This is a genomic window from Nonomuraea sp. NPDC050394, from assembly GCF_044459065.1.
Classification (GTDB): Bacteria; Actinomycetota; Actinomycetes; order Streptosporangiales; family Streptosporangiaceae; genus Nonomuraea.
In genome coordinates this window covers 455,585-510,564 of record NZ_JBITIO010000007.1, presented here as the reverse complement: position 1 = coordinate 510,564, position 54,980 = coordinate 455,585, and the positions used below count along the sequence as shown (strand labels likewise).

Genomic DNA, 54,980 nt, shown 5'->3' with positions numbered 1-54,980 from the left:
GAACTGGCCACCAGCCTGCCCAGCGGACTCACCCGATGGCTGGCCGGCCTCAGCTCCAAGGGAGTACGGCTGTTCGACTCCTTCCCGGTGCGGGACTACCAGCCAAGGACCCCCTGAGAGGCAGATCGTAAGACTCGCGTGCACCAAGCGGAGGAGAGGGCTGCAAACGCCCAGCTCGCCCCCGCAAAGGCATCAAGCCCCCGCCGCACCACATAACCGGCAACACAGCCACCACCCGGAATGTCACGAACGCCGCGAACACGAAGACCAGAACGTGAACGACAAGCTCAGGGCCAGCTGGTGTCCTGAACCAGGGTCTCCAGCTCGTTGATGAGGCGCGTCACGTGGAATCCGTCTGCCACGGCGTGATGCGCCTGCACCGCGACGGGAAGTCGCAGACGGCCCTCTCGCTCGATGTAACGACCGAGCGTGAAGATCGGCGACAGGTGGTCCCAGTCATTGTCGATATTGAGGTTTAACGCGGTGAAGGACGCCCATGGGACGCTGGAGATGTCGAAGGCGTTGGGGGGCCGGAACCCTTGCGGAACGAATTCGGTGGCCTGACTGTGTTTGGTGAGCAGCGGGGCGGCGACTTCGTGGAACGCGCCGAAATCGGGGTCGTATTCAGCGAACACGCCCGCGAAAGTCTCGAGTTCGGGGTTGAAGACCGTAAAGGCCGGGTGCACGACGGGCCATACTGCCGGGGCGCCCTCCTCGGTGAGGCACATCTTGAACTCATCGTGCCGGTTGACGATCGTGGCGAGCGCCCAGACCTGCGCGATGTACGACTTGCGCGGTGATCGCCGCAGCGCGGCGACGAACGCGGTGACGTCGATTTCGAAGGTTATTGAGTATGTGCAGGGAACGCGCCGGAAGTGTTGGAAGTGCTGTCGCCGCGGCCACGTGTCCATGTTGAGCGGTTCGGGGGCATGATCCATGTGATGGATCATGCCAGTGCCTTCTCGGCGCGGCTATGGGTTATGACGGTTGGGATGATGCCTCACTTCATACGCTATTTTGCGCCATTGCCTATTGTTGAGTAACGGGTATGGCGGCCTGGGCTCGGAAGGCTGGGCTGTCGTCATCGCGGGTCGTCCCATCCGCCGGAGGCGAGGTGGTCGAAGTGGCGAGCCAGCGCCGGGCCGTCTCGGCGGTGATGTCGGTGGCGCCCAGCTCGTTCAGCAGCGTGATCGTCTCGTCGAGGCCGGTGGGCTGGTGCCTGGCCAGTGCGGCGAACAGGTCGGGCGAGTCCATCCAGGCGGCGAAGTGACCCGTCGCACGGTCATGTGCCAGGTGCCGGCGTGCGGGTGACCGCCCTGAAGGATCAGCTCGTTGTGGCCGCGGCGCTGGTAGGTGAGGGCGGCGGAGCCTCAGGAGGACGCCGGTCAGCCGCGCTTCTCCACCCACGAGTTGGTGACGTAACCGCTGGTATAGGCGACGGACAGGCCACCCACCGGCGCCCAGTTCCCCGTCGCCGACTGCGGGTGGCCGCCGGAGTTGGTGTAGATGGCAGAGACGCGGTGTTCTCCGGTGCCGGTGGTGCACGTACTCGTGACCATCCAGACGCCATACGTGTTCACGGTGCAGTTGTCGGGGACGGCGTGAGCCGGTGTGGTGGTGCTCAGCACCAGGCCGGCGCTGAGGGTCGCGGCGGAGATGGCCGCGACTCGCTCCCTGAGCCTCATGTGCGCTCCCTCCGGTTTCGTACGAAGGCCGACTCGCGGGTTACTCTTAGGAAACTTTCCTAAACAGGAAATATCCTGCCCACAGGTGGGCGTCAAGAGGCATCTCACTGCGATCGGGCGGCGGCGATCGCCGCGCACACGACGATCCCGGCCATGCGGGTGATCGCCCGGAAGGGCGAGCGGAAGCGAGCGGGCCGCGCTCGGCTGCCCTGCGGGACAACTCCGGCATGATCGTCACCGGTGACCCGCACGCGGCACGGCGTCCGCCGCTGCCGTCACCGGCCCTGGTTGAGCTACCAGGCCGCCGGCCTGATCTTCGTGACCCTCCAGCTCACGTCGTGGTGAGAGAACCTCTCACCACCAGCCCCCGACGACCTCGACGGCCTCGCTCTCCAAGGCCTTGTGCCATGCGGGATCACGCAGCAATCGCGTCTCCCACGCGCGCACGACCCCGTCCGGTCCGTTCACCGCGTCCTCGCGGGACGGGTGCAGGAACAACTCGCTCGTCCCCTCGGGAAGGGCGGCGAGACGGCGCAGATAGTCATCCCGGAGCCGCTTGTAGGAGCCGAGCTCGGACAAGGTCCGGCGGTTGGTCGCGATCGTCTGCGGGATGGCCACGCCGAGCGTGTCGGCGAACGCCACGGCGCTCTCGTGTGCCGCCGCCAACTCCGGCGGAAGGGGACCGCCGAAGTACGGCTCAGCGTCTCGGGGCAGCCGGAAGGCCAGGCTGTGGCGGGCGCACCACTCCAGCGCCGCGGCGAGCCATGATCGGCCGTGCAGGCCGTACAGGGTGCCGGAGTGGGAGTCGGCGGCCACGGGCGGGAGGTCGCGGTCGCGCATCCAGCGCAGCTGCGCGTCCGCTTCCCGGATGACGTCCTCGGCCTCGCCCCGTGCGCCGAGGGCGAAGGGGTCGTCGGTGAGGGTTCCGCCGGGGTCGGCGAGGGTGGCCGCGCCGTTGAGGGGGCGCCAGCGCGGGAGGCCGTGCTCGCTGGTGAGCGTCACGTGCAGGCGCGGTACGACGCCGAGGTCGCGGACCTGGGCGGCGGCCTGATCGGCGAGGGGTGAGACGGGGATGAGGGTTGTCGCGCTGACCTGGCCCTCGGCGAGCAGGGCGATGATGACCTCCGTCGTCCCGGCCTCGCGGCCGAGGTCGTCGGCCGTGATGACGACGCGACGGGTCACCGGCTTTCCTCCGGGCGGGGCGAGCTGGGCTCGGGTGACGGTTCGAGCGGGAACGAGATGAACCGTGCGGCCATCGCGCCGATCGTGGTCAGGACGAACGGGTACACGCACAGGTACACGCGGAACGCGAAGCCGGGGTCAGATCCGGGGTCGGCGCCGGAGTTGTAGCCGAAGAACACGCCCAGCGAGGTGAGCGCGAGTCCCGTCACGATGCCGTTCAGGCGGCCGAAGAAGCCGAACGCGGACAGGAAGAGGCCTTCGCGGTGCTCGCCGTTGTGCGCGGCGTCGGCGTCCAGCACCCGCGCGACGATGAGGTCGTTCGTCGCGAGCATGCCCGACCATCCGGCGCCGACGAGCGCGCCCGCGGCGACGGCCGTGACGAGGTCGGTGGCGAAGAACAGGGCGGCGAAGCTGGCGGCGAGGATCGCGAAGGACAGGCGCCAGGCCCACAGGGCGCCGCGGCGCGCGACGACGCGCGTCCACACGACGAGGCCGAGGGCGGAGATGAGGATGACGATGCCCTGGAGGTAGAGCGCGTTGGCGACCGGGAGCCCGAGCGAGTAGCGCACGTACAGCTGGATGCCGGCCAGGACGAGCGCCATGGCCGCCCCGTAGCAGGCGCCGGTGAGCCCGACCTTCCAGAACACCGGGTTGCGGACGATGGACCACAGGCTGGGCAGCAGTCTCTCCCGCGTGGAGTAGCGGGGGTTCTCGCGCGCGCTGAGCGCCATGAACACGATCACGACGACGGCGATGGCGCCGTAGATGATCGCGGTGATCTGGAAGCCTTCGGTGGACTTCTCGGTGCCGAACACCTGTGTCGTGAGCAAGGGGGTGACCGCGAGCGAGATCACCAGGGCCACGAGCTGGAAGCCCTGGCGCAGGCTGTTGGCGACGGCGCGGTCGCGCTCGCGCGGATACAGCTCGGGGAGCAGGGCGCCGTAGTTGGCGTTGAGCATCGAGTCGAACGCCTCGCACAGGATCGCGAACACCGCGAACCACAGGACGAGGCCGATGCCCTCCAGTGAGCTGGGCGCGGAGAAGAAGGCGATCATGCAGGCCGCGAGCATCGGCGCGCCGACGAGCAGCCATGGGCGACGCCGGCCGAACCGGCTTCTGGTGCGGTCGGAGAGGTGGCCGAGCAGCGGGTTGTCGAGCGCGTCGATGACCGCGTAGATGACCATGACCACGCCGTACGCGCGGACGTCGAGGCCGAGGATGTCGACGTAGAAGAAGATCATCGATCCCTTGATCATGTTGATCGGGATCGAGGTGCCGAACATCCCGATGGCGTAGCGCCACGCGGGAGTCCGCCCCGGGGCGGCGGCCATACCGGGCTGGGTCACGTGCTCATCCCCTTGTCGATGCCGACACTCGACGGAGAACCCTGATTTTGTCCCACCCGGGACGTGAGGCGAAAGAGCACCACATGCCGGAGCATGGCCGTCCTGCCCGACCTGCCGGTGATCCACACCGCCCGTGACGGGACGCTCCGGCCCGGAGACACCAAGGTTCTGGGCGCCCTCAGCGTCTACAACCACGACGAGGAAGGGCTGCGAGGGGTCGCCGCCGACCCCGGCTTCGCCGGCAATCGCACGATCTATCTCTCCTACGCGCCCCTACTGTCCACTCCCGCCGGGGACGCTCCCGCGACCGGCGCGGACTGGAGCGCCCGGCAGGGCGTGAACCGGCTGCCGAGGCTCACCGTCAAGGCCGGCTGGACGCCGGACGTGGCCACGAGGAGACCGGGCTGGTGATCCGGTCCAAGCCCGGCACGGTCCTGCCGGCGGACTCCCGTTGCAGCTTGGACATCGATCTGGCCATGCGGGTGGTGCTCGCCCATGTGCCGCCCGAGGTGTTCCCGGAGCCGCGCCCGGGGCGGGGCGCGCTCGGCTCGTTCCCGGCGCGGTTCGCGCTGCAGAACAAGCCGAACACGCTCACGGGTGCTCCGGTGCCGGGAGCGGCGGGGAGTCCTCGGATGGTGATCCAGGCGTAGGACTCCTGGCGGTGAGGCCCGGATTGGCCCGCCGTCGTCCACGGCGCCGTCCCGCTCCGCCTTTGGTGAGGTACGGACCGACCTGCGGGAGGCGGCGTTCATCCCCTGTCGCATCGCTCGGTACGTCCCACGCTCCGATTGATCTGATCCAGGCGTTTACAGGTGCGGGCCAGATCGTGGCAGTGTTCCACTCCGCGTGATCAAGGACCGCATGATCCAGTCGCGCCTGGGAAAGGTTCGCCCCACAGAGATCGGCCTGGCTCAGGTCTGCTCTGGACAGGTTGGCTCTGGACAGGTTCGCCCCGGTCAGGTCCGCGCCGACCAATCTCCGGCAGGAGAGGTCCGCGCGCCGGAGATCCACCCCACACAGGTCGAGAACGAAGGCTCCCGGCTCAAGTGGCGGAATGAGGTGGCTTACCGCCATGTAGATTTCCGGCGGGTCGATCCTCGGTATTCGTGGGTGGAGGGTTACGAACGTCATTCTCGTCACCTCGGCCACGAGCTTGAAGTTGATGTCACCGAGGGAGGACGCGCGAGCGTAGAGCCAGGACGAAAGTGCGTCACCCTGGAGCCATGACAGAGCCGCCGACGAACTGTCGCCCGTCGTGACGGCGTCGATGGTGTCATCCCATATCTTTCGGGGGCACGAGTAGAGGATGGCGACGATGTCGCGGACGACCGACCGGATGGCGTCATCCTCAGCTACCCGGCTGATCGCAGGCGATTCCGATGGTGGAGGACGGCGAGCGGCCTTCACCTCGTGTTCTCCGTTTCGCGCGATGCCTGGTAAGCCGATAGCTGGGGCTGGCGCCGGTTGAGGAGCATGGTTCTGGCCAGCCGGTCGAGGGTCGCGAGTACATTGGCCACCTGTTCAGGCGTACAGCGGCTCAGCGCCCGCCAGGCGATCACTACCACTCCTGCGATCAGGGCCAACATCACCACCGTCCCCGCCATGATGGCTACCACCGTTGTTGTCATCATCGCTCCTGCCTTCGTCGTTTCGGGTCGGTTCCTGGGGCATGCGAAAGCCCCGCCCGGTCCGAGGTGTCTCGGACCGGCCGGGGCCAGAAATGACAAAGACCTCGTCCGGCAGAGCCGTCGAGGTCTTCTGTTTCCGGGCAGGCTTCCGCCCGGCAGCCCGATGGTCACACGGACGCCGGAGGCGCGTCAACCCCGAGCGGCGTAAGTGGATTGGCATACTCCCGGCCCGAGCCAGAGCTCGGGGGGACACGTGGCCAGATACACGACCATCGCCGACGATGTCGCGTCCGGGACCGCGCTACACCAACGCCGGCCCGGCGCGCTCGCCGAAGGACGGGCACGTCGGCATGCGGAACCACGGAACGGGCGACACCGTCTCGTTCCGCAACATCCGCATCGCGGAGTTCTGACCCGCCGTCAGCCGAGCGGTAACGTCCCCGGGCCTCGGGACCGATGCTTGAGGTAACGGTGGCGCGGTCGATCTCCACGGCTACTCTGAAGCGGACCAGAGGTGAGTGAAGGTGTCATTCCCCTGAGGGCCGGACGGTCCGCCGCTCGCCGCACGGCACAGGGGAAGGGGCTGTGGATGTTCAGCATCATCGTCGTGCCCGGGGGCTGCGCGGGGCCGGATGAGCAGATCCGGCTGGCGCAGGGGGAGACGCTGGTCTTCGGGCGGGCTCCGTCGGGGACCGGCGCCCACCTGACGATCGCCCACGGCGGGGTGTCCCGGGTCGCCGGAGAGGTCACGGCGACCGGCACGTTCTGGACGCTGAGCAATCTGAGCCGTCGCCAGACGTACGTGGTGGAGAACCCCGAGGGCGCGGGTGAGCACATCAAGATCGCTCCGGGACGGGCCGAGGCGCCGGTGCCGTTCGAGTTCTCCAGGGTGGTGCTGCCCGCGGGGGAGGAACTGCTCGGGTTCGACGTGTGGGCGCCGCGGCACGACTACCGCACCGCCGATGATCGCGAGCTGGCGGGCGCGCTCACCGCACCGGCGTTCCCGCTGGACCGAGGCACGCGGTACTTCCTGGTCCTGGTGGCGCTGTGCGAGTCGCGGCTGCGGGGCGAGCTGCACACACCGCCGCCGACCGTGGAGCAGCTGGTGCGGCGCCTGCGATCCACGTGGCCGGACGCGTCACGGGCGTCCGTGCAGTGGAACATCGACTACCTGGCCGTCAAGTTACGGCTGAAGCCGGCACCGGAGACCGCGAACCGCGGATCCCGGCTGAACAGCAAGAAGGCGACCCTCGTCTCGCTGGCCCTGCGGTTCGACCTGGTCGGCGAGGACGACCTGGCGCTGCTGGACGGGGCCGCACCGTGATCGGGGAGCCGGACGGGCCCTTCGCCGTATCGGTCCCTTCCGGCTATCGGGTCGGCGACTGGGAGGTACGCCATCCGCTGGCCACCGGCGCGTTCAGCAGCGTGTATCTCGCGCACCGCGTGGGAGCGCATGACGAGCTGCCCGCGATGGCGGCGCTGAAGTTCCTGCCCACGGGCACGGGCACACCGCGCCGGCTACGCCACTACCAGGACCTGGTCCGTCGCGAGGTGGAGCTCCACCGCTCTGTTGACCGCCCGCGCCTGATCCGGATGTTCCAGACCCTGGTCGTCGACGACGCCGGACAGCCGGAACTGGACGGCGCCACCGTCCTCGTGCTGGAACGCGCGGAGAGCTCGCTGGCCGCGCTGATCTCCCTCCTCTCGCTCGTCGCGCCCGCGCCGGTGCCGGGCGGTCCCATGGTGCTCGCGCAGGTCTGTGAGGGCCTGGCCGACCTGCACGCCGCCGGGTGGGTGCACGGGGATCTCAAGCCGGGCAACGTGCTGCTCATGGCGGACGGTTCGGTACGGCTCGGCGACTTCAACCTGGCCGCCGAGATGGAGGGTACGCACGCCTACGCGCCCGCGTTCTCCACCCCCGACTACACCGCGCCGGAGCTGCTCTGGTCCGAGATCGGCGAGCGGGGCCAGGTCATCCGGCCCAGCGCGGACGTCTGGGCGTTCGGGATCATGGCCCATCTCCTCCTGACCGGCGCACACCCGTTTCCCGGCGGTACGCCGAGTGCCCGCCGGGACGCCGTGCAGGCCTACGGCCGGGGTGCCGAACGGCTCCGGCTGTCCCCGGATCTCCCCGAGCCCTGGCGGCAGATCGTGCGCGACTGCCTGGCGCGTACCCACGAGGAGCGCGCCGCGCACACGAGCGCGGCCCTGCTGCCCCGCGTGGCGTCCGCCGCCGCCGCGACCACCCCGAGGCGGCGCCGGCGTCCGCGGCTCCTGATGGTCACCGCCGCCGCGCTGGTCGTCGGCGCGCTCGCGGGCTTCGGCGCCGCGGGTCTGCGGGAGCCGCCCGGGACGACCGGGTATTACCGCTGTCCCGAGAACAGCGCGTGTTTCTTCTCGGAGAACGACGGCAAGGGTGAGATGTGCAGCTGGACGGAGGCCAGTGAGGACTGGGCGGCCGGGCCGGGGCGTTGTGCGTGGGCGCTGACCCAGCCGGTCAAGTCGGTGTTCAACAACGCGAACGAGCTGGACCCCTACCATGCCCTGGCCTTCTACATGGAGCGCGACCATCAGCGCCGCAAGGGCTGCACCTCGGTCCACGCGCAGGGCAATCTCGCCGGCACCTACATGGCGCGCTCTCACCAGTGGCTCACCCGCTGCTGACCATCCTCTGATGTGCGAGGTACCCCGCGGGAGATGATCGCCGCAGTATGGCGCTGTGCGCAGGGTCATGGGAGCCGCCCCGTTCGTTCTCGCCGCCGTGCTCGCGTTCTCCGGCGGTATCGCGGATGCCACGAGCGGTGTCAGGCGGATCGAGACCTACTACACCAACGGTGATCCGCGACTGGGCGGATCAGTGGTGCTGGTGGAGCGGTGCGTCTTTCCCGGTCAGCGCGGCGCGTTCCGGGTGACGCACACGATCACCGCGATGTCGTGGCCTTACGGGTGCGGCTGAGGTTCAGAGCCGGCGGGGCGGGGTGTGGATGTCGAACGGCAGGTGCCGCTGCGCCAGGATCGAGTGCGGGGCCGTGTCCGCCGTGATCAGCCCAAGGCGCTCGAACACGGGGAACCGGGCCGAGAGCGCCGTCAGGTAGCGGGGGCGCATGACCGGATGCCAGATGCTGTAGACACCGACCCCGCCGTCCCGGCGCCGGTACCAGCCGTCCATGGGGTGGGTCAGGCGTTCGAGCCAGTCCGGTTCGCCGGTGAAGCCGTCCAGGGTGGCGGGCGGTTCGGGGAGCTCCTCGGCCTCGCAGCGCGCGTCGCCGGCGTCGAGGCGCCAGTGGGCCGGGCTGCCGGTCCAGTCGGCCCCGATGCGGATGCGGTCGCGGCGCCAGGGCATGCCCCACAGGTGCTGAGGGATCAGGACCACGGGGTGGTCGAGGCTCGTGCCGAAGAACCAGACGCCCGGCCGGCCGTTCGCGGTGACATAGGCGCGGTAGTTGATCTGGCCGCAGTCGATGCCGACCTGCGGGAGGAACCGGAAGTGGAAGTCGCGGTCCCTGAACGCCACGGCCGAGACCAGGCTGCCGGGGCCGTCGGCGAAGTCCAGCGTCATCGGGGTGAAGCCGTTGGGCAGGTGGCGGGCCAGGGCGTCGGCGTCCACCCGGTAGCTGATGATGGCGAAGTCGTCCAGGTCGGTCTGGGCGTGGTACCAGCGGGGTCGCGGCCGCGCTGTGCCGGCGAAGCTCATGAACCCGAACATTACGGAACCCGGAGCCCTCTGGCGGACAGTTATCCGTGGGGAGCCTTCGCCGCGCGTCCGTCTCCGGGCGGGTGATCACGACGCTTTCCCGGTGCCGTCCGACGAATTCGCCCAGCAGGTCTACGCGCCCTCGGCGGCCGGCTCCGCGTCAGCGCAGCGAGATGTGCAGCATCTCGCCGGTCTTCCGGTAGCCCACACGCGCGTACACCCGGCCCGCCGCGTCGTCGGCCGGGGTGAGGAAGGCCGTGGGGGCTCCCGCCCGGGTCAGCAGGGCCGTGACGGCGCCGGCGATGCCACGGCGCCGGTGCGAGGTCGCCACCGCGATCCCGGCGACCTCGGCCACCCCCTCGTGGGGACCGCCGATCTGGCCGGCGCCGACGGCCGTGCCGGTCGTGGTGTCGGTGGCGAGCGCGACCAGGCCGCCGCGCTCGAGGATGCGCCGCATGCGGGCGACGTCGTGCTCGGTGGCGTCCGGGGCGTCGAAGGCGGCGTTCATGACCCGGGCGGCCTGCCAGAGGCCGGCGTCGGCGGTGACCGGCGCCACCTCGATCGCGGGGTCCACCGGGGCGTCCACCACGGTGCCGGGTGTGCACACCAGAAGGGGGTAGCGCCCCTCGGGCTCGAACCCGGCCGCCAGCACCGCCGCCTCCACCTTGGGCGCGGCCTGCGGCACGTACTCCAGCCGCGGTACGCGGGCGTGCTCGTGGAAGAGCGCGATCAGCGCGCCGACCTCGCCGGGGGTGGGCGCGACGTCGTCGTCGGGGATGGCGTAGTTGAACGGCAGCGCGTCGTCGTGCTCGTCGAAGCGCACCGTGAACGGCCCGGCCCGGCGGGCCCCCTCCCCGGCGGCCGACCTGAGATAAGCGTGGACGGCGGCGTCGAACACGTGTGTTCCTCCCCGATGAACAGACGACGGCCACAAGGTAGGCCGCCGCCCACGCCGGAGGCAACCGGATTTCGGGCACGGAAGGGGCTGCGAGCCTTCCGCACCTCCTCCACGACCTGCTTCAGCCGGAGTCGATCGCCATGAGCGTGACGCTGGGCGCGTGGGCCGTGCTCACGCCCGCCCTGCTGGTGCTGCGGGCGGGAAGGGGCGCGGCGCGGAAGCTCGCCGTCTGGCCTGTACGGCCTGCGCCACCACCGTCCCGGCCGCCGCCAGCGCCCACAGCCCGATGGCCAGCCGCCCAAGCGCCTCCGTGGTGTAGGCGCCGGTCCGCGGCCGGGCCAGCCGGAGTTCGGCCAGCACGCCGGTGAGGCCACCGATCATCATGAGCGCGCTCCCGGCGACGGCCGGCACCGCGACCAGCCGGCTCCAGCGCCACTGCGGCAGCGCGGTGGCGAGCAGTACCAGCGCGGTGAGGACGGACGACAGCGACACAAGCGCCATCACGTCGAACCCGGCCATCTCCCTGAACGCCGCCCGCGTCGCCCCCGGCAGCGGCGGCAGCGCGAAGACCACCGACAGCGGGATGTGCAGCAGCCCGGCGAGCGCCGCCACCATGGACACGTGGTGCACCGCCACGCAGAGCAGGCATACCACGACCGAGAAGGCGATCGCCCTGGGCATGTCCGGCGGGTACGGCTCCGCCGCACCGGCCGGGCCGTGGTTCAGGGTGGCCAGGGCGAATAGCACGCTGTAGTAGAGCAGCGGCACGACGGCCACCAGCGCGAACACCGCGCCGGCCAGACTCGTCATCCCGGGCGCCTCGGCCGCTGGAGGGTGATGACGGGGATCGGCGCCGGCGGGACGGAAGGCCGCCTGCGGCGCCGGAGCGGCGACGACCGGCCGGGCCTGAGCCTGCGGCGCCGGAGTGGTGACGGCCGGCCGGGCCTGAGGCTGCGGCGCAGGAGTCGTGGCGGCCGGCCGGATGGACGCGGGCAGCGCCGTCATCGTGCCCAGGGCGGCGGCCGCGGTGGGGCGCCGGCCGGGTTCCTTGGACAGGCACGCCCGAAGCAAGGGCAGGAGGTCGCCGGGGACGCCGGACAGGTCCGGCTCGGTGGTCAGGATCGCGTGCATCAGCGCGGGCATCGTCTCGCCGTGGAACGGGTACCGGCCGGTTGCCGCGTACACCATCGTGGCGGCCCAGCTGAACAGGTCGGCCGCCCCCGTGAGCCCCTGCCCGCCGAACTGCTCAGGCGCCATGAACGCGGGTGTGCCCAGCACGCCGCTGGTCGCCGTCTGGTCGAGCGTCCTGGCGATGCCGAAGTCGATGACGACGGGCCCTTCCGCGCCCATGATCACGTTGCCGGGCTTGAAGTCGCGGTGCACGATCCCGGCGCGGTGGATGGCGTCCAGGGCGGTGAGGGTGGCCACGCCCAGCCGTTGGAGTCCGCCTCCGGTGCGGGGTCCGTCGCGGCGGACGAGGTCGTGGAGTGAGGGGCCGGGCACGTACTCGCTGACGATGTACGGCCGCGCGGCCACGCCGACGTCGAGGACCCGGGCGGTACAGAACGGCGCCACCCGCCGGGCCGCCTCGGCCTCGCGCCGGAAGCGCCGCCGGGCGTCGTCGTCGCGGGCGATCTGGCCGAGCAGCACTTTGATGGCCACCTGCGTGCCGTCGGGCGCGCGTCCCAGGTAGACGGTGCCCTGACCGCCTTCGCCCAGAACCTCGATCGCCGCATACTGCCCGAACTGCCCGAACGGTTCACCCACTCGCATGACCCTAGAGCCCCTCGAACCGCCAAATCCACCCGATGTGCCGCAGCCCCAGCCGTTCGGCCACCCGCTGTGAGGAACGGTTGGCGGCGGTGGTGCTGTAGAACAGGCGCGGGCAGCCGGGAGCCAGCAGGTCCGCCCAGACGGCGGTGGTGGCGGCGGCGTAGCCCCGGCCGCGGAAGCCGGGCGCGGTCCAGGTGCCGGCTTCCGCCCCGGCGGCCGTCCGGTGTGGCGTGTGGCAGATGGAGACCACCTGCCCGGCCGAGACGACCATCGCCCACGGCGCCCCCTGGCCGCCGCCGACGAGGTCCGCCCATTCCTCCGGCTCCCAGTTGCCCGGCCGCAGGTCGCGGACGAGGCCGGCGTCGGCCGGGCGGTCGGAGCGCAGCACGTCCACGTGTACGTCGCCGCGCACGGGCGGGCAGACCAGGTAGCAGGGGCCGCCGGACACCGTCGCGCCGGGCGCGAGCGCGGGCGGGCGGCCGGCAGGTGGCGGCGGGCCGTCCGCGATCCTCCGCAGCAGCGGCCGTGCCCTGTCGTCCGGTACGGTCTCGGCCACCGCCGCCGCCATCGTCCCGTCCGGGGCAACGGCGACGGCCAGGTCCTCGCCGCCGCCCCGGATGCGGTCCCGGCCGTCGATGTCCCATTGCACCCGCATCTCCTGGCGGAGCAGTTCCAGATCCTTCATGATCTTCGATGGTAGGACGGCTCATGCCCTGCGCAGACCGGCGTACTGCAGAGCGGTGAAGCCCGCGACCGCGGCGGCCTGGGCGATCACCAGCGCGGTGCCGAGAGCGGTCAGCGGGAACCAGCCGGCGATCAGCGCTTCGGCGCTGGCGAGCACCCAGAGGACGTTGATCGCCATCGCGACTCCGACGGCGGCCTTGCTGATCGCGGGCCGGGCGGCGAGGACGAGCAGGGCGGCGCCGAAGGCGGCCAGGAAGACGCCGATCGGGTACAGGAGCGCGGCGGGCAGGCCGAACATCCCGCCGAAGACGGCGGCGGCGCCGAGGTAGAGCAGGCCGTTGGCGCCGGTCCCGATCGCGTCGAGGCGGAGCGCGAAGCGCAGCAGCTTGGCGTCGGTGGTGGTGGCGGCGGGGGCGGTGGTGGTGACCATGTCGCGGTCCTTTCGAGGTCGTGTTTCCTTCTGAGGAAGAAATTACGGACCAGGGCGGGGCCGGCGAATCTGTCATCGTGACGGTAGAGGCGACGGCCGCCCCCGGAGGGACGGCCGTCGCACGGTTCAGCGGGTCACTTCTGCGGAGGCATGCTCGGCACCGAGACGGTCACACCGCCGACGGAGCCCCACACCGACCACGCCTGGATGACGAAGTCGCCGCCGACGCGCAGCGGGCCGAGCTCGCGGCGGCCGCTGGCGCGCAGCACGTCGCGGAAGAGCAGCCGGGTCTGGTCCTTGTTCCAGATCTCGAACCAGACGCCCGCCTCGCGTCCGGGGGTGCCGGTCTCGAAGTCGAAACCGGCCAGGTCGAGCTGGACCCACTGGTCGGCGGTGCCGGCGAAGGTGATGCGCTGCTCCTGGCCGATCCGCTTGAGGTGGACGAGCTTGCCGGGTCCGTCGATGTTGACCCTGCCGAGGTCGGTCACCGAGTTGAGCAGGACGCGGGCGGCCAGCAGGCCGTCGGCGGCGACCGGGGCGACCTCGACCTCGTAGGTGCCGGCGGTCGTCAGCGTGGGTACGGCCAGGCGGTAGATCGGCTGAACCTGCGGGTGGCCGCCCTGGTACTGGGCGACCACCTGACCGGACGGGTCGCGGACGATCAGCTTGCTGTGGAAGCCGATCCGCTCGCCGGCGCCGCCGGGCAGGTAGATGCCGACGGTGAGGTTGTCACCGACCTGGCCGGTGAAGGTGAAGCAGTTGCCGACCCCGGGGGCGGGGCTGTTGACGTCGAGCTCGGCGCCGTCGACTGCCAGCGCACCCGAAGGCTGGCAGGCGACGGCCGCGCTCGGCGCGGAGGTGGGGGTTTCGGCGTGTGCCATGGTGCCGGCGCCCAGGATCGTCAGCGTCGCGGCGACGGCGGCGACTCCGGCACGACCGAGCCTTCTCGTGTGCATCAAGCGTCCTCCTGCGTGCTTGCGTGGCCCGCGGGGGTGCGGGCCACCGCTTCATGATCAAGATCAAGCTTGACTCACGATCCGCCAACAATCAAGAAACTTTCCTAAAGATTCTGGCGTCGCAGCAGGTAACGGAGGGTGATGCTTCCGGGCGCGGGCGCCCCGGCGGGGTGCCCGCGGAAGGGTCAGCGCAGCGGGCGGGGCAGGCGGATGGTGATGAGGTGGCTCTTGACGCCGGAGTCGATCAGCCGGCCGTCCTCGCCGAACGTGCCGAGACCGAAGTCGTTGTCATTGGCGATCACGAGGGTCCTGGGGTCGAGCAGGGTCACGCCCTCGATCTTGCCGGGCAGGCCGGGGATGGCCGCCAGGTCGACGGCGAGCTCCTTCCTGGCCGGCTTCACCGAGGCGGGCAGCGCCGACTCCAGCGACGGCTTCGTGGCCGGGTCGTCGTGGACGCCGCCGGCGAGGTCGGTGGCGCGGCGCAGGTCCACGGTGTAGAGGCGGGCGACGGCGTCGGTACGCTCCTGCAGCAGCAGACGGCCGGGCGACAGCACGGTGAGCGCGGAGATCTTCATGTCGCCCTGCTCGGCCTTGGGGTCGAAGGTGGCGACGTTCTCCATGGTGTGGGCCCACTCGCCGGTCGGCCGGCCGGTACGCAGGTCGACGCGCAGGATGCGGGCGGTGCCGGAAGCCTTGCCGGTCTTCTTGTCCGGGTTGGCCAGCGGGCTCTGCACGGCCACGTAGAGCGCGTTCTCGCGGCGCGAGACGTCGACGGCCTCGAAGCCGCGGTTCTGCTGCCGGGTGGCGAAGACGGCGGGCAGCGTCTCCTTCACCGGGTACTTCGCGCCCTTCAGCCCGAGCCCCTTCGGCACATAGCGGGTCAGGACGCGCCCGTCGGAGCCGACGTGCACCAGCGAGGGCGCGTACTCGTCGACCAGCCAGAAGCCGCCGCGCCCGTCGGGCACGATGTCCTCGGTGTCCAGGCCGCCCGGGTCGTAGGCGAGTTCTTCCTGCCCGTCCCAGCCGTAGGGCACCTCGTCGTGGCCGGACTGGTTGGACAGGCCGGTGATCGGGGTCCCGTCGGTGTTCTTGATCGTGATGGTTCTGGTGATCGCGGCCTTGCCGTTCTTCACGGACACGCGCACGATGGCCGGCGCGAACTCGGGCACCGGGAACGTGCGCCGCTTCTCCCCGTTGACCTTCGGCTCGCCGTTGGGCCCGCGGTCGGTCACCATCCAGTAGTCGCCGCGCCGGCCGGCCGGGTAGAGGCCGCTGCCGATCCCGCCGAGCCTGACCCCGCGGTCGTCCTGGACCAGGCCCTTCTCGAAGTCGGCCAGGGCGGGCGCGGGCAGGACGACGTCCGAGGTGACCTTGGGCCGCGGCGCCGCCCCGGCGGGGGCGGCCGCGACGGTGGTGAGGGCGGCCGCGGCAGCCAGCCCGGCGATCAATGAACGGGACACGACGCTTCCTAACGATCAAAAGTGTGGAAATGGCACCCGGAAGCTAGCGATGCCCGGCGTCCATTCGCTGAAGCGCGGATGAACGGCCCCTGACGCCCGCGAGAGCAGCACCGGTCAACTCCTTCAATGTTGAACCGGTTTCCGCGCCTGCCCGTTGTGCACGATGAGAGGAGTGGTCTCATGGTCGAGGTCATCGGCGCGGGCATGGGGCGGACCGGTACCTACTCCCTGCGCCTGGCGCTGGAAGCACTCGGGTACCGGCCCTGCCACCACATGTCGTCCCTGGGCGAGCGCGAGGAACTGATCCCGAGGTGGGAGGCGGCCGTGCGGGGTGAGGCGGTCGACTGGCCGGACCTGCTGACCGGCTTCCGCGCCGCCTGCGACTGGCCCGCCTGCTCGTTCTGGAGGGAGCTGGCCGAGGCGTTCCCGAAGGCGAAGATCGTGCTGACCGTACGCGACCCCGCCCGCTGGTACGCCAGCGCGCACAGCACCATCTACCACTTCATGGCCCGCAAGCCGGGCGTGCGCGGCCTGGTCATGCGGCTGGAGAACACGTTCTACCCGTCGCTGGCCAGACGCCGCGCCCTGGCCGAGCGGCTGATCTGGGAAGACACCTTCGGCGGCCGGTTCGGCGAGCCGGAGCACGCCATGGAGGTGTTCCGCCGGCACAACGACGCGGTCATGGCCGGGATTCCCGCCGACCGGCTGCTGGTCTTCGACGTGCGCGAGGGCTGGGCGCCGCTGTGCGAGTTCCTGGGTACGGCGGTGCCCGCCCTCCCGTTCCCGCACGTCAACCAGGCCGAGTCGTTCATCAGGACAGCGGCCTTACGCCGCCGCAGGGTGCTGACCCTGCGCAGGGTGGCGCCGGAGGAGGGTTCGGCGATCAGGTGAGGAAGGCCGGTGCGCCGGTGGAGGGTTCGGCGATCAGGCGAGGAAGGCCGGTGCGTCGGTGGGGGGTTCGGCGATCAGGTGAGGAAGGCCGGTGCGTCGGTGGGGGGTTCGGCGATCAGGTGAGGAAGGCCAGTGCGTCGGGGGCGAAGCGGCGGTCGGTGAAGGTGCCGCTGTGGCTCCGGCCGGCGTAGACGGTCAGGCGGGCGCCGGGGATGCCCGCCGCCGTCTGCCTGGCCAGCTCCAGCGGGTAGACGACGTCCTTCTCGCCGTGGACGAGCAGGGTGGGCGCCTTGATGTCGGCCAGCCTGCCGCGCAGGTCGAAGCCGTCCTCGGCCTCGAGCATGGTGGCGGCGTCGGAGTGGCCGGCCGAACCGTCGGACAGCCACAGGAGGGCGGACAGGAGCCTGCGGGCGAGCGGTGACGGGGTGACGAGTCCGGCCAGGGCCGGGCTGGGGCGCCTGCCCTGGCGGGCGCGGTCGATGTAGGCCCGCTGGGCGCGTTTGCCGATCGGGCCCAGCGTGCCTGCCGTACCGGCGAGGACGAGGCGTTCGACCAGGTCGGGGCGGTCGGCGGCGAGTTGTTGCGCGACCGAGCCGCCCGTGGAGACGCCCAGCACCCGGGCGGGGCCGTCGAAGCCGGCGGCGTAGACGGCGGCCAGTTCGGCCATGGTCGTGCCGGGGGCCAGCCCCGGCGGGCGGTTGAGCAGGTGGACGGTGAAGTGCCCGGTGAACGGCTTGAGCATCCGCATCGCCGACCAGCGGGCGGGCCCGGCGGGGTTGGCCGCCCGAGGCGTGAACAGCAGCACCACCAGGGGCGGGCCCTGGCCCACGGTGATGCGCGGCAGGTCGTCCCTCATCACGGTTCCTCCCGTATGAACGATCTGGTTTTTTGTTCATAGTACTCCGCGGAGAAACGGCCGACCGGATGTTGATATTTCGGGTCATTTCATGGCAAGGCGGGCAATATGATCACGCGCAACACACCCCACACCCGGAGATCACATGCTGCGCAAGCCCTGGTTATCCGCCGTCATGGCGATGGCCGTCGCGATCATGAGTGCTCCGGCGGCCTCCGCACAGGCCGCCGCCGAGCCCAAGACCGTAACGGTGCAGGCCGCCGCCGACACCTACGTCAGCGAGACCAGTCCCACAGCGGACCACGCGGACTTCACCTGGATGTCGGCCTTCAACGGGTCCGGCAACGAGCGCTTCGGCCTGGTGCGCTTCAACGTCACCGGCATCCCGGAAGGCGCCGAGGTCAAGGCGACGCTGGAGATCCACTCCGTGCGCACCACGGACACCGCGCTGGCCGTGCGCAAGACCACGTCCGCGTGGGACGAGCACGTTCTCTACACCAACCGGCCCACGCTCGGCGCCACCGCCGGCACCAGGACCGGCTTCACCGCCGGCCGGCAGGCCAAGATCGACCTGCCGGGCGCGGTGACCGGCGACGGCACGTACGCCTTCGCGCTGACCAGCACCGGCGGCGCCCAGGGCGTCTTCCACTCCTCGCGCGCCACCGCCACCGGCGCCGTCCCGCCGCGCCTGGTCATCACCTACACCGCGGCGGAGAAGCCGCCGGTGCCCGCCGGGCCGCTGCCGTTCGACCTGCCGGCGATCAGCACGCTGCGGGCCTCGGAGAAGAAGGTGTTCGCGCACTACTTCACGCCGTACCCGATCTCGCTGGACAACAAGGCGGGCGCCGAGGACTACTACGCCCGCAACTACCTCAACCCGGCCGGTGAGAGCGGCAAGCACGCCGCGTACGGCGGGCTCCTGCGCGACCGCCCCCTGCCCAGAGCGCCCAGGACCGGCGACTGGCAACTGGCCGACATGGAGAGCGAGATCCGCCTGGCCAGGACGGCCGGGCTCGACGGCTTCACCGTCGACATCCTCTCGCTGACCAGCCAGCACTGGACCCGGCTCAAGCTGCTCGTCCAGGCCGCCAAGAACGTCGACCCCGGATTCAAGATCGTCCTGATGCCGGACATGAACGGCCTCAAGGGCGTCACCCCCACCCAGCTCGCCGCCTCCATGGCCGAGCTGGCCCAGAACTCCACCGTCTACCGCCTGGCCGACAAGCGCCTGGTCGTCTCACCGTTCAAGGCGGAGAACCAGCCGGTCTCGTGGTGGAGGGAGTTCATGGACATCATGCAGGCCAAGCACAACGTCAAGGTGGCGTTCGTGCCCGTCTTCCTGAACTTCTCCACCCACGCCAAGGCGTACGCGCCCATCAGCTACGGCTTCTCCAACTGGGGCAACCGCAGCCCCGCGCAGCAGGCGGGCGTCGCCTCCAACATCAACCTCGCCCACGACCTGGGCAAGATCTGGATGCAGCCGGTCTCCGTCCAGGACGAGCGGCCCAACCAGGGCATCTACGACGAGGCCAACAACACCGAGAACCTCCGCCTGACGTGGGACAAGTCCATCACCGGCGGGGCCGACTGGGTGCAGCTCACCACCTGGAACGACTTCTCCGAAGGCACCCAGTTCACGCCGTCCGCGCACAACGGCGGCGCGTACCTGGACCTCACGTCCTACTACCTGACCAAGTTCAAGACCGGCAAGACGCCGGCGATCGTCCGTGACACCGTCTACCTCACGCACCGCCTGCAGAAGGCGGCGCAACGGCCCTCGGGCGGCTCACAGACCAAGTTCATGGTCCCGAGGGGCGGCACCAGCGCCCCGCGCGACACCGTCGAGGTCCTCGCCTTCCTGACCGGGGCCGCCACCGTCCAGGCCGCCATCGGCGGGACGGCCAAGAAGGCCGACGTCGCCGCCGGGATCACCGCCACGACCTTCCCGCTGGCGTACGGCAAGCACAGCGCCTCGATCGTGCGGGCCGGGAAGACCACCGCCAAGGTCGTCTCCCCGTTCGAGGTCAAGTCCAGCCTGCCCAACCAGGACCTGCAGTACGTGGCCGCCACCAGCGGCCGCCAGTCCTGACCGACGCCTGAAGGGCCCGGAGGTCCGGGCCCTTTGGCGACAGGTCACGAGCGGCGCCAAGTGAGCACCGCGAGCACCGCCGCCCCCGCCATGAGCACCGCGCCGATCGCCGCGACGGTGGTGAGCCCGCCGGTGAACGCCTCCTTCGCCGCCGCCAGCACCTGCCCGGCCGGCGCCCCCGGCCCGCCGGCCGTCGCGACCGCGGTGGCCAGGCTCTCGCGTATCCCTTCGGCGGCGGCCGCGGGCACCCCGTCCAGGGCGGGCGAGCCGGTCATGGCGCCCCGGTAGGCAGCGGTCCCGACGCTGCCCAGGATCGCGATGCCCAGCGCGAGGCCCAGTTCGCCGCTGGTCTCGCCGAGCGCCGAGGCCGCCCCCGCCTTCTCCGGCGGCGCCGCCCCCACGACCAGGTCGGTGCCGAGCGCGGTGATCGGCCCCGAGCCCGCGTAGAGCAGGAAGAAGGCGGCCAGCAGCAACAGCGGCGTCGCCGCCGTCACCTGCGTCATCAGCGCGAAGCCCGCCGCCGACAGCACGAGCGACCCGGCCAGCACGTGCCCGGCCGGAATCCGCCTGGCCAGCAGCGGCGCGGCCATCGACGTCACGACCAGGCCGATCGCCGGAGCCAGCAGCCACAGGCCCGCCCGCAGGGGCGGCAGCCCGGCGACCAGTTGCAGGTACTGCGTGACGAACAGGTAGACGGCGCCCAGCGTGGCCAGGCTGATCAGCATGATGAACAGGGCGCCGCGGAAGGCCCGGTTGCCGAACAGCCTCAGGTCGAGCAGGGGGTCGGCCAGCCGCCGCTGCCTGCGCACGAAGGCCGCTCCCGCCGCCAGCCCGGCCGCCAGGGCGATCAGGGGGAGGGGACGCGGGCCGTACACGGGGAGCTCCTTGATCGCGAAGGTGATCGGGAGCAGGGTCGCCAGCGACAGCAGGACACTCGGCGGGTCCAGCCGCCCGGCGCCCGGGTCGCGGAACTCCGGCAGCAGGAACGGCGCCGCCACCAGCAGGATCGCCATCACCGGAACGCCCAGCAGGAACACCGACCCCCACCAGAAGTTCTCCAGCAGCAGCCCGCCCACGACCGGCCCGAGCGCGATGCCGACCGAGAACATCGTCGCCCACACCCCGATCGCCAGCCCGCGCTCGCGCGGATCGCGGAACATGTTGCTGATCAAGGACAGGGTGGACGGCATGATCGTGGCACCGGCCACCCCCAGCAGCGTGCGGGCGGCGATCAGCATCTCGGCGCTGGCGGAGTAGGCGGCCAGCACCGACGCGGCCCCGAACGCCGCCGCGCCCGCCAGCAGCAGCCGGCGGCGTCCTATGCGGTCGCCGAGCGTGCCCATCGTGACCAGGAAACCGGCGATCATGAAGCCGTAGATGTCGATGATCCACAACGTCTGGGTGCTGGACGGATTCAGGTCCGCACCCAGGTGCGGGACCGCCAGATGCAGCACCGTGACGTCCAGCGACAGCAACAACGTGGGCAGGGCCAGGACGGCCAGGCCGATCCACTCCTTGGGACCGGCTTTGAGTTCAATGTCGGTTCTCATGCGGACAGGGTGGCCCCGGGCGCTGACGGTCGGCTGAGGGCCGTCTGAGGGTAGGTTGGGAGCCATGCGTTTCGGGGTGCTCGGCCCGCTCGAGGTGTGGACGGACGGCGGTGAGCCGGTGCGGGTCCCCGAGGCGAAGGTCCGCGCGCTCCTGGCCGACCTGCTCGTCGAGCCCGGCCGCCCGGTGAGCGCCGACCGCCTGGCCGCCGACCTGTGGGGCGACGACCTGCCGGGCGACCCCGCCAACTCGCTGCAGGGCAAGGTCTCGCAGCTGCGGCGGGCGCTGGGCGTCAAGGACCTCGTGGCGTACGGCCCCGCCGGCTACCTCCTGCGAGCCGGCCCGGACGCCGTGGACAGCGCCCGCTTCACCACGCTGCTGGCAGAAGGCCGGGCCAGCGCCGACCCCCGTGAGCGCTCCGCGATCCTGGGACAGGCGCTGGCGCTGTGGCGCGGCCCCGCCTTCGCCGGCTTCCGCGACGAGGCGTTCGCCACGGCCGCGGTCGCCCGCCTCGAAGAGGAGCGGCTGACCGCACTGGAGGAACGCGCCGAGGCCCGCCTGGAGCTGGGCGAGCACGGGGCGCTCGCGGGCGAGCTGGCCGGCCTCGCCGCCGCCCACCCGCTGCGCGAGCGGCTGCGCGCCGCCCACATGCGGGCCCTGTACCTCTCCGGCCGCCAGGCCGAGGCGCTGGCCGCCTTCGCCGACCTGCGCGCCCGGCTGGCCGGAGAACTCGGCCTCGACCCCGGCCCCGAGCTGACCGCCCTCCACCAGGCCATCCTCGAACACGCGCCCCGACTGCGCCCCCATGCGCCGATCTCCCCGTCGGAGCTGATCGGCCGGGACCAGGAGGTGTCCGAGGTCAGGGCGACGCTGGGCACGGCGCGGCTGGTCACGCTCACCGGCCCCGGCGGCGTGGGAAAGACCCGGCTCGCGCTGGCCGCCGCCGGGAGCCTCGACGGCGCGCTCGTGGTCGAGCTCGCGGGACGGCACCGCCCGGGGAGCGCCGACACGGACGGGGTCGCCGAGGCGATCGCCACCGCCCTCGACATCCGCGACGAGGCCCCCACCCCCGAGGCCCCGGCGGCCGAGGTGCCGCGGATCACCCGGCGGCTGGTCGGTGCGCTGCGGAGCCGGGGAACCCTGCTCGTCCTGGACAACTGCGAGCATCTCATCGAACCCGTCGCCGAGCTGGTGGGCATCCTCCTGCGCGAGGTGCCGGAGCTGCGCGTGCTGGCCACCAGCCAGGAGCCGCTGGCCCTGACCGGCGAGGTCCTGCTGGCCGTGCCGCCGCTGCGCGCGCCCGAGCCGGACGCCGGCCTGGCCACCCTGCGCGAGGCCGGAGCGGTACGCCTGTTCGTGGCCAGAGCCGCCGCCTCCGCACCGGGGTTCACGCTCGACGAGGCCAACGCGGCCGCCGTCGCCGCGATCTGCCGCCGCCTCGACGGCCTCCCGCTCGCGCTGGAGCTGGCCGCCACGAGGGTCCGCGCGCTGGGCGTACGCGGGCTGGCCGAGCGGCTTGACGACCGGTTCCGCCTGCTGGCATCGGGCCGGCGCGACGCCCCCGCCCGCCAGCGCACCCTCCGCGCGATGATCGACTGGAGCTGGGAGCTGCTCAGCGAGCCCGAACGCGTGGTGCTGCGCCGCCTGGCTGTCCACGCGGAGGGCTGCACGCTGGAGGCGGCGGAGGAGGTCTGCGCGGGCGGGGAGGTGGCCGCGGACGACGTTCTCGACCTGCTGTCGCGGCTCGTGGACCGCTCGCTGGTAGTGACGGCGGACGGGGCGCGCTACCGGCTGCTGGAGTCCGTCGCGGCCTACTGCGTGGAACGGCTGCGCGCCGCCGGCGAGCTCGACGAGGTACGCCGCCGCCGCGACGACCACTACGCGGACCTGGCCGAGCGGGCGGCGCCGTACCTGCGTGGCGAGGACCAGCGGCGCTGGCTGGAACGGCTGGACGACGAGTCGGCCAACCTCAGGAACGTCCTGGACGAGGCGCTCCACCGGGGCGCGGCCGGGCTCGCGGTGCGGCTGGTCGTCGCGCTGGCCTGGTACTGGTATCTGCGGGGGCGCCACCGGGAGGCGCACCGGGCGATGGGCGCGGTGCTGGAGCTGACCGCCGACGGCCGGGTGCTGGCCTGGCACACCGGCTTCGCCCTGCTCGACGCCGATGGCGAGGACCGCCGCGAGCGCAGCCGGCGCGCCCTCGACCTGCTCGGAGCCGACCCGGGGGCACGGGGGATGGCGGCGTGGTTCCTCGCCTTCACCCACCTGAACTTCGGCGACCTGTCGGCCAGCGAGAAACTGGCCGAGGTCGCCCTGGACGACTTCACCGAGACCGGCGACGCGTGGGGCCTGGCCGCCGTGCACGCCGTCAAGGCGGGGCAGGCGACGTTCCGCGGCGACCTGGCCGGGCTGGAACGCCACGGCTCCGACAGCGCGCGCCGCTTCCGGCGGCTCGGCGAACGCTGGGGCCAGGTCCAGATCGGCGACACGCTGGGCTTCCTGGCCGAGGTCAACGGCGACTACGAGCGGGCCGCCGCCCTGCACGCCGAGGGGGTGCGGATCGCCGAGGAGGTCGGCCTGTTCCTGGACGTCTCCTTCCGGCTGTCCGGCCTCGGCCGCATCGCCATGCTCACGGGCGACTACGAGGCGGCCGTGCGCCACCACGAGCGGGCGCTGCGGGTGGCCCAGGAGCGCTCGCACACGTTCGGGGTGCAGTTCGCCGAGGTGGGGCTGGGCATGGTGGCCCGCCGCCAGGGCCGCCTCGACGACGCGGAGGCGCACCTGAACCGGTGGCTGGAGTGGACCCGCGCGCTGGAGGCCGACTACGGCGTGGCCCTGCTCCTGGCCGAGCTGGGTTTCGTCGCGGAATTGCGCGGCGACGCCGGCCACGCCCGCCGTCTGCACGAGGAGGGTCTGGCCGCCGCGCACAGCAGCGGCGATCCCCGCGCGAAGGCGCTCGCCCTGGAGGGCCTGGCCGGGGCCCGCTCGCTGGCGGGCGAGAACGCCGAAGCCGCGGCGCTGCTGGAGCAGGCCGCGCGACTGCGCGCGTCGGCGGGCGCGCCCCTGCCGGAGGCGGAACGCCGCGACGTGGACCGCGTCTCGGCCCGCATCCGCGGCTGACCTCCGGGTTCCCCCGAGGGCGGGTCAGGGGTGTACCCGGATGCGGGGCGGTGGCCCGGTTCGCCAGGATGATGGTCATGAAGACGATGGTGCTGGCGGGCGGCCTGCTGGCCTCCGCGGTGTTGCTGACGGGGTGCGGGCTGCAGAACATCGGCAAGGCCGCCAACCAGGAGACGGTCAACTACTCGGTGACGGACAAGGTGGTGAAGCTCCGCCTGGCCGGCGGCTCGGGCGACACCGAGATCCGCGAGGGCACCGGTGGCGCGATCAAGGTCGTGGAGACGCTGAAGTGGAACTCCGACAAGCCCGAGACCGAGCACAAGGTCGAGGGCGACACGCTGGTCATGAAGTACGACTGCCCGGCGGCCATGGACAACTGCAGCGTCAACTACAAGATCGAGGTGCCCAAGGGTCTCCAGCTCGACCTGGAGACCGGTTCGGGCGACATCGCGCTCAAGGGCGTGACCGGGCCGATCGTGGCCAGCGTGGGCTCGGGGGACCTGGTGGGGACGGGGCTGCTGGGCAAGTCGGTCTCGGTGAAGACCGGCTCCGGTGACACCAAGCTGACCTACGCCGCCGCCCCCGACCAGGTGGACCTGGTCACCGGCTCCGGCAACTCCGTGCTCGAACTGCCCGCGGGCCCGTACGCCATCCAGGCCGTCGCCGACTCCGGCGACGCCACCGTCTCGGTGAAGAACGACCCGTCCGCCACCCGCAAGGTCTCGGTCAAGGCCGGCTCCGGGGACGTCACCGTCCTGCCCGTGTAGGGGCGAGCAGCCCGGCCGCCTAGGACGCCGACGGAATCGGCGGGCCCTCGCTGGCCTGCACCAGCACGAAGCCCTGCCCCTGGAAGGCCAGTTGCATGGCCTCGCCGCTGCCCCGCCCGATCAGCGCTCCCGCCTTGAAGGTGCGGTTGACGCCCACGTGGAGCCCAGCGCTCCAGCAAACCGCCGACTGCCCGTCGGCGAACGTGGGCGCCTGCCCCGCGTCCAGCATGACCGGGCTGCCGTGGGCGGTCACCGCCACCCAGCCGGTGCCCGTGACCGTGGTGTTGAACAGCCCGCCGGCGGCCACGCCCGCCCCCTGCACGCGGTTGATGTCCCAGGTCAGCTGCGGCTCGAAGGCGAGCAGGTTGCGGCCGTTGACGGTCAGGCCCTCGTTCTCCAGGTAGAACAGGTGGATGTCGTCGGCGTTGTCGGCGAGGTAGAGCATGCCCTCGCCCTTCACCCGCATGAGGGGCACGCCCTCACCGGTCATGACCTTCTTGAAGAGCTTGCTCACGCCGCCCGAGCCTTCGTAGTCGAAGGTCATCTGGCCCTGGAAGGCCACCATGGAGCCCTGGCGGGCCAGGACTTCCTGCGGCAGCCGTACCCGCAGCATCTTGGTGTTCTGCAGCGCGAAGGAGCCCTGCGCCTGCTGGGGGTCGAGGTTGCCGAAGAAGGAGCTACGCATGTCCGGGTCAACGTGCGGATCCCGGCTTCGGTTCCCCCGACCCCCTTCGATCAGTCCAGCCAGCCGTCCGGCAGCGGTTCGGGCAGCGGCGCGCTCGTGCGCAGGCGCCGGAACTCGCCCTGGCCGGCCGACTCCGTGATCGCGGTCATGATCTCCAGGACGTGCAGGCCGAGCGCGCCGGAGGCCCGGTGGGGCGTGCCGTCACGCAGCGACCTGGCCAGGTCCAGGACGCCCATGCCGCGACCGACCTGCGAGCCCTCGACGGGCAGCTCGCGCCAGTCCGCCTCCCGCGGCCCGCGCACCAGCAGCGGCCCGCCGAAGGTGTTGGGGTCGGGCAGTGACAGCGCGCCCTCGGTGCCGAGGATCTCGATCCGCCGCCTCGGGACGGCCGAGTCGAAGCTGAACGTCGCCGACACCGACGGCCCGCTCGCCAGGTCGATCAGCGCGTGCACGTGCGTGGCCACCTCGACGGGGAACGTCGTGCCCGCCCGCGGTCCCGCGCCCGCCACCCGCAGCTCACGGGCCCTGCGCGTGCTGCCCGCCACCTGTACGGCGGGGCCGAGCAGCGCCGCCAGCGCCGTGAGGTAGTACGGCCCGAGGTCGAACATGGGCCCGCCGCCCCGCAGGTAGAAGAACTCGGGACTCGGATGCCACGCCTCCGGCCCCATCCCCTGCACGGCCGCGGTGACCGCGACCGGCTCGCCGATGATCCCCGAGCGCAGCGCCCGCCCGGCCGACTGCAGCCCGGCGCCGAGGAAGGTGTCGGGGGCGCTGCCCACACGCAGTCCCAGCCCCTCGGCCTCCGTCAGCAGCTTCTCGCCCTCGTCCAGGTCGAGCGCGAGCGGTTTCTCCCCGTACACGTGCTTGCCGGCCCGCAGCGCCGCCAGGCCGACGGCCGCGTGCGCCGCAGGCACGGTGAGGTTGACCACGATCTCGACCTCGGGCACCCCCAGCACCGATGCCACGTCGCCGGAGACCGGCACTCCGTGCTCGGCGGCGACCGCGGCCGCCCGCGCGGTGTCGAGGTCGGCGACCCCGATCACCTCGATCTCCGGGAAGCCGGCCAGGACGCGCAGGTAGGCGGCGCTGATCACACCCGCTCCGACGATCGCCACGCCGGTCATCGCACCTCCAGGGCGCTGAGGTAGGCGTGGCTGGCGGCCAGGGCGTCGAAGATGTCGCCGTCGCAGGAGTCGAGCTCGACGATCCGCAACGCGCCGGGCCTGGCCGACAGGATCTCCGGCACCGGCACGACGCCGGAGCCGACGGCCGTGTGCGGCTGGTCCTTCACCCCCGGCCCGTCCTTGACGTGCAGGGCCAGCACCCGGTCGCCGAGGCGGCGCAGCAGCGCGGGCACGTCGGCGCCGCCCACGTAGGCCCAGTAGGTGTCGACCTCCAGGAAGATCTCGGGGGCCAGGAATTCGAGAGCGTGGCGGTCGTCGATCACCGGCTCGATCTCCCACCAGTGGTTGTGGTAGCCGATGCGCACGCCGTACTCGCGGCCCTGCTCGGACAGGGCGAGAAGACGCTCCGAGGTTCGCAGCAGGCCGTCGCGGGTGGCGAACTCCTCGTGCGGGATGCCGCCCGGGATGATCGCCAGCTCGGCGCCGAGGGTGGCGATGGCCTCGAAGACGGGGCCGGTCTCCTCGCCGAGCAGCGCGTACGCGTGGGTGCTGGGGATGGCCAGGCCCAGCTCGTCGCAGAGTTCGCGCATGCCCTTGGGGTCGTTCATGGGGTCGAAGGGCTCGACCGCGCGGTAGCCGATGCCGGCGATCCGGCGCAGCGTTCCGTCACGATCTGCTGACAGGGGGTCGCGGACGGAGTAGAGCTGGACGTTGAGGGGATTGATCATCGACTCTCCAAGGCAGGTGGCCGCTCTACCCATTCGACCACGCCGCTACCTTAGGGACGTGACCTCCCCTATCAAGCTCGACGTCTCGCTGGGTGCCGGCCTGCGCAGCGGGTGCGGCTGCGCGAGCCTCGTGGTGCTGATCCTCGTGGCCTTGGCGAGCATGTCGGCGCTGGGCGCGGGCATGACGACGTTCCAGACCGCGGTGACGCTGGGGTTGTTCGCCGGGGTCCCGATCCTGGGGCTGATCGGCGTCTGGATCTTCCTGAGGCGGGGCACGGCGGCCTGGCTTGAGGGGACGACGCTGGTCAGGAAGGTCGCGTACCGGACCGTCCGGGTCGACCTGACGCGCGCCACGCTCGTCTACACCGGCCACTCGCTGATCGTGCGGGAGCCGGAGACGGGTTCGTTCCGCCTCGCGCTGCGTACGCCGCTGCCCGAGGACGTCGTCGACTTCCTCAAGGAGCACGCGGGCTCACGGCGTCAGACCTGAACCGTCCGCGTGAACGTGTTGCGATAGGCCAGCGGCGAGACCCCGACCGCGGCGTGCAGGTGCTGGCGCAGGGAGACCGCCGTGCCGAACCCGGCCCGCCTGGCCACCTCGTCCACCGGCAGGTCCGTCGCCTCCAGCAGGTCCCTGGCGTGCCCGACCCGCTGCCCGGTCAGCCACTTGGCCGGGCTCAGCCCGGTCTCCTCGCGAAAGCGCCTGGTGAACGTGCGCACGCTCATGCCCGCGTGCGCGGCCAGCGTGGTCAGGTCGAGCGGCTCGGCCAGCCGGCCGATCATCCAGGCGCGGGTGGCCGCGGTGCTGGTGCCGGAGGGGTCGGGCAGCGGCCGGTCGATGTACTGCGCCTGCCCGCCCTCGCGCGAGGGCGGCATCACGCACCGGCGGGCGGCCCGGTTGGCCACCTCGCTGCCGAAGTCGCGCCTGATCACGTGCAGGCACAGGTCGAGCCCGGCGGCCACGCCCGCCGAGGTGAGCACGTCGCCGTCGTCGATGTACAGCACGTCGGGATCCAGCTCGACCAGCGGGAACAACGACGCGAACCGCGCAGCCTCCCGCCAGTGCGTGGTGGCCGGGCGGCCGTCGAGCAGCCCGGCGGCGGCCAGCACGAAGGCGCCCGTGCAGATCGACATGATGCGCCGGTGCCCCTGGAGCGCGGCGCGCACGTCTCCGGGGAGCGTGCCGTCCACCATCACCGGCCCGCCGTGCACGCCGGTCACGAGCACGGTGTCGGCGGTCTCGAGCACGCCGAGATCGTGGTCGGGCGTCACCGAGTACCCGGCGTCGCACCGCACCGGCAGCCCGCCGGGCGAGCACGTCACGATCTCGTAGAGCTTCTCGCCGTCCGGTGTCTCCGCCACCCGGAACACCTGGCCGGGCACGCCGAGGTCGAGCGTGGCGAAATGGTCGAGCACGACAACCGCGACACGATGCACCATGGCCTGATTCTTTCACATATTGGCTCTCCGGCCACTTTCGCCCGCGTCATCGGATCGATCAGCATGATCCGGTGAGAAGACTGCACCGTGCATGGCTGGTGGCGGCCGTGGCCTTTGTGGCCATCCTCGGCGCCGCCGGCTTCCGCGCCACCCCCGGCGTCCTGATCGAGCCGCTCCAGCGCGAGTTCGGCTGGTCCACCGCGACGATCTCGCTGGCCGTCTCCATCAACCTCGTCCTGTACGGCCTGACCGCCCCCTTCGCCGCCGCCCTCATGGACCGCTTCGGCATGCGCCGCGTGGTCTCGGTCGCCCTGCTCCTGGTCGCGGCGGGCAGCGGCGGCACCCTGGCCATGACCGCGTCGTGGCAGCTCCTGCTGTTCTGGGGCGTCCTGGTCGGGCTGGGCACCGGCTCCATGGCGCTGGTCTTCGCCGCGACCGTCACCGACCGCTGGTTCGTACGGCACCGCGGCCTGGTCACCGGCCTGCTCACCGCGGCGGGCGCCACCGGGCAGCTCATCTTCCTGCCCGTGCTGGCCCACCTGGCCGAGGGACCGGGATGGCGGGTGGCCTCGCTGACCGTGGCCGGGTGCGCGCTGGTCGTCGTCCCGCTCGTGTGGTGGCTGCTGCGCGACCACCCGGCCGACGTGGGCACCACCGCGCTGGGAGCCGAGCCGGGGGCGGGCCGTACGGAACCGCCCGCCGTCAACGCGGCGGTCAGGGCGCTGTCGGTGCTCAGGTCGGCGGCGCGCACGCGGCCCTTCTGGTTCCTGGCCGGCGGCTTCGCCATCTGCGGCGCCAGCACCAACGGACTGGTCAGCACCCACTTCATCCCCGCCGCGCACGACCACGGCATGCCCCAGGCGAGCGCCGCCGGGCTGCTCGCGCTGGTGGGGATCTTCGACGTCGTCGGCACCGTCGCCTCCGGCTGGCTCAGCGACCGGATGGACGCGCGCGTCCTGCTCGGCGTCTACTACGCGCTGCGCGGGCTGTCGCTGATGGTGCTGCCGGGGCTGTTCGCCGCCACCACCGAACCGAGCATGCTCGTCTTCATCATCTTCTACGGCCTCGACTGGGTGGCCACCGTCCCGCCCACCGTCGCGCTCTGCCGAAAGATCTACGGCGCCGACGGCGGCGTGGTGTTCGGCTGGGTGTTCGGCTCCCACCAGATCGGCGCCGCGATCGCCGCCGTGCTCGCCGGCCTCACCCGCGATCAGCTCGGCAGCTACGACCTGGCCTGGTACGCCGCCGGCGCGCTCTGCCTGGTCGCCGCCGCGCTCTCGCTGGCCATCGGAAGGGGGTCGCGCCCGCTCGCGGGGACGCCGTCGGGCATGCTGGTCAGCGATGAACGACGAGCTTGAACTGAGGGTCCTCCCGCTGGTGGTCAGGATCGAGCGGACCTCGCCGCCCGAGCGCACCGACGCGCTGGAGGCGGCCGCGATGGCCGTGCTGAGCGTCCTGGCCGATCCGGGGGAGTGGAGCGAGGAACTGCTCGCCTGGCAGGCCACCGGGAAGATCCGCAAGGTGGTGCGCCGGGCGCGCGGGGCCGAGTGGGCGCGGGTGCTGGCGCTGCCGGGCCGTACCGTCGAGCACCGGTCGGCAGAAGTCCGCGTGCATCCGCCCGTCCCGCTCGACGGGTGGCCCAAGGACCTGTCCAGGCTTCAGGTGTCCGGCACCGACCTGGCCGACAGCGCCGCCGTACCGACCGCCGAGCCACCCGTCCTGTGGGAGAACCCCGTGCTGGAGATGAGCGCGGGCAAGGCCATGGCGCAGGCCGGGCACGCCGCCCAGCTGGCCTGGTGGGCCAGCGGGACGGCCGAGCGGGCGGCCTGGACCGAGCGCGGGCTGGCCGTCTCCGTCCGCACGGCGCCCTCGCGCGAGCGCTTCGACGCGCTGTCCGGCAGCGGGCTGCCGGTGGTGCGCGACGCCGGGTTCACCGAGATCGCGCCGGGCTCGTGCACCTTCGTCGCGGAAGCGCCCTGGCTGGCGGGCTCTAGAACGCGATGATGTCGGCCAGCACGCCGCCCTGCGGGGTGAGGCGGTGCGGACCCGGCGAGTCGTAGACCACCATCAACCGCCCGTCCGGCAACATCGCCAGGCCCTCCGGATGGTCGAAGCCGATCCCGAACGGCAGCTCCGCGACGGTCTCCAGGTCCTGGGCGCTGACCACGTCCGTGTGCTTGCCCGCCCGCCAGCGCACCACCCGAACCGGCCCGTCCAGATCCATGCTGGGGCCGGTGAGCAGCAGCAGGTCGCCGTCGTAGGGGCACAGGTCCCGCACGCCCAGCCCGCCCAGGTCCAGGAAGTGTTTCTTGTATGGCGTCGCCAGCCGTAGCCTTCCCCGGTCGGCGGGGACGGGGTTCACCTCCAGCACCACGGCCCAGCCCCTCAGCACCGGCCCGCGCAGGCCCAGGAAGACCCGGCGGCCGATGACCGCGATGCCCTCGATGTCCAGGCCGTTGTCCTTGCCGGGCAGTGCCAGGAACGGGGCGAGGTGCTCGTCGTCGTCCAGGTGCCGGGCCAGGTTCTCCTTGCCGGACATGATCTCGCCGGGCAGCGGGCTGTTGGTGACCGGGTCCAGCGGGAGGCGTACCAGGATGAACCGGTTCTCCTCGCGCAGCACCGTGGCCAGGCGCCTGGCGGCCTTCTCCGGGTCCTTGGACTTGGGCTTGCGCCGCTTGAGGCTGTGGGAACCCACCAGCCACAGCTGGCCGTCGGTCCTGGCCAGGCCCTCGATGTCGGCCTCGTCGTGGGGGCCGGCGGGCAGGTCCACGTAGTCGGCCAGATGGAAGGTTCGCTGGTCGTCGTAGCGCTCGCCGTTCCAGGCGAGGTGTTCGATCGTGGCGGTCTCGTCACCGGCCAGCCAGAGGCCGGCGCCGTCATGGCGGACCGCGGACAGGTTGGTGTGGGTCAGGGTCTCCCGCGAGGCGGGATGGAATCGGAGCTCCACCTGGTGCACCCTGCCATGATGACACTTCCGTAGCTTCTTGCACGCAATAGCTGGATTTGTCGTACGCTCCCGTCGTGCTCGATGGGGAAGGTGGGACCGTGGGTTCCCGTGTGACAACGGCGGACAAGCCGAAGAACGCCTCCCCGCCAAGGCGTTCCCGCATCGGCGACCTGCGCATGCGGGACGTCTACCGCGGGCTCGCCGTGCTCGTCGCGGCGGCGGTCGCCGTCGTCGCTGTCGTGCTCGCACTTCCCTCCGGGCCGTCCGGGCCGGACGAGGTCGCGGAACGGCCGGTCGCCGCGCCATCGACCGCCCCGCCGACCTCGTCCGCCCAAACCTCCGCCGAGCCGTCGGCCATCGTTTCCGCCGAGCCCTCAACCGGCACGTCAGCCGAGCCGTCGGCCATCGTTTCCGCCGAGCCCTCGGCCGGCACGTCCGCCGAGCCTTCCGTGTCCGGCGGGCCGTCGACCGGCGCGTCCGCCGGGCCGGCGACGACGTCGGCCGCGAGCTTGGGCGCCGTGCCGCCCGCGGGCACCGCGCAGCCCGGCGGCACGGCGCAGCCCGCGGTCACCCCCTCCGCGGCGGTGCCCGCGCTGCCCAGTCCCGCCCCGTCGGTCTCCCAGGCGGCGGCGCGGCCCACTCCCCGGCCCACGCCCTCGCCCGGCGCGTCCCTGGCACCCGGATACACGGCCATGGAGGCCTTCTACGCCGACGCCCGCCTGCCGGAGGTGCCGGGGAAGCCGAAGAAGGCCGTGCTGCCCAAGCCCGGCCGCCGCGTGCTCGCGGACAAGCGGAGCGGCGTGGCCGTACCCCTGCTGGGCAGGCCTTGGAAGCGGCACCGCGGCGCGCCGTTCACCAGCAAGCAGGTGCTCCCCAAGCTGCGCGGCCGCGCCGAGCGCGGCATGATCGTGAGCTGCCCCGTCCCGATCGAGGCGCAGAAGAACCCGCGCGACACCGCGCTGCTCGCCGCCCGCTGGACGCTCAACCTCCACCCCAAGGGCGCCACCGTCCGCTGGCTGACCTCACAGCCGGTCAAGGGCGGCTGGGCGACGATCTACCAGGTCAAGTACGGCAAGCGGTCCTCGGTCGCCGCCGTGGTCGTGCTGGACGGGGGAATGGCCAAGCCGGGACTGGTGTTCGCTTCGATACCGGACACGCAACGTAAGCGTTGGCGTGACATCTACCGCGTCGTCTCTGGTGCCCGTGTTCTAGGGTAGAGATCATGGATGCGGCGATTTGGGGGAGTGACGCCGTGGAACGCTCTGGGCCGCCTCAGGAGCAGGACAAGAACAAGCAGAAGCCCTGGCGCGCCGAGGGCCTGCCGGGTGGTTCGGGAAGCGGGCGTCCCAAGATCAACTGGTGGCGCTTCGTCGTGACACTGCTCGTGGTGTACGCGGGCTTCTTCCTGGTCTCGTCGTTCTTCGACAGCGAGCCCGTGGAGACGATCTCCTACACGGAGTTCACCAAGCAGGTGACGGCCAGCAACGTCAAGGACATCTCGGCCGAGGGCACGTCCGTCCAGGGTGAGTTGAAGGCGGCGGCGACCGACCCCGACGACAAGAAGCAGTACACGAAGTTCGAGACCGAGATCCCGGTGTTCGCCAACACCGACCAGCTGGACGCCCAGCTGAAGGCCGCCGGCGTGAACATCACGTCGACCCCGGTCGGCGGGCGCGGGCTCTTCCTGAACCTGTTGCTGTCGTTGTTGCCCGTGCTGCTGCTCGCGGCCCTGTGGATCTGGGTGATGCGCCGCGGCGCCAGCATGATGGGCGGCGGCGGCCTGGGCGGGCTCGGCAAGTCGAAGGCCGCCAAGCCGGTCGAGAGCTCCAAGATCCGGGTCACCTTCGACGACGTGGCCGGCATCGACGAGGTCGAGAACGAACTCGTCGAGATCGTCGACTACCTGAAGGACCCGGGCAAGTACCGCAGGCTCGGCGCCAAGCTGCCCAAGGGCGTGCTGCTCGCCGGCCCGCCCGGAACCGGCAAGACGCTGCTGGCCCGCGCCGTGGCCGGCGAGGCCAACGTGCCGTTCTTCTCCGCCAGCGCCTCCGAGTTCATCGAGATGATCGTCGGTGTGGGCGCCTCCCGGGTGCGCGACCTGTTCGAGGAAGCGCGCAAGGTCGCCCCGGCGATCGTGTTCATCGACGAGATCGACGCCATCGGCCGCGCCCGCGGCGGCGCCTCCGGCCTCGGCGGGCACGACGAGCGCGAGCAGACGCTCAACCAGATCCTCACCGAGATGGACGGATTCTCCGGCGCCGAGGGCGTCATCGTCATCGGCGCCACCAACCGGCCCGAGGTCCTCGACTCCGCCCTGCTGCGCCCCGGCCGCTTCGACCGGACCGTACAGGTCGGCCTGCCCGACGCGGCCGGCCGCAGCGCCATCCTCAAGGTGCACACCCGCGGCGTACCGCTGGCCGCGGAGGTCAGCCTCGACCAGCTCGCCAAGACGACGCCCGGCATGACCGGCGCGGACCTCGCCAACCTCGTCAACGAGGCGGCGCTGCTGGCCGCCAAGCGCGGCAAGGACAAGGTCGGCACCGCCGACTTCGCCGACGCGCTGGAGAAACTGCAGCTCGGCGCCGCCCGCAGCATCGTCATGCCGGAGGAGGAGCGGGTCAGGACCGCCTACCACGAGGCCGGGCACGCGCTGCTCGGCATGCTCCAGCCCGGCGCGGACCCCGTCAGGAAGATCTCGATCATCCCGCGCGGCCGGGCCCTCGGCGTCACCCTGTCCACGCCCGACACCGACCGCTACGCCTACGACGAGAAGTACCTGCGCGGCCGCATCGCCGGCGCCCTGGGCGGCATGGCCGCCGAGCAGGTCGTGTACGACCTCATCACCACCGGCGCCGAGAACGACCTGGAGCAGGTCACCATGATCGCGCGGGGCATGGTGGGCCGGTGGGGCATGTCCGCCAAGGTCGGCCCGCTCACCATCCTCCCGAACGACGGCCAGCAGCCCCAGGCCTCACCCGCCACCCTCGCCACCGTGGACGAGGAGGCCCGCCGGATCGTGGACGAGTGCTACGAGGTGGCGGTGCGCATCCTGACGGATAACCGCGACAAGCTGGAAGCCATCGTGGTGGCGCTGCTGGAGCACGAGACGCTGGACGAGGCGGGCGCCTACGCGGCGGCCGGAGTCACCCGGCCGGTGAACACCCCGCTGGAGGCCCCCCGCGCCAACGGCGAACTGCCTCGGGGCGCGGACGCTCCCTCGGGCCCGGCACCGCTGCCGGAACCGTCGGTGGACGGGTCGCCGGTGTCTGACGTGTCCGCTTCTGACGTGTCTGTTGCTGACGCGTCTGTTTCGGATGTGTCCACCTCGACCCCTCCGGCCTCGAACGGGGTTGCCGGCGAGTCTTCCGATACACCCAAGCCCTGACGCGCCTTCCGGGGGGCCTGAGCGCCGGTTCCCTCCTGGGCCTCCGCGAGGCCTGCGCTGCTGAGGGCCTCGGCTCTGGAGTGCCTGGTTCCCGCCGGTCTTCCGTGAGCCGTGGCCATGGCCGCTGAGCTGCCGTGAGGACCCGGTTCTGGGGCCTGCACGGCGCGAGGCTTGGGCTTCGGTCCTATGCGTGGCGGACCCGGTTCTCCCGTGTGACTTTCGGGAGGTCCGGGTTTCGTGGTTCCGGGATCCGCTTGTGAGGCTCCGGTTGTCTCGCGGGTTGGGGGGGTTGGGGGGCTCGGTGGGTTTGAGGCGGGCCGTACCTGATCTGAGGGGTGTTGGTAGACAGTTAGGTCAATTCGGGAAATAGCTCGATAAAGCGGAGGGTAGGTCCACCCGAGACAAACGATCGGGGGGACTTGTCGTGTCACTCAATGATGAGCTACTCGCACAACTGGGCGACTCCGGACTGCAGCAGATCGCCGGTCTGCTCGGCACCGACACGGCCACGGCGCGCAGCGTCGTCGAGGCCGCGACGGGCACCATCGCGGGCGGCATGGCCCGCAACGCCGAGGACACCGACGGCGCGCAGTCGCTGCGCAGCGCACTCGACCAGCATGTAGACGCCGACCCCTTCAGCGGTGACGTCGCCAGCCTGTCGAGGGACGGGGAGGGGATCCTGGGTCACGTTCTCGGCTCGCAGGGGACGGAGCAGGCGGCGCAGGGGCTGGCACAGTTCGCCGGGATCAACTCCGGCACCATCATGAAGCTGCTGCCGCTCATCGCACCCATGATCATGTCCTTGCTGGCCAACCGCGCCTCCCAGCGGAACATGGACGCCGGAGCCGTGGCCGACGACCTCAACCAGGAACAGGCCGGGATGCAGACCGGCGGACTCGGGGACCTGCTGGGCGCGGTGCTCGGCGGCATCTTCGGCGGCGAACAGCCCCAGAGCCAGCCACAGGGCCAGCCGCAGCAGCCACCCCAGCAGCAACAGCAGCCGTCCTCGGCCGCTCCGGGCACGTCGAACCCCGACTGGTGACCGGTAAGCTGGGGTGATGATCGTCCTCGCCTCAGCGTCACCCGCCCGTCTGGCCCTTCTGCGCACCGCCGGGCTCGATCCCAAGGTGATCGTCAGCGGTGTGGACGAGGACGCTTACACCGCGCACTCGCCCGCCGCGCTGAGCCTCGTGCTGGCGCGGGCGAAGGCGCGCGCGGTGGCCTCCGACCTGGACGAGGGGCTGGTCATCGGCTGCGACTCCATCCTTGAGCTGGACGGCCGGCCGTACGGCAAGCCGGGCACGCCCGAGGAGACCGCCAAGCGCTGGCGGATGATGCGCGGCCGCACGGCCCGCCTGGTGACCGGCCACTGCGTCATCGACGTGGCGGCCGGCCGGGAGGCCGCCGAGACGGCGACCACGGTGATCCGCTTCGGCCAGCCGACCGAGGCGGAGCTGGAGGCGTACATCGATTCGGGCGAGCCGCTGCAGCTGGCCGGTGGGTTCAGCATCGAGGGACGCGGCGGGTGGTTCGTGGACGGCATCGACGGCGACCACGGCAACGTTCTGGGCATCTCACTGCCGCTGACCCGATCGCTGTTCGAAGAACTGGGCCACTCGGTGACGTCCTACTGGCGGTAGCCGCCCTTCGCGGCGCTGACCACCACCGCCGCCCTCCGGTCACACGACCCTGCCACCTGACCAGGCCCGCGAGCGCCGCCGCCGCCCACTAGCGCCGCTGGGCTCCGCGTTGGGGGGTGCGGCGGCCATGTGTGGTGCGGCGCTGCGGACCGAGCCTTGCGCGGGGGCGGCGAGGCTATCGATGTGGCCTTCATGTGGTGCGACGCTCCGGAGCAGGTCTTGTGCAGGGCGTCGACGCCGTGATCCTCGTGGCGGCACGCATGTGGCGCTCTGCTGTAAGGGCCGGCCGTCCGGGGGATACCCTTTCCGGCCACCTGAGGCTTGGGTTCTCGGGTGGGCCTTGTGCTCGACTGGCTGGTTGGTGAGCTGCGAAGGTGATCTTATGAAGCGCACTTTCGAGGATCTGGTGGACGAGGCCGCGTCGGTGTCTGTCGACGGGTGGGACTTCTCGTGGCTGGACGGGCGGGCGACGGAGGCGCGGCCCTCGTGGGGGTACCAGCGGCTCATGGCCGAACGCCTGGCCGGAGCCACCGCCGGGCTGGATATTCAGACGGGCGGTGGGGAGGTGCTGGCCGGGGCGGCGCGGCTTCCGTCGTTGATGGTCGCCACCGAGTCCTGGGCGCCGAATCTTGCCAAAGCCACCCGGCTGTTGCATCCGCGGGGGTGCGTGGTGGTGTCGGACGCGGATGAGCCGCCGCTGCCGTTCGCCGACGGGGCCTTTGATCTGGTGACCAGCCGGCATCCGGTGACTGTGTGGTGGGAGGAGATCAGCCGCGTTCTGGCGCCCGGCGGGACGTACCTGTCGCAGCAGGTGGGGCCGGAGAGTGTGTTTGAGCTGGTCGAGTACTTTCTGGGGCCGTTGCCTGCGGAGAGGCGGCGGGCTCGGCATCCGGATGACGCTCGGGCTGGTGCGGAGGGCGCCGGGCTTGAGGTGGTTGATCTCCGGTTCGAGCGGTTGCGGACGGAGTTCTTCGACGTGGGCGCGGTGATCTACTTTCTGCGGAAGGTGATCTGGATGGTGCCTGGGTTCACGGTCGAGGAGTATGTGCCACGGTTGCGGGAGCTGCATGAGCGGCTGGAGGGCGAGGGACCGTTCGTGGCCACCACCACCCGCTTCCTGATCGAGGCCCGCAAGCCGGGCTAACCTCGCGACCCTCGCCTCGGCCTCCTGCGTTCCTCGTGATTCTTGCCGCCATTTGGGCGCGCGTGGTTGCTTGCTGGTCGCCGACGGTCGCCGACGGTCGCCGACGGTCGCCGACGGTCGCCGACGGTCGCCGGTCCTGCTCCTTGGCGCTGCAGCCGGCCGCGTGTGGTGGTCGTGGTTGTGCCGCTTCCGGGCTGGGTGCGGTCCATGTGGGTTGCGCTGCTGGCCCTCTGGTCTTGGCGGGTGGGGTTGTGGCGATAGCGGGGGGTTGGGGCGCCGGGCGGCGGGGTGGTGCGTGGCGGGCTTGGCGCCCCTCGCCGGTGGGCGGGGTGGGGCACGGTGGCTGGTCAAGGTGGGCCGTAGCGGCGGGGACCCCGTCCGACGTGAGAAGCGACCCCCACGATCGGCGGTCACTCGCGGCGGCGGGTGGGGGTGGGGTGGCTTGCCGTAACGGATGGTGGGGGTTTCTCGCTGTAGCGGCGAGTGGGGGCGGCTTGGCATAGCGGGCTGGTGGGTTTTGTCGGCGGGGTGCGGCAACATAGCGGGTGTGCTACTGATCGACGTGGTCCGGGTGTCGGAGGCGGTGACGCGGACGTCGGCTCGGCTGGGGAAGGTGGGACACCTCGCCGAGCTGCTCGGCAGGGTCGGCCCCGATGAGGCCGAGATCGCCATCGCCTATCTGTCCGGTGAGCTGCCGCAGCGGCAGGTCGGGGTGGGGTGGCGGACGCTTCAGGACATTCCGCCGCCTCGGCTGGCCGCCACCGCCACGTTGGCTCAGGTGGATGAGTTGCTGAGCCGGATCAAGGCGGTTTCCGGGCAGGGGTCGCAGGCGGCGCGGAAGGGGCTCGTGACGGAGCTGTTCGCGGGGCTGACCAGTCAGGAACAGGCGTTTCTGACCCGGTTGCTCAGCGGGGAGCTGCGTCAGGGGGCGCTTGATGGAGTCATGATCGAGGCGTTGGCCAAGGCGTCCGGGGCGCCGTCGGCGGATGTGCGGCGGGCGTTGACGCTGCGGGGATGGCTGCCCGCGGTGGGGGCGGCGGCACTTTGCGGTGGAATTGACGCTCTGCGGGCGTTCCGGCTGGAGGTCGGCCGTCCGGTCGCTCCCATGCTGGCCGGCAGCGCGGCCAACGTCGCCGCCGCACTCGAAAAGGCCGCTCAGGCCAGGCCGCAGACGCCTGCCAAGCACGCTGAAGATGGCGCCCCGGGTGTGGTGGCGCTGGAGTGGAAGCTGGATGGGATCCGGGTGCAGGCGCACCGGTCCGGGGAGGATGTCCGGGTTTTCACTCGCACGCTCGACGACATCACCAACCAGGTTCCCGAGCTGGTCGAGGCCATGCTCGCCCTCCCCGAGACCGATCTCGTGCTCGACGGTGAGCTGATCGCGCTTCAGCCGGACGGCCGGCCGCACCCTTTCCAGGTCACGGCGAGCCGGGTGGCCAGCAAACTGGACGTCGCGCGGCTGCGCGAGGAGACGCCGTTGAGCGTGTTCTTCTTCGACGCGCTGCGGGCCGGTGGCGCGGATCTTCTCGATCTGCCCTACGCCGAACGGCAGGAGGCCCTGGCCAGGACCGTTCCGCCGGGTCTGCTCACTCCGCGCCTGGTCACCGGTGACGTGGCCAAGGCGGAGGCGTTCTTCGCCGAGGTCGTGCGCGCCGGGCACGAGGGGCTCGTGGTCAAGACCCTCACCTCCCCGTACGCCGCCGGCCGGCGTGGTGCCGGATGGATCAAGGTGAAGCCGCGCCACACCCTCGACCTCGTGGTCCTGGCGGCGGAATGGGGTCACGGCCGCCGCGAGGGCAAGCTGTCCAACCTTCACCTGGGCGCCCGCGATCCCGAGGGCGGCTTCGTGATGCTGGGCAAGACGTTCAAGGGGCTGACCGACGAACTGCTCGCCTGGCAGACCGAACGGTTCCTGGAGATCGCCGACGGCCCCACCGACGGCTGGACGGTCACGTTGCGCCCCGAGCTCGTCGTCGAGATCGCCTTCGACGGGGTCCAGCGCTCGCCGCGCTATCCCGGCGGCATGGCGCTGCGATTCGCCCGGGTGCTGCGCTACCGCCCGGACAAACAGGCCGGCGAGGCCGACACCGTCGACACGGTCCGGTCACTCATGGTCTGACGTCAGCGTTTGGGCCATTTCCAGCTGGGTCCGTCGAGCGGTCCCTGCCCTGCCACTCCGGTCTCGCCCAGTTCCTTCACCAGTTCGATCGTCGTGGCCTTGCGTCGTTCCAGCGCGGTGACCAGGGGTTTGGCGTGCGTGACGACGATCACCTGCGTCTCCTCGGCGGCCGCGGCGATCAGTTCGCCCAGGGGTTCGAGGAGGTCGGGGTGGAGGCTGGTCTCCGGCTCGTTCAGGACCAGCATCTCCGGCGGGCGGGGGGTGAGGAGCGCCGCCACCCACAGCAGGTACCGCAGCGTGCCGTCGGACAACTCCGCGCTGCCCAGCGCGCGCAGCAGTCCGTGCTGCCTCAGCGTGAGCTCCATGCGCGTACCCTCAAGCGCGATCTCCACCCGGCTGCCCGGGAAGGCGTGGTCGACGGCCGCGTCGAGCGCGTCCGCGTCGCCGATCTCGCGGATCGTCTGCAGCGCCGCCGCCACGTCGCCGCCGTCGTGCCCCAGAACCGGGGTGCGGGTGCCGATCTGTGCTTGTCGTGCTGGTGCGTGCGCGTCCGTCCGTAGATGGTCGTAGAAGCGCCACGACCTGATCCGCTCGCGCAACACCAGCAGATCGGGCGCGCGCACCGGATCCGCCATCTCGCTGAGCATGCTGTCGAAGGGCTGCAGGTCGTGCGGTACGAACTCCCACTTGCCGCCGCGATCACGAATCTGTACGGCGGGGCCGCCCCGCTGGGCCAGCAACGTCGCGGGCCGGAGGATGGGCCCCGCCCAGGTCGCCTCGGCCTTGATCTCCGGGTCGAGGGAGAAGGCGGAGGCGGCACCGCCGTACCCGCCGGAGGGGATGGGCAGGCCCAGGTCCATGGCGTAGCCGAAGTCGTCCCCGGCGAAGCCCAGCTTGAGGCTGACCGGGCCGGAACGGGTCGTGCCCTGCACCGGGTGGATGCCCTCGCGTACGCTCCGGCCGATGCTCTCCGGCCCGGCCCACAACGTGGACGCCAGGCCGCCCTCCCTGGCCAGAGCGGCGACGGCGCCGTTGCGCGCCGAGTCGGCGAGCAGGCGTAGTGCCCGGTAGAGGCTGGACTTGCCGCTGCCGTTCGCGCCGGTCACGACGTTGAGCCGCCCCAGGGAGACGAACAGCCTGCGCAGTGACCGGTAGTTCTCGACGGCGAGCGTGTTCATCATCGTGCCAGGGTACGGCGCGGCGTCCAGGGTGCGCGGTGTCCAGGGTGCGCGCGGCCAAGATGATCACGCTGAGTGTTCGCCGGGAATCCAGGACACCACAAGATCAGGCGCGTACCCTCAAAACTCTAGTGAAACTTGTGATCAAAGTGATATATGTCACTACTTGACTCATTAAGTTGCCTTTACTCGGGCTTTGTCGCGTATGTTCACTCCGTTGCCGGGGCGTTGACTCGCCCCATCCTGCCGGGAACGGCCTAAGCGCGCCCCATACCCCTTCTCGCCTGGCCTTTCCCCGTCCTGTCCCCTATCTAGGACTGTGGTTCCCCTTGGGTCAGCATTCGACCAAGCCGTCTCGTCCGAACCCCCTTGCCCGGTCCTCCGCAAGCGGCAAGCGCCGCTGGACCGCCTTGGCCGCCGGAGTCGCCGTCGTCGCGGCCGCCTCGACCACCGCTTGGGCCGCGGTTACCAACGGTGACGAAACCCAGCGCGCCACCGCCATGAACACCGCGGCCGTCCCTCCGGCCCAGACCCCGTCCGGGCGGCCCTCCGCCGCCTCACAGACCGCCACCCCGAAGCCACGGCACGGTGCTCCGGCCCAATCTCAGGGCAAACCAGCGCCTACACCTTCGCCCCGTGACCCCGAGGCGTCCCCCAAGCCGTCGTCAAGCCCCAGCAAAGCGCCGAGCGCGCCCAAGGTGGCCAAGGCGGAGCGGGTCTCCAAGCCGCGTACCCGGGTCGTCTCCAGCGGTACCTGCGGGGCCTCCTTCTACGGCGAGCCCCAGATGACCGCCAGTGGGGAGCGCTTCAACCCGTCCGCGATGACGGCGGCGCACAAGACGCTGCCGCTGGGCAGCCGGGTCCGGGTCACGAACCCGAACAACGGCGACTCGGTGACCGTCCGCATCAACGACCGTGGGCCCTATGTGGGCGGACGGTGCCTGGACCTCTCGGAAGCCGCCTTCGACGCCATCGGCAACACCGGCTCGGGCGTCATGACCGTCAAGTACGAGGTCCTGGCCAGGTAGCCCCTTCACCTGCTTTTCACCTGCTTGACAGGCGGGCTTTGGCGTGGAGGCCCTCACACGGCGGCGGGGCCGCCGGGGAGGGCGGGCGTCGGCGGTTCTCGCGGCGTGCGGTCCGGTGTCCGGAGCAGACAGGGGCGTGGCTGGGCGGTGCCTCGTGTCGCCCGGAGACCCGGTGGGCCAGGTCTCGCCGGTGCCTCGCGTGGAGATGGCTGTCCCGTGCCGAACTGATCTCCCGTGTGCAGCCAGGTCGCATGTGGGGTTCGTGTGCGGGCCGGGCCACGTGTGCGGCCGGGTCGCGTGCGGGCCGGGCGAGGTGTGGGGCCAGGTCGTGTGCGGGCCGGGGTCGTATTTGGGACCGGGTCGTGTGTGGCGCCGGGCTCGCAGGTCGAGCCGCGTCCCGCATGTCCCGCGTCCCGTGGTCCCGTGTGGTCCGTGTCTCGTGTGGGCTGGTGCCCTATGGGCCCGGGTCTCCCGCTTTCGGGCGGGAGCCGGGTGGGCCGAAGGGTCCAGCATGGCCGGCGGTTGGTGTGAGGCCGAAAGCCCCTCTCCGGTCGCCTGGGCTGGTGGCCGCGCGTCGCGGTTGAGGTTATTTGATCAGGCGGACCGTCAGCGGGTAGCGGAACTCGTTCTCCGACAAAGCGGCCACGCCTCCGGCGATCGACAGGATGACCGCGGCGATCCAGATGACCGGCAGCAAGATGACGCCCACGATGGTGAACGGGAGCAGGAACGTCGCTCCAGTCACCGTGAGGTGGAAGTTGAGCGACTCCAAGGCGTGGCGGCGGATGTAGGGCGAGGTCTTGCCGCCGGTCAGCAGGAGGATCAGCGGGCCGATGATGGGAAAGCCGATCAGCGCCACGAGGTGGGCCGCGGATGCGCCCAGGCGTTCGTTGCTCTCCGTGGGGCCATGATGCTTCGGCGGTGCCGGAACCGCTGCCTGGTGCAGGTGGGCCGCGGGGCGCGAGCCGTACAGCTCGGTCATGATGGGCATGAGGTCGCCGTGCGTGCGCGCCGTCATGGCGCGTTCGAGGCGGTCGTCGAACTCGAGTTTGTCGAACCGGCCCTCGGCATAGGCGGCCTGGATGTGCTCCACGACGTGCTCGCGGTCCTGGTTGGTCACCCGCAGTTGGGCTTCGGGCACAGGTCCCGGGCCGCCCGGGGGTGTGGGTGCCTCTGTCATCGCGGCCATGCCTCTCCTTAGCTCAGGCGGTCTGTCCCTATGCTGCATCCTTTTCCGGTGCCGTGGGATCGGGAGGAACCCCGAAGTCTCCCTTAGAACAGCCCCGACGCGGCGACCGCGAAACCGATATAAAAAGGAACCATGAGATGGCGAGACCGCTATGGGCTCCGGCGTCTGCGCGGGCCGAAGGTCGCTAAGTTCGACCGGGAGGCGACGGACGCCGACATCGAAGCGCTCATCGCCTTTGCCAAGTCGCGGCGCGGCGTCGAGTTCTACGTCGAACCGGAGACCTTTGCCACTGACACCACGGCCGTCGCCGTGGCTGACGACGGGGAGTGGACCCGGCGACGGGTCGGCTCGCCCGCCGTCATCCACAAGGTCGCCCGTGACCTGGCGCTGCCCGTGTACGACGTGCAGCTGACGGGGTATCCACAGCGCATGCGCGCCTACAACGAGAAGAAGCGCAGGGAGGAGGGCGGGTTGTAGCCCGCCTGCCCTCGGGGTACGCGCCGGTCTGGCGCGTGCCCTTTTCGTGTGCGTGCGATCTTCCTGCTTGTCTCTGGTCAGCCCCTGGTTGGGGCCGCTCCGGTGGTGTGGTGTCGCTGGTTGCCCAGGGGTGACCTGCCGGGCCGCTGAAGGGGCCGGGCGGGCTGGTCTGGCGCGTGCCCTTTTCGTGTGCGTGCGATCTTCCTGCCTGTCTCTGGACAGCCCCTGGCTGGGGCCGCTCCGGTGGTGTGGTGCTGCCGGTTGCCCAGGGGTGACCTGCCAGGCCGCTGCAGGGACCGGGATGGGGCGGTCAGGTGGTTGTGGCTTCTGTGGGGTTGTCCAGGGTGGTCAGGCGGTTATGGAGTCTGCGGGGTCGTCCAGGAGGGTGGTCAGGGGGAGGAGCCAGGCGGCTCTTGGGGTGCCCATGGCGGTGTCCAGTTCGGCGGGGGTGGGCAGACGGCCGCGCAGGAGTGAGGGCGGCAGCAGGTGCTGCAGGGCGTGCATCAGCAGGTTGGCCATGGAGTAGGCGGGGTCGATGGTCAGGGCGCGTTCCAGGGCTATGACGGCCAGAACACTGTCACCGGAGCGCCAGCTGGACATGGCCAGCAGGGAAGCGGCCGCGGGGACGAAGCGGGGCTCCAGTCTGCGGGTCAGGTCCTTCCAGAGTGGGGCGTGGGCGTCGTCCATCAGCGTCCAGGCCTCGTCCCGGATGCGGATGATCGTGAGGTCCAGTCCGAGTTTGGCGGCTTCCATGTCGTCGAGGCGGCGGCCGGCGGCGTGGGAGGCGATGGCGGCGCGGACCCTCACCAGGCCCTCGGCCACGAACCGGCGGGCGAAGGCCTCGGTGTCCTTTGAATCTGCCAGGCGGGCGCGGAGGTCGGCTACGGCGGTGGCCGTGGCGGCGCGCATCGACATGCGGACCGGGCCGGAGCACGGGGCGATGGTGCGTTCCAGAGTCTGGCGGTCGGGGAGGGCCACCATGCCGTGGACCGTCGCCTCGGCGGCCACGGGGCTGGTCGTGGGGTCGTAGGGGGTGCCCGTGGGCGGGCAGCAGCGGGGCAGGTCGCAGGTGTAGGACCAGTAGCGGCCGTCCTCCGCTCGCAGGGCCTCGCCGATCTTCACACCCTCCGCCGCCGCCAGGCGTCTGGCCTCGTCGATCGCCGGGGTTACCAGCGGGCCGGTGCCGTAGCCGACGAGGATCAGTTCGGTGATCTTCTCCCGCGCCAGGACCGGGGTCAGTGGTGCGAGGGCGTCCTCGGGCAGGGGCAGGCTCCAGCGGGCCGCGATCTGGGCCCGGTCGGCGGCCATGCCGATCACGATCAGGCTTTCCGACGGATGGAAGCCGACCAGGTACGGCAGCGCGGCGAGGATGTCGGATGGGGAGAGGAGGGTGAGGCACGGGGTCATGGGGCATGAGGGTGCCGTGGATGGGGGTGCGGCCGGGGAGCCGAAAGGCGTTCTGGGGATGGGCCGGGGTTGGGGCAGTCCGGCTGTGGACAACGCGGGCTGTTCCAGGAGGATCGCCACACGGGTCGTTCCAGAAGGATCGCCACGCGAGCCGTTCCAGAAGGATCGCCACGCGAGCCGTTCCAGAAGGATCGCCACGCGAGCCGTTCCAGAAAGGCAGCTACCGGAAAGGGCGGCTACGCGGGAGAGAGGCGTTCGCGGACCAGGAGGGCGGCGCCCGCCACCGCGGCCGGCATGGCGATCACGGCGACGAAGGGGACCAGGAACAGCAGGAACACCGCCACCCCGAAGCCCAGCGCGGCCGGCTTGTTTCCGCGGAGCAGGGCGAAACGCTGCTTGCGCGCCAACCCCCGCCTTTCCATCGAAAGGGTCGTGAGCTCCACTGTCAGGAAAAATCCGGAAACGGCGGCGCCTATCACCGGGATCACCGTCTGCCCCACCACCGGGATGAAACCGAGGAAGAACAGCGGGATGGTGATCAACAGTACCCACCCCAACGTCACCAGGCTGTCCTTGATCGACCGGGGCAGCGTCCGCCACCAGGGCAGTTCCTCATACCCCGGCACCACGTCCACGGCCGCCGACAGCTTCTCGTAGAACGGCTCCCCGATCACCAGGGTGATCGCGGTGAACGTCACCACCGCCAGCGCCAGCCCGCCCACGAACACGACGATCGCGATCATCACCCGGAACGCGTCCCGCCAGCCCCAGGTGTCGGCGAACGGCGTCATCCAGTTGGCCAGTTCGATGGCGTTGTTGCCCAGATAGACCAGTGCCGCCACGTAGACGGCAAAGGCGATCAGCGCGGGGATCAGTCCGAAAAGCCACCAACGCCCGTTACGTGCCACCCATCCCAGACCTTGGACGAAGAAGCCGACACCGGCGAAGAAGTCGCGCACAGATCGCATGCCCGGCATGCTAGCGCGCGGAAACGCGCGGCCGATTCGGGGCCGCGGCTCAAAGGCGCCGCCCCGCCCGTCAGGGGCGCGGCGACGCCCGACCAGCCGACTAGCCGACCGAGAGCAGGTCCACCACGAAGATGAGAGTCTCGCCCGGCTTGATGCGGGCGCCGGCGCCCCGGTTGCCGTAGCCGAGGTGCGGCGGGATGACCAGCTTGCGGCGGCCGCCGACCTTCATGCCGGCGACCCCCTGGTCCCAGCCGGCGATGACGCGCCCGCCGCCGAGCGGGAACGCGAACGCCTCGCCCCGGTTCCACGACGCGTCGAACTCCTCGCCGGTGGAGAAGGCGACGCCGACGTAATGGACGTTGACCGTGTGGCCGGGCTTGGCCTCGGGGCCGTCGCCCGTGACCAGGTCGACGATCTCCAGGTCGGTGGGCGGGTTGCCCTCCGGGAAGTCGATCTCCGGCTTCTCGAGTGCCACGAAAGTACTCCTGATGAACGAAACGAATGGACCCGACGACTCTATGCTGTCGGGATGGCCCTTTCTCCCGATGGGATCCTGCTCACCGGGCGCGTCGCCGTGGTTACCGGCGGCGCCGAGGGGATGGGGCGGGTGGTGGCGGAGGCGTTCGAGGCCTTCGGGGCGTCGGTGGCGGTCTGCGACCGGGTCAAGATCGCGGGCGGGCAGGGGCTGGCGATGACGCTCGACGTCCGCGATCCGATGGCCGCCGACGTGTTCGCCCGCGCGGTGGAAGAGCGCTATGGGCGGGTGGACATCCTGGTCAACAGCGCGGGCGGCGCCTGCCACACGAGCTTCGCCGAGACCACGGCCATGGGCGAGCGTACCCTCATCGAGGAGAACTTCACCCAGCTCACGGCCATGATCCGGCGCCTGCTGCCGCTGATGCGGGCGGGCTCGTCGATCATCAACATCGGGGCGGCGCCGGGCTTCGCGATCCAGGCCGCGATGACCGCCGCGGTGGCCGGCCTCACCGCCTCGCTGGCGGCGGAGCTGGCGCCGATCCGGGTCAACGCGATCGCGCCGGGACGGCCGCCGGGCGACCTGTCCGGCGCCGCGGCGGTGGCGGTCTTCCTGGCCGGGGAGATGGCGAGGCTCGTCACGGGCACCACCATCCACGTCGGCCAGGAGTGATCACCAGCTCTGGTGGAGCGGCATGCCCTCGGTGTAGCCGGAGGACGACTGGATGCCGACCACGGCCCGCTCGTAGAACTCCTCCAGCGTCGTGGCGCCCGCGTAGGTGCACGAGGACCTGAGGCCGGCCACGATGGCGTCGATCTGGTCCTCGACGCTGGGGCGCAGCGGGTCCAGGTACATGCGGGAGGTGGAGATGCCCTCCTCGAACAACGCCTTGCGGGCCCGCTCGAAAGGGCTGTCCTCGGCGGTACGCAGGCGTACGGCCCGCGCCGAGGCCATGCCGAAGTTCTCCTTGTACTTGCGGCCGTCGGCCGCGGTGCGGGTGTCACCGGGCGACTCGTACGTGCCGGCGAACCAGGATCCGATCATCACGTTGGAAGCCCCGGCGGCCAGCGCGAGCGCGACGTCACGCGGGTGCCGTACGCCGCCGTCGGCCCACACGTGCCGCCCCAGGCGGCGGGCCTCGGCGGAGCACTCAAGGACGGCGGAGAACTGGGGCCGTCCGACGCCGGTCATCATCCGGGTGGTGCACATGGCGCCCGGGCCGACGCCGACCTTGAGGATGTCGGCTCCGGCTTCCACGAGGTCGCGTACGCCCTCGGCTGTCACGACATTTCCTGCCGCGACCGGCACGGACGGGTCCAGCGCCCGCACCGCGCGCAGCGCCGAGATCATCTTCTCCTGGTGGCCGTGCGCCGTGTCCACGACCAGGACGTCGATGCCCGCCTCAAGCAGTTCCTTCGCCTTGGCGGCCACGTCGCCGTTCACACCGACGGCGGCGGCGATCCGCAGCTTGCCCGCGGCGTCGAGCGCGGGGTCGTAGAGGGTGGCGCGCAGCGCGCCGGTGCGGGTGAGGATGCCGATCAGGCGGCCCTCGCCGTCCACGATGGGGGCCAGGCGGTGGCGGCCGTCGTGCAGGCGGTCGAAGGCCACGCGCGGGTCCAGCCCGGCGGGCAGGGTCAGGAGCTCGGTGGACATCACCTGCGACAGCTGGGTGTACATGTCCACGCCCTGGCAGTCGGCGTCGGTCACCACGCCGACCGGGCGGTTCTCCCAGTCGACCACGATGACCGCGCCGTGGGCGCGCTTGGGCAGCAGGTTGAGCGCCTCGCCGACGGTGTCGTGGGGTGTGAGGGTGAGCGGCGTGTCGTGGACCAGGTCGCGCTTCTTGACCCAGTCGACGACGTCGGTCACCACGTCGATCGGGATGTCCTGCGGGATGACGGTGATGCCGCCCCGCCGCGCCACCGTCTCGGCCATGCGACGGCCGGCCACGGCGGTCATGTTCGCCACGACGAGGGGGATGGTGGTGCCCGTGCCGTCGTTCGTCGAGAGGTCGACGCCGAGCCGGGATCCGACCGAGGAACGCGACGGGACCATGAACACGTCGCTGTAGGTCAGGTCGTGGGACGGCTCGAGTCCGTTGAGAAACTTCACGTTCGTCCATCCTATGCGGTAGCTGGTCAAGTCCCGCCATATGATCGGCCCTGGATACTTATGGGGGATGGAGGAGCAGTGGACGTCACCGAACGCGCCGAACTGCTGGTGGTCGGCTACGCCGTACGCACGACGAACGCCGACGAGATGGATCCCTCGCGCGCGAAGCTGCCCGCGCAATGGCAGCGGGCGGGAGCGCCGGGTGCGTTCGCCCACGTTCCCGGGCGAACGGACGAGAACCTCTACGCGGTCCTCACAGACTACGAAAGCGACCATCACGGGGCTTACACGCAGATTCTCGGGGTCGGGGTACGGACCGTTCCAAGGCTGCCCGAAGGGATGGTCGCGGTACGCGTGCCGGCCGGCCAGGCGCTGACACTGGCGGCGCGCGGACCGATGCCGCAGGCGCTCATCGAGGCCTGGCAGCACGTCTGGAAGCACACCGAGTCCGGCGGCAGCCCGGCGCGCGCCTTCACCACGGACCTGGAGATCCACCACGCGGACGGCGCCGACCTCTACCTGGCGATCTGACGCCTCCCCCGGCAGGCCGAGCGCGTCGCATCCGGCGCGCACGGCCACGTCCCGGAGCAGTCGCACGGGCGCGTCCTCGAACCGCACGGCGGTGGGCGGCAGACAAGGGCGATTCGCCTCAGGACGCGAGGGAGCACCAGGACGCGGTGCCCCCGGGAATCGGCGGCCCTAGGCAAGCGGGCACCAGGGCGACATACCCGGGGCGCTGGCGAAGGGGTTAGTGGCGGCGGGGGTGGAGGGTTATGGGGAAGGACGTGACGCCTCGGACGAAGGAGTTGCGCATCAGGCGGGGGCCGTCGGCGTCCGCCCAGGCCGCGGAGTCCACCCGGGCCACCCACTCCTCGAAGAAGATCTTGAGTTCCAGCCGTGCCAACGCCGCCCCCAGGCAGAAGTGGGTGCCGAGGCCGAAGGCGATGTGGCCGCCGGGTTTGCGGGTGACGTCGAAGGTGTCGGGGTCGTCGAAGACCGCCGGGTCGCGGTTGGCGGAGCCGTACATGAGAAGGACCTGCTGGCCCTTTTCGATGGTCTGGCCGTGGAGGGTGGTGTCGCGGGTGGCGGTGCGGCACATGTTGAGGATGGGCGTGGTCCAGCGGATGAACTCCTCGACGGCGGTGTCGATCTGGGAGGGGTTCTCGCGCAGGTGGCGCCATTGGGCCGGGTGGCGGATGAGGGCGTCCAGGGCGGTGGCGATCACGGTGCGGGTGGTCTCGGCGCCGCCGTCGAGCAGAAGGAGCGCCTCGTTGGCCAGGTGTTCGTCGTCGTAGTCGGGCCGGGCCGACCATACCGACAGGAGGTCGTCCCGGGGGCAGGTGCGGCGCTCGGCGGCCAGGTCCAGGACGGCGAGGCCGAACTCGCCTGCGGCCACGGCGGCCTCGTGGGTGACGTAGCGCAGGCCGCCGCCGGCCGCGATCGTGGTCTCCGACCAGTGTTTGAGCTTGGGCCAGTCCGCGTCGGGGAAGCCGAGCAGCCAGCCGATCATGCGGGCGGGGAGCGGGGCGGCCAGCGCCGGTACGGCGTCCACGGTGCCTTCCGCCAGGGCCCGGTCGATCTGTTCGGTGACCACGGACCGGATCCGGTCGGCGTAGCGTTCGTGCACGTGGCGCGGGGTGAAGCGGCGGTAGACGAGGCGGCGGCGCTCGGCGTGCTCGGGGTCGTCCATGCCGATCATGGACGGGTCGGAGGGCAGCTGGGGACGGTAGCCGCCGGTGCTGGTCCAGAGCTTGGCGTCGCGTTCGATGGCGCAGATGTCGGCGTGGCGGGAGATGCCCCACAGGTCGTTGGCGGCGTCGTAGTGGGCGGGGGAGTGCTCGCGCAGCCACGCGTAGAGCGGCAGGGGGTCGTCGGCGTACAGGTCGCCGTCGAGCAGGTCGATGCCCGTGCGCGGGCGCGCCGGTGGTACGTGCATGGGTCAGCTCCGGGGGTTCAGAGGTGCTGTCACGGAGCCGCCGCATCGCTCGCGCCTGCGACTGGGCGGTCAGGCCGGTGAGGTCAGGTGGGCGTCACCCCTCTCCGCGCGGGGCCGGTGCGCTCCACAGCGGCTCGTCCACGGTGAAGCCGACCGGGTCGCCCCAGCGGTTGCGGTAGCTGACCTCGTGGACGGGACGGCGGGGCGCCACGCCCCAGCGGCCGGTCGGGTAGCCGAAGGTGACCGTGCAGGCCAGCCTCCAGCCTTCGTCTTCGGGAACACCGAGCAGGCGCAGCGTCTCCTTCGGGTGGAATATGCCGAGGATGGTGGTCAGCGCGGTGCCGACGCCGTGGGCGCGGGCGGCGAGCTGGGCGTTCCAGACGGCGGGGAAGATGGAGCCGCCGCTCGGGTCGTTCTGCACGAACGCGAACAGCAGCAGCGGGTAGCCGTCGAAGTGGTCGGCCAGGTACTGGGCGGAGGTGAAGACGCGGCCGGCCTGGTCGTCGGCCTGGTCGATCGCCTCCTTGTAGTGGGTCCCGAACAGGAGGCGCAGGCCGTCCTGGTAGAGCGGCGCGAGCTCGGCCCTCAGAGCGGGGTCGTCGGCCAGCAGGAAGCGCCAGTTCTGGGCGTTGCCGCCGGTGGGGGCGCGGATGGCGGCGTCCAGGATCGAGCGCTGCACCTCCGCCGGGATGGGGTCGGGCTTCACCCGGCGCATCGCGCGCGTCGTGTAGAGGGCCTCGAAGATCTCCATCAGGCCAGTATCCCCGCTTCGCGGAGTTTGTCGGCTTCCGCGGCGTCGAGTCCCCACGCCGACAGGTCGGCCAGCCGGGTGGCGGGGGACAGATCGGGCGCGGGGGCGCCGAGCAGGCGCGGCGCCGGCATCGGCTGCCGGTACTCGCCGACCTGGACGAAGCTCTCCCTGGCCACGTTGTGCGGGTGTTCGACGGCCTCGCCCATGGTCAGCACGGGGGAGACGCAGGCGTCGGAGCCGTCGAAGACGGCCTCCCACTCGGCTCTGGTCTTCGATCTGAAGGCGTCCGCGAGCCGGGCCTTGAGCGCGGGCCACTGCTCCCTGTCGCCGCGGTCGGGCAGGTCGCTCAGCTCCATGAGGCGGACCATCTCGTCCCAGAACTGGGGCTCCAGCGAGCCGACCGCCACGAACCCCCCGTCGGCGGTCTCGTAGGTGTCGTACATGGGGGCGCCGGTGTCGAGCAGGTTGGTGCCGCGCGGGCCCCAGAAGCCGGACTGCACGCCGTGGTGGAACATCGCGAACAGGATCGAGGCGCCGTCCACCATCGCGGCGTCGATCACCCGGCCCTTCCCGGTGCGTTCGCGCTCGAAAAGGGCCAGCAGCACGCCGTACGCCAGCATCAGCCCGCCACCGGCGAAGTCGCCGAGGATGTTGATCGGCGGCGTCGGCTTGTCTCCCTCGCGGCCGAGCATCGACAGGATGCCGGAGATCGCGATGTAGTCGATGTCGTGCCCGGCGGTCGGGGCCAGCGGGCCGTCCTGGCCCCAGCCGGTCATGCGGCCGTAGATGAGCCTCGGGTTGATCTCGTGCAGGTCGGCGGGGCCGATGCCGAGGCGTTCCGCGACACCGGGGCGGAACACCTCGATGACCACGTCCGCGTTCCGCGCCAGTTCCTTGAACGCGCGCACGCCCTCGGGCGACTTCAGATCGAGGCCCACGGTCTGTTTGCCGCGGTCCATCACGTCCGTGCGCGGCCTGTCGGTGACCGCCTTGACGCGGTCGACGCGCAGAACCTCGGCGCCGTGGTCGGCGAGCATCATCCCCGCGAACGGCCCTGGCGCGAGCCCCGCCAGCTCAAGCACCCGCACTCCGGCCAGCGGACCTTCACGCATGGACATCTCCTCGACTCTGTTCCGGTACGGCGGGCGCGACCCGGCGCCGGGCGCCCACCCCAGTAGAACAACCTTCGGTAGCAGGCCGCAACCATGCCGGGCTCATGTGATCACACTCTTCCGCACTCCCACTTATGGGAAACTTGCCCACTGTTGTGGAGGTTGGACATGGTTTCGGAACAGCTCGTCGCTCGGCGGTACCAGTTACTGCGCGAGCTGGGGCGCGGCGGCATGGGCGTGGTCTGGGAAGGTCGCGACACGCTCCTCAACAGGCAGATCGCGATCAAGGAGGTGCTGCTGCCCGACGGGGTTCCACCCGCCGACCGTGAGCGGCAGCTCTTGCGTACCGCCCGCGAGGCGCGCACGGCCGCCCGGCTCAACCACCCGTCGGTCGTCGCGATCTACGACGTCGTCGAGGAGGACGGCCGCCCCTGGATCATCATGGAGATGCTCAGGGCGCGCTCCATCGAGGAGATCGTGGCCACCACCGGCGCGCTGCCCATCCCGCAGGCCGCCGAGGTGGGCAGGCAGGTGCTCTCCGCGCTGCGCGCCGCGCACGAGCTGGGCATCCTGCACCGTGACGTCAAACCGAGCAACATCCTGCTCGACGACGACGGCAGGGCCGTGCTCACCGACTTCGGCATCGCCACCGCCGAAGGCGACTCCTCGCTGACCAGCACCGGCATGGTCACCGGCTCGCCCAGCTTCCTCGCACCCGAGCGGGTACGCGCCGCCGAGGCCGGGCCGGCCTCCGACCTGTGGTCGCTGGGCGCCACCCTGTTCGCGGCGCTGACCGGGCGCTCGCCGTTCGAGCGGGGCGAGCCCATGGCCACGCTCACCGCGCTGCTCAACGAGGAGCCCGACTACCGGCGCATCCCGCCCGCCATGCATCCCGTGCTGCGCGGGCTGCTGCGCAAGGAGCCGCACGAACGGCTCGGGCCGGAGGAGGCGGAGCAACTCCTGGCCGGGCTGGCGGCCGGCCGTACCGTGGAGTCGGCGGAGAAGGTGGGCAGCCGCAAGCTGCTCGTCGCGGCCGTGGCGGCGGTCGTGCTCGTGATCGGCGGGGGCGTGGGCGCGTACTCGATCCTGTCGGCCGACGCCGAACCCACCCCGCGCCTCGCGCAGCGCGCGGCCAGCAGTCCGATGCCGAGTGTCTCCACGCCGACCCCGAGCCACACGCTGTCACCGACGCCGACCCCCACCCCGACCAGGACCAGGCCGCCGATGCGGGTCTGGACCTCGCCTGACGGCTGGTCGATCTCCCGCCCCACCGGCTGGCGGGGCGCTCGTGGCGACGGCTCGGCCACCTGGACCAGGCCCGACCGGCGCGGACACCTCGCCGTCGAGGCCGTCTTCTCCAAAACCGACCCGCACCAGCTCCTGCGCGACTCTGAGGAGATGTTCAAGGAGAGCGGCCAGGAGTTCACCACGGTCGGCCGCAAGGTCGTCAGGCACCGCGGGGCGACCGCGGTCGAGTGGGAGTTCACCTGGCAGGCCGCGGGCGGCACCGGCGAGACCGCCTGGGCCCAGTCCGGGCAACGCTACCGCGAGGTCAGGCGCGCGGTGACGGTCGGCGAGACCGCTTATGTCCTGTCCTGGACCTTCACCGAGGCGCAGTGGCCGCGGCACCGGGAGCTCATGCGCAAGGTGATCAACAGCTTTACAGTGGGCGCATGACGCCCTGGAACCTGCTGGCGCTGCCGCCGCTGCCCGAGGAACTGCTGCGGGGCCTGCTCACACCTCTCGGCGACCGGGTACGGCTGAGCGTCCCCGCCCGGCGGGACCGGGCCGCCATGCTCGACGCCCTGCCCGAGGCCGAGATCGTGCTCGGTGACTGGTCGGCCGAGCTCGCGCTCGACGCCGAGGCGGTCGCGGCCGCGTCCCGGCTGGCCTTCGTGCAGCAGCCGTCCGTCGGGGTGGACGGGCACGACCTGCCGGCCCTGGCCGCCGCCGGGGTGCCGCTGGCCAACACCGCCGGGGTCAGCGCGGTGGCGGTCGCGGAGTGGTGTGTGTCGGCGGCGCTGGCCGTACGCAGGAAACTGCGCGAAGCCGACGCCGCGGTACGCGCGGGCGGCTGGCCCCAGCAGGAACTGCAGCCGAGCGAGCTGTCCGGGTCGAAGGTCGGGAT

56 protein-coding genes (2 of these 56 running past the window's edge) are annotated in these 54,980 nt (G+C 71.3%); 26 read left to right on the top strand and 30 right to left on the bottom strand.

The features are described 5' to 3' along the window. Positions 1-117: the final stretch of an FAD-dependent monooxygenase gene (locus ACIBKY_RS28915; protein WP_397101291.1), read on the top strand. 1,092 nt of this gene lie to the left of the window's left edge; only the last 117 of its 1,209 coding nucleotides appear in the window; the start codon falls outside the window, past its left edge; the stop codon is at positions 115-117. A 170-nt stretch (positions 118-287) separates the two neighbouring features. Here the strand turns inward: ACIBKY_RS28915 and ACIBKY_RS28910 are convergent, their stop codons facing one another. From ACIBKY_RS28910 to ACIBKY_RS28890, 5 genes are all read right to left on the bottom strand, one after another. Then, a complete protein-coding gene (locus ACIBKY_RS28910; protein WP_397101289.1) occupies positions 288-938 on the bottom strand; it encodes a CatA-like O-acetyltransferase in 651 nt (216 codons plus the stop codon). A gap of 91 nt (positions 939-1,029) precedes the next feature. After that, a complete protein-coding gene (locus ACIBKY_RS28905) occupies positions 1,030-1,254 on the bottom strand; it encodes a hypothetical protein (RefSeq protein WP_397101287.1) in 225 nt (74 codons plus the stop codon). A gap of 131 nt (positions 1,255-1,385) precedes the next feature. After that, positions 1,386-1,685, bottom strand: a complete 300-nt coding sequence (locus tag ACIBKY_RS28900; protein WP_397101285.1) for a hypothetical protein — start codon at positions 1,683-1,685, stop codon at positions 1,386-1,388. A 354-nt stretch (positions 1,686-2,039) separates the two neighbouring features. After that, on the bottom strand, positions 2,040-2,867 hold the full coding sequence (locus tag ACIBKY_RS28895; RefSeq protein WP_397101283.1) for a carbohydrate deacetylase: 828 nt from the start codon (positions 2,865-2,867) through the stop codon (positions 2,040-2,042). Beyond that, on the bottom strand, positions 2,864-4,213 hold the full coding sequence (locus tag ACIBKY_RS28890; protein WP_397101281.1) for an MFS transporter: 1,350 nt from the start codon (positions 4,211-4,213) through the stop codon (positions 2,864-2,866). Before ACIBKY_RS28890 ends, ACIBKY_RS28895 begins: the two co-directional genes overlap by 4 nt. 93 nt (positions 4,214-4,306) lie before the next feature. On the opposite strand from ACIBKY_RS28890, the gene ACIBKY_RS28885 reads away from it, so the two are divergent. Next, positions 4,307-4,624: a PQQ-dependent sugar dehydrogenase gene (locus ACIBKY_RS28885; protein ID WP_397101279.1), complete on the top strand. Its 318-nt coding sequence runs from the start codon at positions 4,307-4,309 to the stop codon at positions 4,622-4,624. Next, positions 4,621-4,863 carry a hypothetical protein gene (locus ACIBKY_RS28880; RefSeq protein ID WP_397101277.1) on the top strand — a complete coding sequence of 81 codons (243 nt, stop codon included), beginning with the start codon at positions 4,621-4,623 and terminating at the stop codon, positions 4,861-4,863. Before ACIBKY_RS28885 ends, ACIBKY_RS28880 begins: the two co-directional genes overlap by 4 nt. On the opposite strand, the gene ACIBKY_RS28875 is transcribed toward ACIBKY_RS28880, so the two are convergent. Together ACIBKY_RS28875 and ACIBKY_RS28870 are read right to left on the bottom strand one after the other, a co-directional pair. Next, positions 4,805-5,287, bottom strand: a complete 483-nt coding sequence (locus ACIBKY_RS28875) for a pentapeptide repeat-containing protein (RefSeq protein ID WP_397101329.1) — start codon at positions 5,285-5,287, stop codon at positions 4,805-4,807. The genes ACIBKY_RS28880 and ACIBKY_RS28875 overlap by 59 nt on opposite strands. A 329-nt stretch (positions 5,288-5,616) precedes the next feature. Beyond that, on the bottom strand, positions 5,617-5,844 hold the full coding sequence (locus ACIBKY_RS28870; RefSeq protein WP_397101275.1) for a hypothetical protein: 228 nt from the start codon (positions 5,842-5,844) through the stop codon (positions 5,617-5,619). A gap of 278 nt (positions 5,845-6,122) precedes the next feature. Here ACIBKY_RS28870 and ACIBKY_RS28865 point away from each other — a divergent pair, with 278 nt between their 5' ends. The 4 genes from ACIBKY_RS28865 (at position 6,123) to ACIBKY_RS28850 (ending at position 8,797) form a co-directional block, all read left to right on the top strand. Continuing rightward, complete coding sequence (locus ACIBKY_RS28865) at positions 6,123-6,254, top strand: hypothetical protein (protein WP_397101273.1); 132 nt, start codon at positions 6,123-6,125, stop codon at positions 6,252-6,254. Positions 6,255-6,430: 176 nt separating this feature from the next. Further along, positions 6,431-7,165: a hypothetical protein gene (locus tag ACIBKY_RS28860; RefSeq protein ID WP_397101271.1), complete on the top strand. Its 735-nt coding sequence runs from the start codon at positions 6,431-6,433 to the stop codon at positions 7,163-7,165. Further along, complete coding sequence (locus tag ACIBKY_RS28855) at positions 7,162-8,505, top strand: protein kinase (RefSeq protein ID WP_397101269.1); 1,344 nt, start codon at positions 7,162-7,164, stop codon at positions 8,503-8,505. Before ACIBKY_RS28860 ends, ACIBKY_RS28855 begins: the two co-directional genes overlap by 4 nt. A gap of 55 nt (positions 8,506-8,560) precedes the next feature. Continuing rightward, positions 8,561-8,797 carry a hypothetical protein gene (locus ACIBKY_RS28850; protein WP_397101267.1) on the top strand — a complete coding sequence of 79 codons (237 nt, stop codon included), beginning with the start codon at positions 8,561-8,563 and terminating at the stop codon, positions 8,795-8,797. Positions 8,798-8,800: 3 nt separating this feature from the next. On the opposite strand, the gene ACIBKY_RS28845 is transcribed toward ACIBKY_RS28850, so the two are convergent. The 7 genes from ACIBKY_RS28845 to ACIBKY_RS28815 form a co-directional block, all read right to left on the bottom strand. Beyond that, positions 8,801-9,535 carry a DUF2071 domain-containing protein gene (locus tag ACIBKY_RS28845; protein WP_397101265.1) on the bottom strand — a complete coding sequence of 245 codons (735 nt, stop codon included), beginning with the start codon at positions 9,533-9,535 and terminating at the stop codon, positions 8,801-8,803. A gap of 160 nt (positions 9,536-9,695) precedes the next feature. After that, complete coding sequence (locus tag ACIBKY_RS28840; protein WP_397101263.1) at positions 9,696-10,433, bottom strand: GNAT family N-acetyltransferase; 738 nt, start codon at positions 10,431-10,433, stop codon at positions 9,696-9,698. Positions 10,434-10,604: 171 nt separating this feature from the next. Further along, positions 10,605-12,200 (bottom strand): protein kinase, encoded by a 1,596-nt coding sequence (locus ACIBKY_RS28835; RefSeq protein WP_397101261.1) that lies wholly within the window; start codon positions 12,198-12,200, stop codon positions 10,605-10,607. A gap of 10 nt (positions 12,201-12,210) precedes the next feature. Next, complete coding sequence (locus ACIBKY_RS28830; protein ID WP_397101259.1) at positions 12,211-12,891, bottom strand: GNAT family N-acetyltransferase; 681 nt, start codon at positions 12,889-12,891, stop codon at positions 12,211-12,213. Positions 12,892-12,912: 21 nt separating this feature from the next. Further along, a complete protein-coding gene (locus tag ACIBKY_RS28825) occupies positions 12,913-13,320 on the bottom strand; it encodes a hypothetical protein (protein ID WP_397101257.1) in 408 nt (135 codons plus the stop codon). Positions 13,321-13,454: 134 nt separating this feature from the next. Next, positions 13,455-14,276 carry a hypothetical protein gene (locus ACIBKY_RS28820; RefSeq protein WP_397101255.1) on the bottom strand — a complete coding sequence of 274 codons (822 nt, stop codon included), beginning with the start codon at positions 14,274-14,276 and terminating at the stop codon, positions 13,455-13,457. Between the two features lie 185 nt (positions 14,277-14,461). After that, positions 14,462-15,736, bottom strand: a complete 1,275-nt coding sequence (locus ACIBKY_RS28815) for an esterase-like activity of phytase family protein (RefSeq protein WP_397101253.1) — start codon at positions 15,734-15,736, stop codon at positions 14,462-14,464. Positions 15,737-15,916: 180 nt separating this feature from the next. Between ACIBKY_RS28815 and ACIBKY_RS28810 the strand changes: the two genes are divergently transcribed. Next, positions 15,917-16,627: a sulfotransferase family protein gene (locus tag ACIBKY_RS28810; protein ID WP_397101251.1), complete on the top strand. Its 711-nt coding sequence runs from the start codon at positions 15,917-15,919 to the stop codon at positions 16,625-16,627. 115 nt (positions 16,628-16,742) lie between these two features. Here ACIBKY_RS28810 and ACIBKY_RS28805 read toward each other — a convergent pair whose 3' ends face one another. Next, on the bottom strand, positions 16,743-17,483 hold the full coding sequence (locus ACIBKY_RS28805) for an alpha/beta fold hydrolase (RefSeq protein ID WP_397101249.1): 741 nt from the start codon (positions 17,481-17,483) through the stop codon (positions 16,743-16,745). 145 nt (positions 17,484-17,628) lie between these two features. On the opposite strand from ACIBKY_RS28805, the gene ACIBKY_RS28800 reads away from it, so the two are divergent. After that, positions 17,629-19,572, top strand: a complete 1,944-nt coding sequence (locus tag ACIBKY_RS28800) for an endo-1,3-alpha-glucanase family glycosylhydrolase (RefSeq protein ID WP_397101247.1) — start codon at positions 17,629-17,631, stop codon at positions 19,570-19,572. A 44-nt stretch (positions 19,573-19,616) separates the two neighbouring features. Here the strand turns inward: ACIBKY_RS28800 and ACIBKY_RS28795 are convergent, their stop codons facing one another. Then, a complete protein-coding gene (locus ACIBKY_RS28795; protein WP_397101245.1) occupies positions 19,617-21,122 on the bottom strand; it encodes an MFS transporter in 1,506 nt (501 codons plus the stop codon). Between the two features lie 64 nt (positions 21,123-21,186). Here ACIBKY_RS28795 and ACIBKY_RS28790 point away from each other — a divergent pair, with 64 nt between their 5' ends. Both ACIBKY_RS28790 and ACIBKY_RS28785 read left to right on the top strand, forming a co-directional pair. Beyond that, positions 21,187-24,240 (top strand): BTAD domain-containing putative transcriptional regulator, encoded by a 3,054-nt coding sequence (locus tag ACIBKY_RS28790; protein WP_397101243.1) that lies wholly within the window; start codon positions 21,187-21,189, stop codon positions 24,238-24,240. Between the two features lie 77 nt (positions 24,241-24,317). Further along, positions 24,318-25,007 (top strand): DUF4097 family beta strand repeat-containing protein, encoded by a 690-nt coding sequence (locus ACIBKY_RS28785; RefSeq protein ID WP_397101241.1) that lies wholly within the window; start codon positions 24,318-24,320, stop codon positions 25,005-25,007. Between the two features lie 19 nt (positions 25,008-25,026). On the opposite strand, the gene ACIBKY_RS28780 is transcribed toward ACIBKY_RS28785, so the two are convergent. The 3 genes from ACIBKY_RS28780 to ACIBKY_RS28770 are packed head-to-tail and all read right to left on the bottom strand — an operon-like array spanning position 25,027 to position 27,544. Further along, entirely contained in the window at positions 25,027-25,692 is a 666-nt protein-coding gene (locus tag ACIBKY_RS28780; protein WP_397101239.1) for an AIM24 family protein, read from the bottom strand. 50 nt (positions 25,693-25,742) lie between these two features. Continuing rightward, positions 25,743-26,816: a Gfo/Idh/MocA family protein gene (locus tag ACIBKY_RS28775; protein WP_397101237.1), complete on the bottom strand. Its 1,074-nt coding sequence runs from the start codon at positions 26,814-26,816 to the stop codon at positions 25,743-25,745. Continuing rightward, positions 26,813-27,544, bottom strand: coding sequence for a sugar phosphate isomerase/epimerase family protein (locus ACIBKY_RS28770; protein ID WP_397101235.1), 732 nt, complete (start codon positions 27,542-27,544; stop codon positions 26,813-26,815). The genes ACIBKY_RS28775 and ACIBKY_RS28770 overlap by 4 nt, the downstream gene beginning before the upstream one ends. 58 nt (positions 27,545-27,602) lie before the next feature. On the opposite strand from ACIBKY_RS28770, the gene ACIBKY_RS28765 reads away from it, so the two are divergent. After that, on the top strand, positions 27,603-28,034 hold the full coding sequence (locus tag ACIBKY_RS28765; RefSeq protein WP_397101233.1) for a hypothetical protein: 432 nt from the start codon (positions 27,603-27,605) through the stop codon (positions 28,032-28,034). Here ACIBKY_RS28765 and ACIBKY_RS28760 read toward each other — a convergent pair. Continuing rightward, positions 28,025-28,984, bottom strand: coding sequence for a GlxA family transcriptional regulator (locus ACIBKY_RS28760; RefSeq protein ID WP_397101231.1), 960 nt, complete (start codon positions 28,982-28,984; stop codon positions 28,025-28,027). The two genes, ACIBKY_RS28765 and ACIBKY_RS28760, sit on opposite strands and share 10 nt — an antisense overlap. 71 nt (positions 28,985-29,055) lie before the next feature. Between ACIBKY_RS28760 and ACIBKY_RS28755 the strand changes: the two genes are divergently transcribed. Next, on the top strand, positions 29,056-30,342 hold the full coding sequence (locus ACIBKY_RS28755) for an MFS transporter (RefSeq protein ID WP_397101229.1): 1,287 nt from the start codon (positions 29,056-29,058) through the stop codon (positions 30,340-30,342). Continuing rightward, positions 30,326-30,988, top strand: a complete 663-nt coding sequence (locus tag ACIBKY_RS28750) for a peptidyl-tRNA hydrolase (RefSeq protein ID WP_397101227.1) — start codon at positions 30,326-30,328, stop codon at positions 30,986-30,988. Before ACIBKY_RS28755 ends, ACIBKY_RS28750 begins: the two co-directional genes overlap by 17 nt. Here the strand turns inward: ACIBKY_RS28750 and ACIBKY_RS28745 are convergent. Beyond that, positions 30,975-31,931: a DUF3616 domain-containing protein gene (locus ACIBKY_RS28745; protein WP_397101225.1), complete on the bottom strand. Its 957-nt coding sequence runs from the start codon at positions 31,929-31,931 to the stop codon at positions 30,975-30,977. The genes ACIBKY_RS28750 and ACIBKY_RS28745 overlap by 14 nt on opposite strands. A 98-nt stretch (positions 31,932-32,029) precedes the next feature. Between ACIBKY_RS28745 and ACIBKY_RS28740 the strand changes: the two genes are divergently transcribed. The 6 genes from ACIBKY_RS28740 (at position 32,030) to ACIBKY_RS28715 (ending at position 40,219) form a co-directional block, all read left to right on the top strand. Next, positions 32,030-33,148, top strand: a complete 1,119-nt coding sequence (locus tag ACIBKY_RS28740; RefSeq protein WP_397101223.1) for a hypothetical protein — start codon at positions 32,030-32,032, stop codon at positions 33,146-33,148. 5 nt (positions 33,149-33,153) lie between these two features. Further along, the gene (gene ftsH / locus ACIBKY_RS28735; protein ID WP_397101221.1) at positions 33,154-35,316 is read left to right on the top strand and encodes an ATP-dependent zinc metalloprotease FtsH; all 2,163 of its coding nucleotides are present in this window, start codon (positions 33,154-33,156) and stop codon (positions 35,314-35,316) included. A gap of 424 nt (positions 35,317-35,740) precedes the next feature. After that, positions 35,741-36,358 (top strand): DUF937 domain-containing protein, encoded by a 618-nt coding sequence (locus ACIBKY_RS28730; protein ID WP_397101219.1) that lies wholly within the window; start codon positions 35,741-35,743, stop codon positions 36,356-36,358. Positions 36,359-36,374: 16 nt separating this feature from the next. After that, on the top strand, positions 36,375-36,956 hold the full coding sequence (locus ACIBKY_RS28725; RefSeq protein ID WP_397101217.1) for a Maf family protein: 582 nt from the start codon (positions 36,375-36,377) through the stop codon (positions 36,954-36,956). Positions 36,957-37,338: 382 nt separating this feature from the next. Next, entirely contained in the window at positions 37,339-38,100 is a 762-nt protein-coding gene (locus ACIBKY_RS28720; RefSeq protein WP_397101215.1) for a class I SAM-dependent methyltransferase, read from the top strand. 547 nt (positions 38,101-38,647) lie between these two features. Then, positions 38,648-40,219, top strand: coding sequence for an ATP-dependent DNA ligase (locus ACIBKY_RS28715; RefSeq protein WP_397101213.1), 1,572 nt, complete (start codon positions 38,648-38,650; stop codon positions 40,217-40,219). Positions 40,220-40,221: 2 nt separating this feature from the next. On the opposite strand, the gene ACIBKY_RS28710 is transcribed toward ACIBKY_RS28715, so the two are convergent. Next, positions 40,222-41,400, bottom strand: a complete 1,179-nt coding sequence (locus ACIBKY_RS28710) for an AAA family ATPase (protein ID WP_397101211.1) — start codon at positions 41,398-41,400, stop codon at positions 40,222-40,224. Positions 41,401-42,095: 695 nt separating this feature from the next. Between ACIBKY_RS28710 and ACIBKY_RS28705 the strand changes: the two genes are divergently transcribed. Beyond that, the gene (locus ACIBKY_RS28705) at positions 42,096-42,425 is read left to right on the top strand and encodes a septal ring lytic transglycosylase RlpA family protein (RefSeq protein ID WP_397101209.1); all 330 of its coding nucleotides are present in this window, start codon (positions 42,096-42,098) and stop codon (positions 42,423-42,425) included. Between the two features lie 586 nt (positions 42,426-43,011). On the opposite strand, the gene ACIBKY_RS28700 is transcribed toward ACIBKY_RS28705, so the two are convergent. Beyond that, positions 43,012-43,614, bottom strand: a complete 603-nt coding sequence (locus tag ACIBKY_RS28700) for a DUF1707 and DUF4870 domain-containing protein (protein WP_397101207.1) — start codon at positions 43,612-43,614, stop codon at positions 43,012-43,014. Between the two features lie 132 nt (positions 43,615-43,746). Here ACIBKY_RS28700 and ACIBKY_RS28695 point away from each other — a divergent pair, with 132 nt between their 5' ends. Then, positions 43,747-44,091, top strand: coding sequence for a hypothetical protein (locus tag ACIBKY_RS28695; RefSeq protein ID WP_397101205.1), 345 nt, complete (start codon positions 43,747-43,749; stop codon positions 44,089-44,091). A 348-nt stretch (positions 44,092-44,439) separates the two neighbouring features. Here the strand turns inward: ACIBKY_RS28695 and ACIBKY_RS28690 are convergent, their stop codons facing one another. The 3 genes from ACIBKY_RS28690 to ACIBKY_RS28680 form a co-directional block, all read right to left on the bottom strand. After that, on the bottom strand, positions 44,440-45,498 hold the full coding sequence (locus ACIBKY_RS28690; protein ID WP_397101203.1) for a DUF4192 domain-containing protein: 1,059 nt from the start codon (positions 45,496-45,498) through the stop codon (positions 44,440-44,442). Positions 45,499-45,734: 236 nt separating this feature from the next. Further along, positions 45,735-46,466, bottom strand: coding sequence for an EI24 domain-containing protein (locus tag ACIBKY_RS28685; RefSeq protein ID WP_397101201.1), 732 nt, complete (start codon positions 46,464-46,466; stop codon positions 45,735-45,737). 100 nt (positions 46,467-46,566) lie between these two features. Further along, a complete protein-coding gene (locus tag ACIBKY_RS28680) occupies positions 46,567-46,941 on the bottom strand; it encodes an FKBP-type peptidyl-prolyl cis-trans isomerase (protein WP_184973397.1) in 375 nt (124 codons plus the stop codon). A gap of 54 nt (positions 46,942-46,995) precedes the next feature. Here ACIBKY_RS28680 and ACIBKY_RS28675 point away from each other — a divergent pair, with 54 nt between their 5' ends. Next, positions 46,996-47,613 carry an SDR family NAD(P)-dependent oxidoreductase gene (locus ACIBKY_RS28675; protein WP_397101198.1) on the top strand — a complete coding sequence of 206 codons (618 nt, stop codon included), beginning with the start codon at positions 46,996-46,998 and terminating at the stop codon, positions 47,611-47,613. Here ACIBKY_RS28675 and ACIBKY_RS28670 read toward each other — a convergent pair whose 3' ends face one another. After that, positions 47,614-49,053, bottom strand: coding sequence for a GuaB1 family IMP dehydrogenase-related protein (locus ACIBKY_RS28670; protein ID WP_397101196.1), 1,440 nt, complete (start codon positions 49,051-49,053; stop codon positions 47,614-47,616). A 78-nt stretch (positions 49,054-49,131) separates the two neighbouring features. Between ACIBKY_RS28670 and ACIBKY_RS28665 the strand changes: the two genes are divergently transcribed. Next, positions 49,132-49,584: a GyrI-like domain-containing protein gene (locus tag ACIBKY_RS28665; RefSeq protein ID WP_379609391.1), complete on the top strand. Its 453-nt coding sequence runs from the start codon at positions 49,132-49,134 to the stop codon at positions 49,582-49,584. Between the two features lie 217 nt (positions 49,585-49,801). Here ACIBKY_RS28665 and ACIBKY_RS28660 read toward each other — a convergent pair whose 3' ends face one another. The 3 genes from ACIBKY_RS28660 to ACIBKY_RS28650 form a co-directional block, all read right to left on the bottom strand. Then, positions 49,802-50,989, bottom strand: a complete 1,188-nt coding sequence (locus ACIBKY_RS28660; protein WP_397101193.1) for a cytochrome P450 — start codon at positions 50,987-50,989, stop codon at positions 49,802-49,804. 94 nt (positions 50,990-51,083) lie between these two features. After that, the gene (locus tag ACIBKY_RS28655; protein ID WP_397101191.1) at positions 51,084-51,740 is read right to left on the bottom strand and encodes a nitroreductase family protein; all 657 of its coding nucleotides are present in this window, start codon (positions 51,738-51,740) and stop codon (positions 51,084-51,086) included. After that, positions 51,740-52,852 (bottom strand): CaiB/BaiF CoA transferase family protein, encoded by a 1,113-nt coding sequence (locus ACIBKY_RS28650; RefSeq protein WP_397101189.1) that lies wholly within the window; start codon positions 52,850-52,852, stop codon positions 51,740-51,742. Before ACIBKY_RS28650 ends, ACIBKY_RS28655 begins: the two co-directional genes overlap by 1 nt. 168 nt (positions 52,853-53,020) lie before the next feature. On the opposite strand from ACIBKY_RS28650, the gene ACIBKY_RS28645 reads away from it, so the two are divergent. Beyond that, positions 53,021-54,529, top strand: a complete 1,509-nt coding sequence (locus ACIBKY_RS28645) for a serine/threonine-protein kinase (protein ID WP_397101187.1) — start codon at positions 53,021-53,023, stop codon at positions 54,527-54,529. Then, positions 54,526-54,980, top strand: partial view of an NAD(P)-dependent oxidoreductase gene (locus ACIBKY_RS28640; RefSeq protein ID WP_397101185.1) — the 5' portion only. The gene runs 526 nt beyond the window's last position; 455 of the gene's 981 nt are visible here — the first part of the coding sequence; the start codon lies at positions 54,526-54,528; the stop codon falls past the right edge of the window. Before ACIBKY_RS28645 ends, ACIBKY_RS28640 begins: the two co-directional genes overlap by 4 nt.

Bases quoted from the DNA above. Each gene is read 5' to 3' on its own strand.
- ACIBKY_RS28830 (WP_397101259.1), bottom strand. From the start codon at position 12,891: ATGAAGGATCTGGAACTGCTCCGCCAGGAGATGCGGGTGCAATGGGAC.
- ACIBKY_RS28770 (WP_397101235.1), bottom strand. From the start codon at position 27,544: ATGATCAATCCCCTCAACGTCCAGCTCTACTCCGTCCGCGACCCCCTG.
- ACIBKY_RS28810 (WP_397101251.1), top strand. From the start codon at position 15,917: ATGGTCGAGGTCATCGGCGCGGGCATGGGGCGGACCGGTACCTACTCC.
- ACIBKY_RS28760 (WP_397101231.1), bottom strand. From the start codon at position 28,984: ATGGTGCATCGTGTCGCGGTTGTCGTGCTCGACCATTTCGCCACGCTC.
- ACIBKY_RS28780 (WP_397101239.1), bottom strand. From the start codon at position 25,692: ATGCGTAGCTCCTTCTTCGGCAACCTCGACCCCCAGCAGGCGCAGGGC.
- ACIBKY_RS28910 (WP_397101289.1), bottom strand. From the start codon at position 938: ATGGATCATGCCCCCGAACCGCTCAACATGGACACGTGGCCGCGGCGA.
- ftsH (WP_397101221.1), top strand. From the start codon at position 33,154: ATGGATGCGGCGATTTGGGGGAGTGACGCCGTGGAACGCTCTGGGCCG.
- ACIBKY_RS28645 (WP_397101187.1), top strand. From the start codon at position 53,021: ATGGTTTCGGAACAGCTCGTCGCTCGGCGGTACCAGTTACTGCGCGAG.
- ACIBKY_RS28800 (WP_397101247.1), top strand. From the start codon at position 17,629: ATGCTGCGCAAGCCCTGGTTATCCGCCGTCATGGCGATGGCCGTCGCG.
- ACIBKY_RS28710 (WP_397101211.1), bottom strand. From the start codon at position 41,400: ATGATGAACACGCTCGCCGTCGAGAACTACCGGTCACTGCGCAGGCTG.
- ACIBKY_RS28905 (WP_397101287.1), bottom strand. From the start codon at position 1,254: ATGGACTCGCCCGACCTGTTCGCCGCACTGGCCAGGCACCAGCCCACC.
- ACIBKY_RS28875 (WP_397101329.1), bottom strand. From the start codon at position 5,287: ATGGCGGTAAGCCACCTCATTCCGCCACTTGAGCCGGGAGCCTTCGTT.
- ACIBKY_RS28785 (WP_397101241.1), top strand. From the start codon at position 24,318: ATGAAGACGATGGTGCTGGCGGGCGGCCTGCTGGCCTCCGCGGTGTTG.
- ACIBKY_RS28900 (WP_397101285.1), bottom strand. From the start codon at position 1,685: ATGAGGCTCAGGGAGCGAGTCGCGGCCATCTCCGCCGCGACCCTCAGC.
- ACIBKY_RS28660 (WP_397101193.1), bottom strand. From the start codon at position 50,989: ATGCACGTACCACCGGCGCGCCCGCGCACGGGCATCGACCTGCTCGAC.
- ACIBKY_RS28790 (WP_397101243.1), top strand. From the start codon at position 21,187: ATGCGTTTCGGGGTGCTCGGCCCGCTCGAGGTGTGGACGGACGGCGGT.
- ACIBKY_RS28695 (WP_397101205.1), top strand. From the start codon at position 43,747: ATGAGATGGCGAGACCGCTATGGGCTCCGGCGTCTGCGCGGGCCGAAG.
- ACIBKY_RS28650 (WP_397101189.1), bottom strand. From the start codon at position 52,852: ATGCGTGAAGGTCCGCTGGCCGGAGTGCGGGTGCTTGAGCTGGCGGGG.
- ACIBKY_RS28685 (WP_397101201.1), bottom strand. From the start codon at position 46,466: ATGCGATCTGTGCGCGACTTCTTCGCCGGTGTCGGCTTCTTCGTCCAA.
- ACIBKY_RS28655 (WP_397101191.1), bottom strand. From the start codon at position 51,740: ATGGAGATCTTCGAGGCCCTCTACACGACGCGCGCGATGCGCCGGGTG.
- ACIBKY_RS28805 (WP_397101249.1), bottom strand. From the start codon at position 17,483: ATGAGGGACGACCTGCCGCGCATCACCGTGGGCCAGGGCCCGCCCCTG.
- ACIBKY_RS28885 (WP_397101279.1), top strand. From the start codon at position 4,307: ATGGCCGTCCTGCCCGACCTGCCGGTGATCCACACCGCCCGTGACGGG.
- ACIBKY_RS28675 (WP_397101198.1), top strand. From the start codon at position 46,996: ATGGCCCTTTCTCCCGATGGGATCCTGCTCACCGGGCGCGTCGCCGTG.
- ACIBKY_RS28690 (WP_397101203.1), bottom strand. From the start codon at position 45,498: ATGACCCCGTGCCTCACCCTCCTCTCCCCATCCGACATCCTCGCCGCG.
- ACIBKY_RS28825 (WP_397101257.1), bottom strand. From the start codon at position 13,320: ATGGTCACCACCACCGCCCCCGCCGCCACCACCACCGACGCCAAGCTG.
- ACIBKY_RS28775 (WP_397101237.1), bottom strand. From the start codon at position 26,816: ATGACCGGCGTGGCGATCGTCGGAGCGGGTGTGATCAGCGCCGCCTAC.
- ACIBKY_RS28820 (WP_397101255.1), bottom strand. From the start codon at position 14,276: ATGCACACGAGAAGGCTCGGTCGTGCCGGAGTCGCCGCCGTCGCCGCG.
- ACIBKY_RS28750 (WP_397101227.1), top strand. From the start codon at position 30,326: ATGAACGACGAGCTTGAACTGAGGGTCCTCCCGCTGGTGGTCAGGATC.
- ACIBKY_RS28870 (WP_397101275.1), bottom strand. From the start codon at position 5,844: ATGATGACAACAACGGTGGTAGCCATCATGGCGGGGACGGTGGTGATG.
- ACIBKY_RS28795 (WP_397101245.1), bottom strand. From the start codon at position 21,122: ATGAGAACCGACATTGAACTCAAAGCCGGTCCCAAGGAGTGGATCGGC.
- ACIBKY_RS28865 (WP_397101273.1), top strand. From the start codon at position 6,123: ATGTCGCGTCCGGGACCGCGCTACACCAACGCCGGCCCGGCGCGCTCG.
- ACIBKY_RS28700 (WP_397101207.1), bottom strand. From the start codon at position 43,614: ATGGCCGCGATGACAGAGGCACCCACACCCCCGGGCGGCCCGGGACCT.
- ACIBKY_RS28720 (WP_397101215.1), top strand. From the start codon at position 37,339: ATGAAGCGCACTTTCGAGGATCTGGTGGACGAGGCCGCGTCGGTGTCT.
- ACIBKY_RS28845 (WP_397101265.1), bottom strand. From the start codon at position 9,535: ATGAGCTTCGCCGGCACAGCGCGGCCGCGACCCCGCTGGTACCACGCC.
- ACIBKY_RS28860 (WP_397101271.1), top strand. From the start codon at position 6,431: ATGTTCAGCATCATCGTCGTGCCCGGGGGCTGCGCGGGGCCGGATGAG.
- ACIBKY_RS28725 (WP_397101217.1), top strand. From the start codon at position 36,375: ATGATCGTCCTCGCCTCAGCGTCACCCGCCCGTCTGGCCCTTCTGCGC.